Origin of the sequence: Leptospira broomii serovar Hurstbridge str. 5399, from assembly GCF_000243715.2 — a bacterium.
Lineage (GTDB): Bacteria > Spirochaetota > Leptospiria > Leptospirales > Leptospiraceae > Leptospira_B > Leptospira_B broomii.
This window is the reverse complement of the sequence record NZ_AHMO02000008.1, coordinates 747,605-804,990: the sequence shown is the minus strand read 5'-3', so window position 1 is coordinate 804,990 and position 57,386 is coordinate 747,605. Positions and strand designations below refer to the sequence as shown.

Sequence of the window (57,386 nt, the reverse complement as noted above, 5' to 3'; positions counted from 1 at the left end):
CGAAGTGAATTCGGACAATCCGTTTATACTTTCCGAAGCGGGTTACGATATCGCCGTGTCCGGCGAAGCCGAACATACTTTTTCCTATCTCTTAGAAGCTCTCTTAAAAAAAGAAGATCCAAGATCCCTGCCGAATATCGCTGTACGAAGGGAAGACGGAAGAATGGGAGAATTTTCTCCCGAAGAGAATGCTTCATTTCCCCTTACCAGTTATCCTTCTCCTTATTTGGAAGGATTCGTGCCTGTGGATCCGGCCAGGTCGACCTACCTGGAAACGGTCAGAGGGTGCAGATCGCAGTGTACCTACTGCTTCTATCCTAAAAGTAGCAACGTACTTAGAACTTTAGATATTCCTGAAACTGTAAAGCTTTTAAAGAATCTAAAAGATAAGGGCGCTAAAGAACTCGTTTTTCTGGATCCGACATTTAATCATCGGCCTGGATTCGAAGATTTCTTGGATGCGATTATAGACGTCAATTCCGATAGGCAAATGAGTATGTTCGGCGAATTAAGATCGGAAGGGATCACCGAGAAAATTGCGGACAAACTTGCTCTGGCCGGTTTCAACAGAATCGAATTGGGAATGCAATCGATCAATAAGGAAACCTTAAAGCGTGTGAAGCGCTATGGAACTCCTGAAAAGGTCGCAGAGGCGGCTAAAATGCTGGCCGATCGAGGGATAGAACTTCTTCTGGATCTAATCATAGGTCTCCCCGGAGATTCTCCGACGGACGTATTGAACGGGATCGAATTTTTTTACGAACATGGGCTTGGAGAATGGGTGCAGGTTTTTCCTCTATCCGTCTTACCCGGTACGGCTATGCGGAAGGACGCCGAGCGGGAAGGATTAATTTATCTACCGAAACCTCCCTATCGGGTCATTCGGACTCCGAATTTTTCCGCGGAGGATCTGAGCTCGACCTTATTTAGTTCCGAAGATCGCTTGGATCGTCGTTTGGATGAGACGCCAAGACCCTTTTTGGCGGACTTTGATCCGAATTTCGACGACGTATTCTGCTTTTCACCCGAGAAAAGGAGAGATTGCGGCATTTCGGATTTAGCGAGGCCCGGCGCGAGACATGTTGCTATTTGGTGGAAATCGAGAAATTTAGAAACCGGTAAAAGCGAGTTTTTCTTGAAACTGAAACAAAGGCTACAAACCGACCCGTTTACAGTAACCGATCTGATCCTTTATCCTGAGCAGCCATTTTCTTTAAAATTAATTAACGAAATTATAATGGAATTTTCAAGTATTCCTGCGTCTTATTTGTCAAGATCTTTGGCCCATCGAGGCGAGAATATGCTTCACCGTATAGTTCTAGTATTATCCAAGGAATCCGATTTTCCGAAGGAATGGGTAGAAGAAGCTCGAGAATATATACCGGTTTTTCAAGAGATGAGTTGGGAAGAAGCGGTTCGGAAGGCGGAAGAACTCGGTGGAGAATTCCCTGCTGCCAGGATAGTCGAAGAGGATTTTCATGCTCAAGCCTGGGCGGCACTGGTAAAAGCTGCGGATCCCGAAACCGTTTCGTTTTCGAATCGTGAATTCGAAAGAAGATGGTGCTGGGAAGTTCTTGGATACTCTGAGAAATAGGGTTATTCCTTTTGTTTTTGCTTTAAGAAATGCAGATTCTTTAAGAGATTCGATAAAGGCACATTCGCCGGACAACCTCTTTTGTTTTTCGCGCGGTTATGCGAATCCGAGCTGGTGATTCTGATCCGTCGCATTTTATGACCGGAATAGTATAAGATTTCCCCTTTTTCATCCCCGCCGAACTTCAACGTGTCTCCTAGATTTCTCCCGTGCCCTAGAATTATCACCGAGTCCTTGTCAACGGGTTTGACCGGGAATATTTCCTCGGTGTCTGCCCAAGGTAATTTCAGAAATAAATGCATTAAAATGAATCCGGCTTCGCTGTCATACTCGAATTGCACTTTTTCTAATATGTCGCCTTGGTCCATACACTCGGGCTTATATAGATTCAATCGATCTCTCCACTCGGGTGGGAGAGGGTAAGGCTCCACTTTCTCGGCAATTCCCAAGATTCCTCCTCTCGGGATTCGAATCGTAGAGAATGCCAAAGCAGGTTGCCCGGAAAATTCATGAAACGAGACTCTGAACTGCTCGAGGTTATCTCTCGCTGACTCGAAGAAGCCGAATAATCTGGGTAGCTTTGGAACGAAATCTCCGTCCTGAAGCGGATTAAGCGAAATATTGAAAGAGAATAGATTTAAATTCGGATTCTTATTTCCGATTTCAAGTTTGTGTAAACCGTGCGGAGACGCATAGTATCCCTCCCATCTTTTCCAGGATAGAATTTCGTCTTTATTCGGAGTTTTTTGTAATTTGGTCTTTTCCGGCAATGATATCATCTTTCCGGACTTTGCCTCGGAGGTAAGAGATAACAAGTCGATCGCGAGATCCTCTAATCCTGTTGATCCTGACGTTAAAGTATTGGAAACTATAAAGATCCCGGTTTCTCTTTCCGGATCCAACAAAAAATAGGAAGAAAAAGGAGGCAAATCTCCACCGTGTCCGGCAAAAACTAGATTATTTTTATCGTCCTTGAATCTCCATAGAGGCAATCCTATCTCGAAATCTAAATCCCTTTCTATTCCTTTGTTTTGCTTAGCGTAGAATTCGTTAAAGCTCCTGTTAGTTAGAAGTTTGTTTCCGTATCTATTTCTCGTAAATAATGCTTTGATAAACGACCCCATGTCGCTGGGAGTCGTTGAAAGAGATCCTGCTGCGATATCCCGGATTTTCGGTACTTTCATTTCCGACTTCCAAAATCCCCCCGCATATCCGATCGCCTTTCCGTTCTCGGGAAGATCGTCGTAAAAGCTAGTATTCTTCATGCCGGCCGGTCCGAATATATATACCTTCATATAATCTTCGAAACGATAACCGCTTGCACGTTCTACGATAATTCCTAATAGGGAAAATCCTAAATTACTGTAAGCAAATGCAGTGTCCGGCTTTCGCGTTAAGTGAATTCCTTGCAATAAGGGAGGAAGTTCGTTGTAGGGATATTTCTCGTATGAATGGTCGGATAACTTCCAATCCTCGAAAATATCCGAAGGTAAGCCGGAGTGGTGCGTTAAAAGTTGTCGAATCGTAAACGGTTTCGCGTCGGGAAATCTTGAGGATAACCCTTTGAGTTCGGGAATATACTTTTCTGCAGGGTCATCCAATACTATTTTTCCGTTCTCCGCTAATTGTAAAATTGCGATCCCGGTAAATATTTTGGAAAGGGAACCTACTTTAAAAATCGTATTTTCGGAGGCTTCGTTTTCTGCGGAAGCTTTTCCTAGTCCGGCGCTTATTACGGTCCTTTCACCATCGACGATAGTGATCCCTAATCCGACGATTCCCTCCGATTTCATTCGCTCTCGCGATTTGTAGAGTGCAATATCTCGAACGAAGGCAGAATTTCCCCGAATTCCCTCTTTAGGACGTACGGGAGGCGCACTCGAACAGGAAAAAAATTCGCAAGCAATCAGAGTTGAAACTGAGATTAATGGTACTCGAACATCCATTGGGCTTCTAACTCATAAGTCGTAGAGATTTTGCAAATATATACGACGGTTATTAGTATTATTCAATAATTCTTTATTGCTTCGCTTATGCAAGCTTGTTGAGAGAAATCACTAAAATCATTTTATTTAGAATCTTATGTCGATCGAGGATTTATTGGCTTCGTCGTTTAATTTATGCAATTTCAGAAATATCTTTGCTAGATACGTTTCGGAACGCGGATAAAAATTCGGAAAAAAGATGCCGATTTGATAGAATCCTTACTTTATTGCCGGGACGGTTTAAGTTTAAAGTATCGGGGGCCGATATCTTTCCGGTTTTGTTTCACGGAAATGACCTGAACGGAAAGCACTGATCGAGATCTGAAATTCGGAATGTTATTCATCCGTTTCCGACTTTTTAAAATTCCGCAAAGGCTTGATTAATATCTATGGGTAAGATATCTTACGGCCTGTGGATTCGGAAAAAAGTTTCATTCTTAAAGAATTTCGTACCTTGCCGGGAGTGGGTAAGGTTATTGCCGAGGATCTATGGAATCTAGGTCTACGAAGTAAGCAGGAATTATCCATGAAAAATCCGGATCTTCTATACGAAGAACTTTGTAAACTTCAGGGAGTCCGAGTGGATCGATGTATGCTTTACGTATTTCGTTGTGCCGTTTATGTTTCCGCTACGGAATTACCCGAACCGGAGAAAATGAAATGGTGGAGTTGGAAGGATTAAAGCGAATTCGTATTTCTTACTGCGATTTTCAGAGCAGCTCTTTTTTTACGATCGGATGAGTGCGAATCAAATCCAAAGCTTTGCCGATCAAAATCTTTCCCTCTGCAGTATGATTCCAAACGTTCAACCCGGATGGGTGAGGTAGTGGAATCCAATCCAACTCCACTCCATGGAATTTTCTGCGAAATTTCTTTCCTATCACACCGTCCAATTTGTATTTTTTATCTTCCAACATTTGATCTATCGCTAATTTACCTATCGGAATGATTAACTCCGGCCGGTTAAAGCGGACTTCGAATTCCAAATACCTCGAGCAATTTTCGATTTCGGACGCGTCCGGTTTGCGGTCTCCGCTTTTTGCTTTTCCGGGAAAACATCTACAAACTGCCGACATGGTTACTTTGGATCGATAGAGCTCCTCTTCCACTCCTATCGAGGCGAACCATTTAAATAATGTTTTTCCGGCAGTATATGCAAACGGCCTTCCGAATCTTTCTTCGTGAATTCCAGGCGCTTGACCAAGACTAAGAATTTTAGATCCAGGAACACAACCGTGAACCGGGTTACCTTCCATTTTTGGGCAAAGTCTGCAATGGAGAAGCGTGTCTATATGTTTCTGAAATTCTTTAGGAGGGAGCATCCGTTATGGATTATGGAGAGAGTAGCTTCCAAGCTTCGGAAGAAGTTGAACCGACACGAATCAGGCTTTTAAGTTTTGTTAGTTCCAAAATTTTATTCACTTGGGAAGAAGGAGCAAAAACCGCGATGCCTCCCTTTCCCGATTTCACGAGTCTCGAGTGAGTAGCCATAAACACACCTAGACCGGAAGAGTCTATGTATTTTACATTTTCCATATTTACCAATAAATAGAGAAACCCTCGGTCGAGTAGATGAAAGAATTTTTCCTTCATAATCTGAGCTGAATATAGATTTATTTCCCCGGTTATCTTTATGACGATAGCTTCCTTGGGAAGTCCAGACGGATTATTACTCGGATCCAAAAATACCCCCAATTCGGGGGCATCATGATCAAATTCCTGACTATCTAAATTAAGTGGAGTTTCCGCCATAGTTTCCAAATGCTTCCGGACTCTAAGTAGCCCTTACGGGAGTAGAATCTGCAGTCTATCGAACAGTCTGTGGTTTGTCCGAGGATTTTTCGACCGTTTTTTCTTTCGGATCAACGATCTTCACGCACTCCATCCGAAATTTGGAAATGATAGATTTCTGCCGGGTGGCCGAATTTTAGATGATATGTGGGGTTTAATTGAGAAAAAAGAGAATCGGATCTTCCACTAAAGTCTAGAACGAGCACGCATCCTCCAAATCCGCCTCCAATCATCCTCGCGCCTATCACTTTTTGCGATTTAAGCCAATTTACGATGAAGTCGGTTTCTGGGGAAGTGACTTGAAACAATCGGGAAAGCGAATCATTGCAAGCAAACAGTTCGGACCCTATTTTCCGGATGTCTCCGGAAATTAAATTTCGAATAACGTTATTCGTTCTTTCCTTCTCTCCGATAACATGGAGGGCTCTTTTCTTTTCCGAAATACTCAATCCCGCAGATTCCACCCATTTTTCTTCCGCATCATAGAGGTTGGATAATTCCGGATGTAGTTGTCTGATTTTTTCTGTCGCCGATTCGACTTCCGTTCGACGTTCGTTATATCCACTTTCCTTTAAGCTATGTTTTTTTTTGGAATCGATTAAATAGAATTCACAATTCCGTAATTCTAACGGATGGAATTCATAATCTAGAGTTTTCGTGTTAAGTGAAATACAGCTTTCTTTCTTAGCGACCGAGATGATCAACTGATCCATAATGCCGCAATTTACTCCGACAAATTTATTCTCTGCTGCTTGACTTAACAAAGCGATTTCTTTAAGAGAAAGTCCCCACCCGAAAAGTTCGGAGAGTGCATAGCAGGTAACAACTTCTACTGCCGCTGAGGAGGATAATCCGGCACCCTGAGGAATATTTCCGCCGAAAGAGAGATCGAAACCCGGCACGGATAACCCTCTTTTTTTAGCTTCGGAGACGACCCCTAACACGTAGTTCGCCCAAGTGCGGTCCTCGTCGTATTTTATTTCTTTGGCGACTTTGGAGGCTTTAAAATCTAGAGAATGCAAGCGATATTCATCGGTCCCATTTTTTCTAACTGCAGCGTACACGCGGAAATCTATTGCTGCCGGCAATACGATTCCGCCGGCATAGTCGACATGTTCTCCAATAATATTGATTCTTGCGGGTGCTGAAAAGAAACGAAATTCGCTCTCGATCGAAATTGGAGTAAAAGAATTTAGGACGGAGGTTAACGCTTCGAATGAATAATTAGGCATACCGGGGAATCGGAAGAATAAAATCCTTTTCGCTTCTCAAAATGCAAGTCGGTTTTGTCATTCGAGTCAAGAACTCGTAACAGTAGACGCTTATCTTTTCCTTGCTATTCGATGCAGGGTCAGTATTCTGCGTGAGTCGGGAGGATATATGACCTTTGCACTCGAATTAAAAGATCGGTTTGCCTCCGAATTTCTAGAGGCAAACCAAAGAGAAGCGCTGTTGCGAGAGTCGGGAGCCGCTCTAGAAAATTTAATTTCCGGAAAGGGAAAGGGGCGAGAATTCTTAGGTTGGGTCAATCTGCCTCAAACGATTCGATCCGAGTCGATCGAGAAAATTTCTTCCGAAGCCGAACGAATTCGAAAACAATCGGATACGATCGTCTTAGTGGGAATAGGTGGATCTTATCTTGGAGCGAGAGCCGTTATCGACGCATCCAAACCGTATTTTTCGAAATCGAAACTAGGTTCTCCTGAAATTGTTTATGCCGGTCATAATCTAGATAGTCGATATCATGCCGAACTCTTAAAGTATCTTGAAACGAGAGAGTTTTCGATCAACGTGATTTCTAAATCCGGAACCACTACGGAACCCGCTCTTGCTTTTCGACTCTTGTGGGACTTGACTAAAAAAAAATACGGGGATAAGGCAAAACAACGAATTATTGCTACGACAGATTCTTCAAAAGGCGCCTTACGAAAAATGTCGGATGCTTTGGGGTTTACTACCTTTGTCATTCCCGACGACGTGGGTGGAAGATATTCGGTTTTGACTCCTGTAGGATTGTTTCCGATTGCAGCCGCAGGAATAGATATTCGCGCTTTCGTAAATGGATTTCAGGAAGCTTCGAATCAATTACTTACACATACCAATCCCGAAGAAAATCTTTCATGTAGATATGCAACGCTAAGAAATTGTCTCTATCGCTCCGGTAGAATCATCGAGGTTCTGTCCAGTTTTACTCCGTCGCTAAGAACGTTCACCGAGTGGTGGAAACAATTATACGGAGAGAGCGAAGGAAAGGAAGGGAAAGGAATTTTTCCAGCCGGAGTAAATCTTACCACCGACTTACATTCGATGGGTCAGTATTTGCAGGAAGGAGAACGTCGACTTTTTGAAACTTTCTTACATCCTCTAACCGTTAAAGAAGGCGTAACCATACCGACGGACAAGGACGACTTGGATGGTCTTAATTTTCTTGCGAAGAAGTCGATGTCAGAAGTCAATCGCCAAGCGATACTCGGAACCTTGAGTGCACACTCCGAGGGAAATGTTCCTTGCATCGAGCTATGCTTTCCGGATACAAGCCCGGAGAATCTAGGAAGTTTAATGTATTTCTTCGAATTAGCCTGCGGTATTTCCGGAACTTTGTTGAATGTCAATCCTTTCGATCAACCCGGGGTGGAAGCTTATAAACGAAATATGTTTGCTCTTTTAGGTAAATCAGGCTTCGAAAACCTTCGGGAATCTTTAAAGAGCAAAGGCATTTAAAGATAGTTGTTAATTGAAATGCTGCGATTTTCTTAGAATTGATACGACGGAGAATGAATTATCTATCAGAATCAACCGCATAGTCTTTCCAATGAGATTTTGTTTCAAAAACGATATATTCCGAGTCGGAATGTATCGTTTTACCGTCTTCTATTTGTCTTTCGAAAACTTTTTTCCAGAATGCTTGACAAGCCATCGTTTGTGAGTCGCATTGAGGGAATGGGGAAAAGGTTAAACGGTTTTCGAATTGTGTCCGCTTCTTTGACACTTTCTACTTTATTATTTTTTCTCCATTTATCACACTTCAGTTCTTATCCAGGGAAAAAATATCCCGTTCCTGCTCAAAGCATAACGGGTGTCGAGACCGAATATCAAGGTGATCGTAATTTCGTAGAAAGTTCGGAAAACTCGGAACTTTCCTTTGACGCGCTTTCACTTGAAAAGATACATAATTCGGCATTTCTCGATTCGAAAGCTTCCCGTCAGGATAGGTTTCAATTTCATTTCTATAAGCTCCTATCTCAATATCTGCTGAATATTCCTCCTCCTGAATTCGTTTAACGAGTTTAACTCTCATCGTAATTGATGGGATAAAAAAGCGGGTTTTAGAACTAAGGGGGCGAACTCCATTTAGATTTTGCCCCATCAACCGAACGGAAGGAAATACAAGGCGACTTAAAATGATTTCAATGCTGCGATTTTCACAAATCCGGTTTCAGCGCTCGGAAGTTCGACTTCCACGTACATATCAAAACTAACGTAGCACCGTATTGTAACCGATCTCGGTAGGGGGTTTTCCCCTCGCCGAGGTCGGGGTTTTTTATGATTTTTTTCCTCGAAAAAGAAGAGACAGGTTAGAAAGACTCCCGATACTTTTTAAGGGAAAGTTTCGACTTTCTCGAAAGCGGATGAACCTCGAATTTGCCAAATGGAATCGCCTGATTCAGGCAATGGAGGCCCGGAAACGAATCGTTTTACACGGGGTGGTTCTTTCCTCTTTTTATAAATCCAATCTTGAAAATTACCTTCGCTTTTGCTTAGAATTCTACAAAAAGACCGACCTTTTACCGCCGTTACTCAGTCTTCTTTCGACGCTTCTTGAGAGGGCGTACCGAGAAAATTGTCTCGATTCGTATTTTAAGAGTAAGGGTTGGGATGCTGTAGGCGACGATCTCGCAGAAAGAGAGGAAGAGTTTCGAAATACTTGGGATTTTTCCGATCCTTTGTCGGTTCGTCCTGTGCTCAAAGAGCAAGGGTTCTATCTAAAGACGACGATTTCGCATAATCAAACCGGTCTTGCAGTAGAGATTTCAAACAACGCGATCATTCCGCTAGAATCTGAAGAAGACTTAACGGAATACTTATCTAGAGCGAAATCATATCAAAATATATCGGAGTATTACGAAGACTACCCTTTCGACGAGGAGGGTAAGGAAATAGGTCTTGCTCTTTCGCTCGTTCAGTTTAAGGAAATCGGTATCAAACCCAATATGCTTCGGTACGATACACCCGAGGGAATGCACGTATTCAGAGTTGAGCTTCCGTTCGGCGAGAAATACGAATCCTTAGTAGAACGTATCGAAAAGGACGAAGAGGTATTGCCATTTCCCGAATACTTCATTAAAGAGGATGAAATTCTCGAGCCTTGGAAGTTATCGACTTGTAAGCATTGCGGAAGAACGGTCGACGATCGAATTTTCTTTCCGGTTGTTCCAGTTGATGTCCCGTTACGGATCGTTTCAGACCTGCCTATGGACGTCGGCATTTGCGCCTGGTGTTTATCTAGTTATATTTAATCGCAAATATTTCGTACGAATACTTCTCTACATGGACGCTTCCGATGAATTCCATGTTTGAAGGATGGAGTCGATAGCTCCGTAGGTTACCGCTTCCTCCGCCGATAGCCAAAAATCTCGATCGGTATCTCTTTCGATGATTTCTAGAGGTTGCCCCGTTCCTTCCGCAATGATCCGATTGATTTCCTTTTTTTCTTTTTCCACCATCGACGCAAAAATACCTATATCGGTAGCCTGCGCTTCGAATCGTCCGGGAACGTGGGGTTGATGTAGCATGATCCTGCTATGCGGATAAGCATACCGTTTGCCTTTGGTTCCCGAAAGGAGTAATAACGCGCCAAAACTCGCCGCAAGACCCATACAAACGGTTCGGATATCGTTTGAGATTAAATTCATTGTATCTAAAATCGCCATTCCGGAAGTATTAGCTCCGCCGGGACTATTTATGATTAACGTGATATCTTTTGTAGAATTTTCCGAAGATAGATATAGAAGTCGATCGATGACGTGCTTCGCGGAAGCATCATCAACTTGTCCCCAAAGAAAAATCTTCCTTTCCTTTAAGTTATTTTCATCCAGACGGACTCCCGGGAGTATTAAATCGGGTAATACAGGTGATTCCATATTTTTCTCCTTAGGAAGCGATCGCCATCGGTCCGTGAAGGACGTCCAGCCAATCTCTTCTATCAGATTTTGTTAATAGATTTCGCCTAAGCAATTCGCGACTTCTTCTTAAGCGATTTTTAAGATTACTGCCGGTGATTCCGGTTCTCTCAGCGATTTCTTCATAACTTAATTCGCCGAAATATCGTAAATTGAGTAATTCCCTCTCTTCATTAGGAAGTTCTTCCAAAGCCTGCAATACTTCCTTTCTCCAAGCTTCTTCGTCTCCGTCCGATCGGGCTTTCGCCATCGTGGTTTCAGGTTTGAACTCGGCCGAAACGAGATCTTTTCGCCGAAGAATACGGTCGGAATGTTTCAAAACTAGCCTGCGCAATAAAAAAGGAAAAGCTTCGGGTGTACGAAGGTTCGGTAAAACCTTCCAGGTTTCCAAGAAAACTTCTTGTGTGAGATCCTCTGCTTTGGATTCGTCCCGAATTCGTTTCTCAGCTTCGATCTGGACGTATTTTTCGAATCGGGAAACCAATTCGGTAAAGGCGGTTTCTTCCCCTCTGGCAGCTTCGGTTACTAGTACTGTAAAATCGCGCATATCTGTTTTAGGGTCCCTTTTTAGACGAATCCAGTGTACTGTTTTTTTCGATTTTTCAGAACCGGTTCCGGGGAATTGGTCGACGGTCTAGGTTCCGATCATCGAAAACCGAGCTTGGTATATTTATTTCGAATAGGGTTAGAAATTTTAAGTATATATCCGGAATTGCATAGAGCGGAGTTATATAATGAAATTGAGATAGGCGAATTGGGTTCGAGGTCCCACCCTTCCTGGGTGGGGGATGGTGGCGGTTTCTAGCGGAGAAATTTCTTTATCATAGAACGGCCGAATTGTCGATCAAAAAACGGATAAAAGCTATGAGGGAGCTCCAACATAACTTTTGACGATAAAATGCTTGTAATATTCTAAATTTTATGAAATACGAGCGGGGTACCACCGAACCAGCCCCCACCCAGGAAGGGTGGGGCCCTTGTATCAAGGCCAGCTCTGAGAACTGTAAGTAAGCATGCCTCGAGCTATTTTTCCAGCCGAATCCAAGTGTATGAGTTCCTCATAGCTTTTTATAATATTATTGAGTATTATTAAAATTTAAATAACTGAATTTGGAAAAGTTGTCGTTTCGATTAAGTTTCGCTCCTTAGGTTTTGTATAAACTTCTTCCAGTCGTTTCCTAAGCGAATTTCGAAATCGGTTTTACGGTACATTTCGTAAAGATCCTTTTCTCCCAAATCTAGAAATTCTCCAGGGAAAATCTTTCCACCGAGACGATTTTTTTCGGCTAACTCTCTGAACGTATTGGCGAGATCATAGGGTACATTCTGCCTAAGCTCGGATAAGCAGGTTCCTCTCATCCAAGAAAGTCCCAAATAAAAAAAGTCTCCGTTCTTAAAGGAGACTTTTTTACCGTTTAAAGAGAGCCCGGTGTAACTTGCGTTCGGAGGTTTTTTTGATAAGTACAGGATACAATCGAATCGATTTCGTTCCTCGTCGGTTGGCCAAGGGGAAAAATCCGGTTCAGGAAATAAGATAAAATCCGGGTTCATTACGAGAAACTCATCATCAATGTCCCAAAATCGGCCAATGGCTGTTCGGATTCCTCCCCCGGTGCCTAGGATTATAGGATATTCATTAGAAATTTTTAATTTAAATTGATTGAATGAACATAATTCGGATTCCAATTTCTGGGCCTGATAGTGCGAATTGACGATTGCCTCTTTAACTCCCCATCTTTTCGCCCAATAAAATGAATAGTAGATGAGAGGAATATCCGAGACGGGGAGAAGCGGTTTCGGAAGTTCCTTAGTCCATTCTTGCATTCTCGCTCCAAAACCTGCGCAAGGAAAAAAAGCCTTATCGTTCATGGGTTCAGCAATCGATTTTTTCCAAGAAGGAGCGGTTGGCTAATAGTTCTTTTCGGAGGAAGTGAAAGAATACGAAGAGTTGATCGGGAAATAACCCTACTTGCACTATTTCTAATAAATTATCCAAGCAAGCAATGATGCTTGAGCGGTACTTATCCTGCCCTTTATCGGCGACGAGCATGAAGTAAGAGCCTAACGCTTTATAGGACCTTTGGAGGCTTTGTAGATAAAAGCATTCCTTAGGCTTAGGATAATTAGTTTCTGAAAGTTTCAAGAAAAGTAAAAATAATCCCTTTCTCATCGCAAAAGGGATCGGTCGATATGCGTCGTAGAGCAGACTGGATAAGTCATAGAAAGGGGTTCCCATTCTCGCATCTTGAAAATCGATCATAGTAATTTGCTGTTCGGAATTAAGCATTAGATTTCGAGCATGGAAATCACGATGGCAGAATACCTTTATTTTGTAATCGGATAGGAAAGAAGACGCTTCCTCGATGAATATATTTACTTCCGGACGTAGCTCCGATTTGATTCCGAACAATTTCGAGAATCTACCGAAGGCCGAAACGGTAAATTGGTTCTCGTAATTCAATTTTTCGTAATCGAATTCCCGTCCCGATACAGGAGCTTCCGTTTCGAGTTTCTGGAGTTTCACAAGAAGCTCGATAGATTTCACGAGATAATCACGATATTCTCCGTCGTCTTTAATAAAACTTAAATCCTTATCGCCTTCGTCGGAGAGCAGAGTTAAATGATGAATTATATCGGTCTTGTATACATCCGGCACGCGGAATCCATGGGAGCGAAGAAAATTTCCGACATCGATAAAATCATGCTGGAACTGCGCATCCTTACAAAGGACCAAAGTCTCATTCGGATAAAAAATTCTGTAGTATCTGCGGGTCGAAGCTTCAGGAGTTAAAGATTCGACCTTACTCGGAAATTTGCCGTCTTTGGCAAGGAATCGGAGTTCGGCTTCTCCAATTAATTGACTCATATTAACTTGGCCTAGTTCGACATTTTATCCGGAAAGACCAAGCGGAATTCGGTCCCTTTATCCGGTTCCGAATCGATTTCGATTCTAATTCCGAACAAATCGGCAATTTCTTTCGCAACGAACATCCCTAACCCCGTGCCCTGACCCGATTTTTTCGTGGTGAAATAGGGTTGAAATATCTTTTTTAATACTTCGTTGCTCATACCTACGCCGTTGTCTCGTATTTTAATCACAGGGTGCCGATTTCTTTCGTAAATGCCGATTTGAATTTTTCCCTTGTTGGCGGTTGCATCGGCAGAATTCAATACGATATTGGAGACAAGTAGGCTCAATTGATCGGAATTGGAAAAAACCTGGACGTTCTCTTTCGCTTTTTCTAGTAATATCTCACAGTTTTTTAATCGTGATGCTTTTTTGAAAACTTCTATGACCGATTCCACCACTTCGTTTAAATCCAGGACTTCTTTATCTTTTCCGACTTCTCCAGGTTTTCCGAGCTGCAGCAGATTAAAGGTTAAATTCTTTAGTTTGGTGATTTGGTTCCAAGTTACTTGAATGGCTTTATCTTTGAGGGTCTCGTCGGAATCGGGTAATCTAGCTACTTCGATAAAGCCTTGAACTGCCGTTAATGCATTGTTGATTTCATGTCCTATACTTGCCGCAATGGTGGTTAAAAAAGCCCGCCGTTCCGCATCGATCAATTTCTCCGAAATAACAATCTTCTGCGTCACGTCCCTGGCAATTCCCGTATAATAGGTTTTACCGTTCATTACGTATCGACAGACCGATATATCGAAGGTTCTTGGCTCTCCTTTTCGATTCACTAGCTCAGCATTATGCAACCGTGCGATTTTGTGATCCGATTTTCGATTCGTCAATTTTTCGACGCGGTCCAGATAAGCTCGCCGATTTTTTTCCGCGATTAAAAGACTAACGTTCGAGCCGACGAGCTCGTTTTCTTTGTATTGGAAATGGCTAAGAGTCGCTTCGTTTACCGCTCGAATTATTAGCGATTCGTCCAAAGTTATTACGCAATCTCCGGTCGTCTCTAATATAAGACTATTACGATAATTTAAATCTTTGTATTGCTGTGCGAGATGGGTTTTCTCTCGAACGGTTTTCAGTATTCTTCTGGATTTTTTGTCTTTTTCCTCTTTTTCTCGTCGAGCATTTTCGAGGACGATTAAAAGTTGTTGTCGACTTACCGGTTTAGAAATGTAATCAAAGGCTCGATTACGCAATGCTTCTTCTGCGGTATGAAGCTGCGGATTCCCGGTTATCAAAATTACGGGGATATTCGAATTATATTTTTTGATTTCTTTTGCGACTTCGATTCCATCTTTTCCTTCCATCAGTATGTCGGAAATAACTATATCGACCGGTTTATCTCGAACGATCTTCATCGCGGATTCAAAGTCTTCCGCAATAAAAACGTTGTAACCTTCCCTTGAAATTACCCGCTCTAAAGCGGTTCGTATTTCTGATTCATCGTCGATTACGAGAACATTCGGGTAATTTTGGGCCATGTCGTTTCTTTCTGTCAGTCCTTCATACCTTTCCTACTGGAATCCTAATCGTAACCTTCGTACCTTGACCAGGATTCGATTCCAATTGAATGGAACCTTCGTGATCGGCCACGATTCTCTGCGAAATTGTAAGTCCTAATCCTGTTCCTTGCTTGGTTCTACGAGTCGTATACAGGGGGAGAAAAGCTTTTTCAGCAACCTCCGGATTCATACCCGGGCCGTTATCTTGAATGGTAAAACTGACCGTTTCACCGTTCAAATACAATTCTTTCCGTACGGAAACTTGTATGCTGGGGAATTCCGGCTTATGTTCCATCTCGGAGATCGCGTTAACAGCATTCACTAGGCAGTTAATAAGCACTTGTTCGATTTCCTGCCACGCGACGTATATTTGAGGAAGTTCGGGGCTCGTCACTCGCTTTAGTTCGATTCCGCCTTTTTTGCAACTTACTTCGATCAATTCGCAGGCTCTAAGTAGAATGAAATACGGCGAGACCAATTCTTTCTTTCGAGGAGATCTTCTTCCTAAGTCCAGTAGTCCTTTAATAAGATCTCTTATGCGAAGTGCAGCTCCCTCGATTCTCTTGTACACCTTTTTCCGTTCGTTCGGATCGGGATCTTCGTGCTCCACTAGATCCTCTAAGTATAGAAGGCTCGACTGAAGAGGATTATTTACTTCGTGAGCGATTCCGGCCGCGATTTCTCCGATCGATGCGAACTTTGCCGTTTCATAAAGCTGACGATCAAGAAGTTTGGTTTGAGTCACATCCGAAAATATCAACATTGCCGCAATCGGAAGCTCTTGGTATTTCTTTAACGGAATGAACTTAATGGAAAAGAAATTTTCATCTTCTCCCAATAAGGCCATTGAAAAATCGAAGTACACAGGTCTTTGAATCCTTACACACTCTTCTAATTTTTCGTATATTTCGTTTTTTATCTCTTCCGCGAAAAGTTCAGGGAATTTATCGCCCGGAGCAACGTTGAGAAATTGAAAGAGAAAGAATTTTAGGATAGGGGCCACTTCCATCACGATTCCCTTCGGGTTCAATATTACGATCCCATTGTTCATCGAAGCGAAAAGGTTTCTCAATTTCAATTCGGAAGCTCGAATTAATTCTTCGTTCTTTTTTTGTTCAGTGATATCAAGTAAAAGTAAAATAGTGCCGATTCGATTGCCGTAATCGTCTTTCAGTGAAGAAGAGGCCAGTAAAAACGGGACCTCGTTTCCAAGGGGAGTCCCTACTTGAATTTCCGCTTTGGATCCTAAGAGCACTCTGTCGGTCGATTCGGCATCCAGCCGCAACAGGTCTCGAACCTGCAGGCCTAGAAGCTCCTCCTTAGGCACGCTTAATAAGTTCGATATATTCGTATTGGCATAAGTTATGAATCCTTCCTCATCGGTGGATAAAAGCGGGACCTCCAGCGAGTTTAAGAGGGCGCCTTGAAATTGGAGTAGCTTAGCGGTATCTCGTCGTTGGCGCTCTATTCGTAAATATTGAAGAGAGGATAATAAATCTTCTATGATTTCGAAGTAGAGATAGTTCTCCCCCGAATCGAAGGCCATATTTTCTTTCGATAATATTTCTATTCCTCCGACGATTTTCCCGTCGTCGCGAATGATTAGGCTCAGAGACCTCCGAAATTCGGAAGTTCCCAACGCGATTTCCCACTCGCGGTACGTAGAGCCTCCGAATTCATGAATGATAAACGGCTCCTTTCCTTCCACTAAACTTAGCAAAGGGGAAGGGTATCTTTTTTTAAGCCAGGCGGATTCGAAAGTTTCCTTCCAATCTTCTTCCGAATCCGATTGCACTAAAATCTGATCCGTGCCGTCTTCCTTGCGATAAAATCCCCAGACTAAACTATAATGAGGGTTTTCCTTCAACGTATCGCAAACTTTTTGAAAAAGGGTCGTTTCGGAACTTAATCTTAAGGAACGAAGATTGAGTTTTAATAAACGAAGACTTCGAAGAATGCTTTGCAGGTAATAGAGTCTTAACTCGGTTTCGCGTACCTCGGATCTTTGATATATATGAAAGATTAGCGGGGACTCCGGATCGGGAAGCAAAGTGTTGATCGTAAACTCGGCTAAAATTAATTTACCGTCTTTTCGTTTTAGGTTCCAAAGTAAGGAGATCCCTAACTCCTCCGCTCCGATCACATGTTCGCCGATTCTTTCCGGACGAGACAGGAGTTTGCTCAAAGAAAGCTCTCCGAGTTCCTGGCGAGAGTAGCCGAGAATTGCTTGAGCCTTTGGATTGGCGCTAAGTATACTGTAGGACTTTGGTTCCAGGACTAGGATGCCTTCTTGCGCGGGAAAGAATGCGTTTTCCAGAAGGGGAAGAAGTTCCTTTAATTGCATGGGGGGATGTTTAAATATCGGAAATTATGTGGCCGGATTTTAATCTGGAAAAACCAGATTCTTTACTCGCGGGAATCCTTGATAACTTAGTTCCCCGATAAATCATAGCGGAAAAATGAACTTAATATATCATTTCTTCTTACAAAATTATATGCGGAGCAAAATCCGGTTCATGGAGTCCGAACTCGGATTTCAAAGAATGTTCGTAGATTTGGGGGGACACAAACTTTTCTATTTAAAGCGCGAGGGAGAAGGGCCGGAAAAGAAGACTCTTCTGCTGATCCACGGCCTTTTAGATAGCGCTTCCGGATTCAGAAAATTAGCCCCATATTTGAGGAAAGACTTTACCGTTCTTCTCCCGGATATTCCCGGATTCGGATGGAGCAAATTACCGAACGTCCGGTACTTGTATCAAGTTAATATCTTTGCCGATTTATTATACGAATCCATCCGGGAGCTTTCACTAGAGAATGTGGTGTTAGGCGGTCACTCCATGGGAAGTCTGATTGCGATGCATATAGCGTTGAGGGACAGGCAGAAAGAAAATAGAATTAAGAGACTGGTTTTATTGGCCCCGGGTGGTATTCCCCATCCAAAACGGGACGAAATGAAGGATCTATTGTTTCCGAAAAATACGCAACAGATTGAAAGGCTTTTTGCATCCCTGTATTTCGAGTCGGCGCCCAATTTAGGAGGTTTTGCGAAGAAGGCTTTGCTTTCTACTTGGAATGGACCCGCAAATCGTTATCTGACCCACAACACTCTAGATCGCGAAGAGGAAATTTTTCTCGGGAAAAAATTGTCCGCAATCGGATTAAAATCCTTAATCGTTTCAGGAAAGGAAGATCCGATTACCGATCCCACTATGGTAAAGAAACTACATTCTTATATGAAAAAGAGTAAAATCACGTGGGTGCCATCGGCAAAGCATGCATTGCACATCGAAAAACCGTTCGAAGTAGCGACTGCCATCAACAATTGGTTGTAAAATCCCAATCGATTTCCGATAAAAAAAACCAAGATTCCGTCTGAGTCGAACGACTCTCAGATATATAGAAAGAGGCAACGATTTCTATATGGAAGATATTCAAAGTTCGGGTGCGATTGAAAAATCCATTAAGATCGCCTTGATCGAGGATAATTCGGAGTTCGGTTCTCGTTGTCTTCAATCCTTAGTCGAGATGCCCGAGATTTCGGTGGCCGATCTTTTTACTAGTTGCGAAGAATTTCTCGCTAACGGGCAAACTCGGTATGATATCGTATTTGTCGATATTATACTTCCTGGAATGAACGGAATCGATTTTATTCGGGAAAACTTTCCCAAAAATTCTGCGACTCGCTTCATCGTTCTATCCGGGATCGAATCCGATGCGGCCTTATTTAAATCCATGCAAGCCGGGGCAGTCGGCTATTTTTTAAAGAAAGATCTCAAAGATATTAGTCACGTAACCAGAGTCGTTTTAAAGGAAGGAGGAATTCTTTCGCCAGGGTTAGCCGTGCGAGTCATGGAATTCTTCAGAAAGACTCCGAGAAAAGAAATCTTTGCATTAACTCCAAGAGAACGGGAGATTTTGGATTATATTAATGGCGGTTTTAAAACGAAACAGATCGCTTTGAAATTGGGTACGAAAGAAGGGACTGTTAGAATTCAAATAAAGAGCATTTTTAGAAAATTAAAAGTGAATTCTCGTTTGGACCTAGTTCGTAAATATTCTTAGTCTCACTTTCTTTTATAGACTTTATCATAAAGAATTACGATTGAATCCGTTTATCTTATACCTCGATCTAAGTAGTTACTGCTACACCCTTGGGTATAAAAGAGCGGTTTCATCATTGTTCAAAGGAATCGTGCTTTCTCTAAACTTTATTTAGGTTAGTATGGAAGCTATGAACGACGTTAAGGAAACGGAGTGGTCAGGAGCGATCGCACAGTTAGCGGTGGTTATCACAACTTACAGACATGTCGGCACTACTACGGATCAAATATTTCTTGCATGCGAATCGTTGTGGGCCGATTGGGAAAGCTTCGATCCGACTGGTCCTGATTGGTTGCAAGGATTCGAAGAGGCGATGGATGAAGGCGAGATGCGTTATGCTGCCGATTCATTTCTGAAAGTTCGCAGTTTATTGAAAGAGAAGTTCGATACGATAACTGCGACTTTCGAATCGGGAAATGATATGGTTTTAGGTGGGCTTATATTAGAATTATCTGATGGTGTTTTTTCGCTATTAAACGGGCCTGAATCCGCCGAAAAAACTGCGGAATCGGTGGTGATAGAAGGTGAAAAGTTGTTAGAAATATTGCTGGAATCAAACGATATCTCTTTTCCCGCCGATGAGGATTTGTCGGAAGTCGATCTGAATCTGGTCGCGGATGCGGGAGATCGGGAAATCTTAAGAGAATTAATCGGAGCTTTCGAGGCGATGGCGGAAACCACAGAGAGAACTTACGGTGAATCTCTATATCTACTGCTTTCGCGGATATTTATCGTCCATTGGAGCTTTTACCGACTTAGGAAGGAAGAGATTCCCCCCGTAACATAATATTATCGAACAAAGCTACGATTCTTCGAATCGATTTAGATGCTCGAATGATCGTTGAAATCGCGACCGATTGAATCGTCTGCGCGATTAATAAAATTAAAAAAACGTAATAGTAAAATGCGAATTCCCCCGAACACCGCCGATGGAATTCGGGAAGAAAGCAGAGGAAGTAAATTTAAAAAGAGATCTTAATTCTTCCGCTCTCTAACTTCTGCGCGGACATTCTCCGCCTCGGTCGAAGTGATTCCACAATTCTCCAACATCAAAATCTCTAACTTCTTTCTCCATTTCTCCAACTGCTCTTCTCCTTTGAGTTTAGGAACAAAGAAAGGGTCCGTAAATGTAAATATCGCCTTAGAGAAAGGTTTCGGAACTTTAGTTCTGTCCCAGCTGTTTACCTTCCAAAACCGATCGTAATCGGCGGAAAATGCAATGACGGGATAGCCGGTTAGAGATGCGAGTTGAATGATTCCCGGCTTAAGTTCGTATACCGGTCCGGTAGGGCCGTCCGGCGTGATTAAGGAAATTGCGCCGTCCATAGCTTCTTTAACAAGAGCTCTTAATCCCGCGGCGCCTCCTCTTCGACTCGAACCTCGTCGAGATTCTATGCCGAAATGTTCCAAAACTATAGAGATCATTTCACCGTCCTCCGATCGAGATGCAAGTGGGACGATGCGCATTCCCCTCTTTTTTACTAAGTAAGAAGAGGTGAGATCGATTGCGTACGGAATCTGATTGTGCCAAAGAGCCAAGAGAAAAGAATTTTTTTTTCGAAAGAAGTCTTCTGTCGTTTTTGGAATTTTAATTTCTTTCCATCGGATTGTCAGATAAATGATTCTTAGAAATAAGATGGAGAGCCACGCCTCCAATCTAATCTTCATTTTGTGACACGTCCCTGAAATAAAGGAAGGAGCAATAGCCAGATGGAGGACAGCCCTAATCCCAAACTTTCCCTGAAGATTTCTGAATCGAAATCCGCACGAGGGTCCTCTAAAAAAGTATAAATACCCCAAAGAAAGTAACCTCCGGCCAAAGCTCTGGATATCCCCGAAATCAAACTGCGCAGTCCGGGTTCTCGAAAGTAAGGGAACCATTCGGCGCAATAAAGTACAGCTACTGATAGATAAGCGGGAATCCAGACTTGAGGATCCGGGTCGTTATACTGAAGACCTGCGAATACGACCCAAGTCAGTGCGGTAAAACCGCGAAATGCATTGGAAAGAAAAGGTCCGAGTTTATTTCGACTCAAGCAAAACTTTCCCCGGGTTTAATAGATTTTTTGGATCCAGCGTTTTCTTTATTTGTCGCATAATTTCAAGTTCGGCATCGGTCCTGGAAAAATGTAGAAAATCCCTTTTTAAAAGCCCGATTCCGTGTTCGGCGCTGATGGAACCGTGGTGCTTTTGCAACAATTCAAACATGGACGGGTCTACGCTTTTACACTGCGAAAAAAACTCCGCATCCGAAAGACCCTTAGGCTTTACGATATTCAAATGTAAATTACCGTCTCCGATATGGCCGAATAACGCGATTTCGAATCCAGGATACTTACTGTTCAATAAAGCCTGCATGTCTTCTAAAAAAGAATTCATATTTCGTAATGGAAGAGAGATGTCGTTTTTATGCACGGTATAATCGATTGAAATGGATTCGCTGATTCCTTCTCTATACTTCCAGAAAGTTTCAGCTTGGCGGGAATTGGAAGCCAAGCTTCCGTCCGAGACCAGCCCTTTTTCAACCACTGTTTCCAGGAAGGAGAATAATTTTTCCTCATCCCTTTCATCCATTATTTCAAATTCCATTAAAACATAATATGGACTCTTTTCCGGAAAAGCGTCAGGGACATGCAAATGATCGATTACTTTTTCCAGACAATAACGGGTAAGAAATTCAAATGCTAAAAGCGGGACTTTTACGTTATGTGTTTCCTTGAATAACTCGAGTATAGAAGAAAAGTCGGGCACTGCGCTAAACAGAACTCGATTGTCCGAAGGCTTGCTTGTCAATTTCAGCGTGCATTCCGTAATGATTCCGAGCGTCCCTTCCGATCCGATAAACAGATGTTTTAGATCGTATCCGGTATTATTTTTGAGAATTTCCCCGTTAAATTCGAGAATTTCTCCGGTGCCTGTTACGACGGTTAATCCTAAAACCCATTGACGTATCAACCCGTAGTGTACGACTCGAACCCCGCCGGCGTTCGTCGCGATATTGCCGCCGATATGAGAAGAACCCGTGGAAGAGAAATCTACGGGAAAATAAAAACCTCGATCCTCCGCTTCTTTATGAAGGTTCTTGGTAATCATGCCTGCTTGTACTTTTAAAGACCCGAAGAATGGATCAAAATCCAGAACCTGATCCATTTTTACCAAGGAGATGACGATCTCTCCGTTCCTTGCGACGGCTCCTCCGGCGTAGCCTGTGCGTCCACCCGAAGGAACGATTTTCAGATCGTTGTCGTACGCGAATTTCACTAATTGCGCTACTTCTTTGGTATTTTTGGGAAAAACAAGAATATCGAAATTCGGCGGATATACTTTCGTTCGATCGGTTCCAAACGATAAGAAAGTAGCCGTATCCATTTTATCTTCGTCTCGAAAGAATACTTTCTCCTCTCCGACAAGGGTCCTTAGTTGTGCGCGTTTTTCTTGTGTCAGTGTGCTCATTTTCTATTCAGCAAAATTCATACGCTCGATTTGACTATCCATGGGCTTTTCCCCTTCCAATCGCTCCCGCTTACGATATACGCCATCCGAATGGAGGATGCGGGCTTTTACGTTGTCTTTCAATTGAACGTCTAAGATTTTTTTAATACGGTCCTTATGTTTTACGTCCAAGATCGGAAATAAAACTTCGATTCGTCGCTCGAAGTTTCTTGGCATACAATCGGCGGAAGCAAGAAATATACTCTCTTCCCCGCCGGATAAGAAATAATATATACGCGTATGTTCTAGGAATCTTCCTACGATCGAGATTACGGTGATATTTTCGGAAATTCCCGGAAGCCCCGGTTTCAAACAGCAGATTCCCCGAATGATCAATTCTATTATCACTCCGGCTTTACTCGCTTTATACATCGATAGTATAATGTGAGGATCCACCAGGCTATTCATTTTGAAAACGATCCGCGCCGGTTTACCCGCCTTTGCGTTTTCGGTTTCTTTTTCGATGAGTTCCAGGAAAGTAGCTTTCAAGTTATGCGGGGAAGCCGCCAATTGATTCAGATGCGGCATTTTGGCATAGCTAGTGATGGTATTAAATATCGTAGCGACGTCCTCGGTAATTTCCTTGTTAACGGTAAAGAAACTTAGATCGGTATAATATCTACTCGTAGTAGAGTTATAATTACCCGTGCCCAGATGCACGTATCTTATCAGATGCTCGTCTTCTCTTCGAACAATCATTAGCATTTTGCAATGTATCTTTAAACCGACGACGCCATACACCACATGAACACCGCGTTCTTCCAACTTCTGCGCCCATTTGATATTTCTCTCCTCGTCGAAGCGAGCCTTGAGTTCGACTAAGACCGTTACTTGTTTACCGTTTTCAGCGGCCTGTCCAAGATGCTGAATAATCGGCGAATCTCCACTCGTCCTATATAGGGTCATCTTGATTCCCAATACCTTCGGGTCTTCGCTGGAAATTCGTAAAAGTTCTTCGATAGCCGCAAAAGACTGGTAGGGATGATGAAGAAGTCTGTCTTTTCTTTGGATCGCTTCAAAAATCTTTTCCGGCGAGTCGAATTTTAAAGTCAGTTTCTGCTGAAAGAAAGGGTATTTTAATTTCGAAGTATGTTCCAAACCGTAGAAATACATCGTGTCGTTCAAATTCAATAATGAAGGCACGTCGAACATCTCATTGTCTTGTAATTCTAAAAGTTCTTTGAGTGTGTTTTTAACGAACGGGGAGGTACCCTCGTGGATGTCCATCCGAACCGCATCGCCCCATATACGATTTCGGATTTCCTTTTTCATCGTGATGAGGAGGTCCTTCACCGAAGCTTCCTCGTCGATCGAGATATCCGCATCTCGGATAATTCTGAACGGGTAAATTTCCTTTACTTCCATCCCATAGAATAGATCATCCACATGAAGAGTAATGATGGCTTCCAATGGAAAGAACCTGCGGACCTTACCCTGACTCTTAAGTTGAAAAAATCGAGGTAACACGGAAGGCACTTGCACTACCGCAAATAAATCCTTTTTCATTCCGGTTTTTTCGTCGTCTGTACTTAGTAGAATCGCGAGATTCAACGATCGATTTAGAATATGCGGGAAAGGATGAGACGGGTCGATCGAGAGAGGAGTGAGGATCGGAGAAACATCGTCCTTATAATATTGGCGAATCTGTTCGATCTCCGAAGCGCTGAGCTCTTTCGGATCGATAATGATATTAATTCCGCTATCTTTCAATTGCCGAAGGGTAAGATCGAAAGTTTCATATTGATCCTTTACGAAAACTTGAACTTTCTTCGATAATTCGGAAAGGATTTCGGAAGCCCTTTGGCCGTTGAGACTATTTTCGTCGTTCCCTTCCGCAAGCATGTTGCGAATTCCCGCCACTCGAACCATATAGAATTCGTCCAAATTCGATTCGGTAATGCAAAGGAACTTTAATCTTTCTAAAAGAGGATTATCGTGATCGTTTGCTTCCTCTAAAACGCGTCGATTAAAATCGATCCAGGATAATTCTCGATCGAAAAAAATGTCGGGATTCCCCAAATGGATGGGATCTTTCGAATTGTGAGCTCCATTTTCGATCGGGTGAGTTTCGGCGGATTTGCTTTTCTGGGCCACGCTGGAATCCTTCTTTCTTCTTTGTTTAGAAGTACTGTTGCGGGCGTCAAGTCGCCTTCCGACGCTAAGAAAGCGGCGAGTTTACCCGTCGAATGAGACTAAATTCGGAAATTTAAACCGCCCTAAAAAGATCGATCGATCAATGAAACTCGGTTGTTACAACCGAGTTTCATTACGAGTTTTAATTAAGTTTCTCCCCGATTTCGCGCATTTCCGACAGATATGGATTTCGGACAGTTTCAACTTTAGCAATCCAACCTTTCTTACTCGTTGGGCAATGAAAAGCGTGAAGCGAATATTTAGGTGCTAGGTTGCTTAAGGTCAACGAAAGCTCGCCGTAAAGAAATTCCTGGTCTTTGCGGGAAGACGCTTTTTCCAGCAACTCCGCAAACGTTTGGGCTTTCGCATACAAGACTCTTGTTTCTTGCGAGCTTTTCTTAGCTTCTCTTACTAAGAAAGCGATCCCTTTCGCGTTTATTTTTCGTTCTTCGCTGGAAAGCAATTCCTCATAGATACGAGCCATACGCTCGAATAACTTCTCTTCAAAGTTTACTTCCGCTGCCGGAACGGCGGTCGCCGTGATAATCGAGGCTGCTGCTAAATAAGCAAATACATTGCGCATATAAATTCTCCTAATGGTAGTGTCGCGGACCAAAAAAGGGAACAATGCTCTAGGTTAAAATGCGGATCGTATTTAAAGGCGTGAAGAAATTAGAATCATTCGATTCGAAGGGTCGTGCGTTCCCGATCGAATCTTCAAATGCTTTTAAAGATGCGAACGGAACTCTGGCGACATTCCCAGTCGTCTCGATTTTCGGAAAATTGGATTCCGATTCTGAGATTGCAAGAAGTTCGGTTTTGATTGCGTCGTGAATTTTGAATTTAGACGATTCTTCCGTACGGGAAATTTGCTGCGCTTTAGTCAGCGGCACTATGTCTTTCCATGCAGAGGCCGAGCAAGGCGGATTGGCCAAACTCAAGACAAAAAGACTTATGCAAACTCGTCTCAACATTGGGGATTAGACCTAAAAAACTTTCCTAAATATTCCAAAAAATCAAAACCTTTTTTAAAAAAATCTTAACCGGTTTTTAATAATAAATTTATGATTTCTTACAAATACTTAACGATCATATCGAACTACTTACTTCTTGGAAATCGATTGACTGCCGGGCGTTTAAGTTTCACGATTCGTTATGGTTCAAATCGAATATTGTAAGGCGATGTCGTCATATAATCGGTGGCAAAATGATTCTTTATTAATCGTTTGTGCTAGTTTAAAGGCGGAGGAATTGGAGGCGGATAGGAAATTATTTTTCGGGTCCATTGCTAATACTTGGAATCATCTAATCCTGATAGACTTAGCCTGGTTGGATAGGTTTGAAAAAAGGCCCGTTCAAATTACGAATTTTAAAGAAAGAGTATTTAGTTCCTTTGACGAACTGGCAGAGAAAAGGCGGGAATTGGACAAATCGATCTCGAATTGGACCGAAGAGGTTTCCTCGGAATTCCTAATGCAAGACCTTACCTTTTATAGCTTTATGTATGCTAAAGAAGTTACGTTGCCTGTTTGGCTATTAGTGACGCATTTTTTTAATCATCAGACTCATCATCGTAGTCAGATTTCAACCGCTTTGTTTCAATCCGGTTTCGATTATGGCGTCACGGATATTCCTTGGAATCCGATATATCACTCGGTAAAATAGATTAGAGTTTTAGGCCATTCAGAGATTGCGGTTCCAGTCATCGATTAAATCGGTTTAATTGGTTGACGATACGACTTTCCAAACTCATACGATATAAGAAGAGACTGAAAGTATTCACTCGTTTAGATTTTGCACTTTCAGCAAAGGATTTCTTTTTTCCATTGAAGCGTTTCCTACAAAACTTCTCACAAAATTTCCACATTGAAAACTTAACCGGTTACTTTGCCGCAGTAACGGCGGTCGTGAGCGCATATTCTTTACTTTTTGATTCGGATTTCGGGAATATCACTCCCTTAACCCTAAAAGAAAGAGATTGGGCGAGCATACTTCTTTACGTATTCAAAGTAAACTCCAGCTTTTTCGGAAACCCATGGATCGGTTTAATCTTCTATGTTTACGTGTTCTTTTTTATGGGTAAAATTTTAGAGGATGACTTGGGCGTTCCTCGCTTTAATATGTATCTGTGGTTAGGCGCGGTTCAAATCACCGCTGGAGCGATCTTCTCTTTGTATGTGCCTCTTGCCGTTGACTCAAGCCTATTTTATGAATGTCTGTTTCTAGCGGTTGCATATCGGCACCCTAACATGCAAATTTACATATTCTTTATCATTCCGGTTCGAATCAAATGGTTGGGTTTCTTGGTGGCCGGAATCATGCTTTATACCCGAATCACTTACGTGATGATCACCGGTTCCGCCTTTCCGTTACTAGGCATATTGATCGGTCTTTCTAATTTAATTCTATTTTATGGAAAGGATATCTGGCGCGATCTTAGAGGAAACGTTAGAACTCAAATGAAATCGGTCAAAGTCGATTCTCTTCCGACTGTTCATAAATGTTTCGTTTGCGGCATTACGGAAAAAGACGATCCGCAAATGGACTTTCGATATTGCGTGGAATGTACGGATCATGAATATTGTGAAAAGCATTTGCACAATCATAAGCACGTTAAATAGATAAGGCGCTTTTTCAATCGAACCCGTTTTTAGTAAAAGATTCTCTTTGTAAAAAAAGCCCTTCGATTCTTGCAAAGCGCTTTTAGTTGGACGATCAAATGAATCCTTTCTTCGTTTAACCGAACATGTGTTTATTTTAGCTTAGATAGGGAAATAGCCGATTTAGAAAACGGATTGACCGAACTATCAAACGTAACATACTGATGAGTCACAAGGACCTCATTCGTATGCTCCAAAATAATTACTTTAACGACGTTCCGGATCTCCGATTGCATTTCGATCATCTCATTGCTTGGAAGGAGATTGTTGATTCCTACGAAAACGGCTTTGCCGATGCGGAAAAATACAAAGCAGGGGACGAGCGATTTGCAACTGCGCCTTCTTCTTACGACGAGGCGTTGGAATATTATAGAACTTTGTTAGACTCCGTCGGGGAATTTGCCGGCAAGGAAATCGCGCCGTATGTTTCGGAACTGGATAAAGTTGGAGTGAAATATGAAAACGGCCATGTTACGTTTCCCGAAAAAATGTTGGAAATCGTTAGAAAGGCGCGTGACGCAGGACTTCAGCCGACCGGATTTTCCAGAAAGTACGGCGGTTTGGGAATTCCTTGGACCGTCAGGGCCTTTTTCGGAGAAATTCTTTATAGAGTGGACGCATCGGTTTGTATAGCGATCGGATGCGTGAATCTTGCCGAAATTATCGAGAAGAACGGAAGCGAAGAGTTGAAAGAGGCTTGGCTCCCCAGACTTGCTGCTGGCGAATTCGCATGTGCGATGGGATTAACCGAACCGGATCATGGTTCCGATCTTCCAGGTCTGAGAACCCGTGCGGTTCGGAAGGAAGGAAACACATATCTTTTGAACGGAACGAAACGCTTTATCACTCACGGATGCGGCACGGGAGAAATTCCTGCAATTTTACTCTTATTGGCAAGAACCGGAAATCCCGGTAGCGGAGCGAGAGGGTTATCTTTCTTTTTAGTCCAATCGAAAGACGTTCAAATCGCCGGGATCGAAAAGAAGATGGGTTTACATTGCTCTCCGACTTGCGAAGTAGTCTTGGAAAATGCTCCAGGAATCTTGATCGGAGAAGAAGGGCACGGCCTAATTAAGCATACGATGGGTATGCTTAACGGCGCAAGGGTCGGCATAGCTCAACAGGGTGTCGGAATCGCTCAGGCCGCGTTATCCGAAACGCAAAAATACACTTCGGAACGTATTCAATTCGGAAAGCCGATAGCAGAGATTCCTGCGGTTCGTAAGATTTTGAGAAGAATGGAGAGAGAGACAATGGCGATGCGCTGCCTCGTCATGGAATGCGCTCGTAGTATGGATTTGTATTATTTTAGAGGCGAACATCTGAGAGAGAAGGGCGCGTCGGAACGCGACCTGAAATCCGATGTGGTTTTAAAATATTGGGAAAGGCTTGCCGGCCTGATGACTCCTATTTCCAAATTTTATTGTTCGGAAACCTGTGTTCGGGTTGCAGGAGACGGTGTGCAATTGCACGGAGGAGCCGGATTTACGGAAGATTATGACGTTTCCAGAATATACAGGGATTCGAGAATAACTACCATCTATGATGGAACTTCTCAAATCCAAGTGAACGCGGCAATCGGCGGCATAGTGACCGGAATGGCTTCTCACGGATTTCTACGCGAATACGTCGAAAACGAATGGAATCATTTCGCAACCGACGAAGTTAAAACTTTGTCGGAAGTCTGGGACGGATACAAGGATATATTAGGTTTATATAAAGAACTTCCATCCGGCGAAGAGCGTGAGGAAATTGCGGATGAAATCGTTTGGGCGACGGCGAGGTTATTATCGGGACTGCTCTTCTATAAATCCACATTGCGCACACCGGAGGAGTTAAGATCCGAACGACTCGCGCATGTCGAAGATTATTGTCTAGATAGCTTGGCGTTTACGGAAGGCTTGAAGGCGAAATTGCGCGCAAAAGTCTCTTCAGCTAAAGTAGCTTAAGCTATGAAAGTTCGATTTCTATATCCGATTTGGTTCTTAACGGTAACCTCGCTCGGATGTTCCGTCTCGCCGGAAATTATCGCTCACAAGATATTTTTAGCTCATGGCGGAACTTCATTCGATAAGGTGAAGGAGCTGAAGTTCACCTTCGTAGTTTGGACTCCCGAAAAGGAATTGGTGCGGAGAACCTGGACATGGGCTCCCAAAACCCAGGATGTTTCCTTTCTTGATGGAGAAAAAGAATTTCGATATAACCGAAATCAAATCGATGACGCTTCCAAAGAAACGGAGGCGAAATTCATTAACGATAGTTACTGGTTGCTTTTCCCTTTTCATTTGGCTTGGGATTCAGGAGTAACGCTTACTTACGACGGCCCACAGCCTCGCCCGGACGGGAAAGGGCCCTTGCGAAGACTATCGATCAAATATCCGGAACAAGGCGGTTTTACGCCGGGTGACCTATACCGTCTATATTACGATTCGGATTATAAAATACGTTATTGGACTTACCATAAGAACGGCGCTTCCGAACCGACTCGGGCTACGAGTTGGGAAGAATACGCAACGATCGGATCCATACCCTTTTCTTTGGAAAGAAACGGGCCGAACGGAACATTTAAGATTTTATTTCAAGACGTTACAGTTTCCCACTAATGTTCCGGAATATGATTTCAGTGCGGGCATTCCGCTTTTAAGCGACGTACAATGATACTTTAAATATATTGAATACTATGTCGAGGTACAAGATCGCCTAACCAATTACTCGTCGAAAATGCGAGGCGAACGATCAATACTAAATCTGGAACGGACGTTTTTCAAATTAGTTTTCAAAGAATTGTTGCCGAAGTGGATTTGGCAAATGGGCGGAGACATTCCTCTTGCCTGTAATATCCTGGAGAACCGATATATGAAATCGCAAAGTTTCTTCTTAAAGTTTCCTCTCTTCCTCTGCGTCCTTTTGGGAGCGCTTTTTCTTGTTAACTGCTATAATTCCTCTTATAGTAGTAAAAGTACCGATCCTGGGTATCTTTTGGCAGTAGCCTTGGCCGGCGGAATATCTCCCGTAGGAACCGGGCCATGTTATAGCCAAAGCATGTTAATAAAAGGAACGCCGAAGACCGCCACCGTTATGAACCCTGTCGGTTATTACGGGATGTCAAACGTAATGGTGCTCTACTTCGAGTACATGGGCGGTGGAACCACCGATTCGGTGACCTTTAGCTCTTCTCCATCCGGTAGTTCCGGCGGAATGCTGAATATCGCGAAGCCGAATGTGTCGGTTACTCCGGCAAACGTGAATACATCCTCGAATTTCGATGCATTTAACGTTCAAGCGCCCTATTCAAATGGAAGCGTCATGACGAGTTCAGGAAGCTATCGGTGTTACGAATTGATCGTTCCCGGAGGTGCAACCGTAACATATACGATTTCCATTATGTGATATGGGACAAGATCGCGTTGAACGGGGCTAGACTCGTTTTATGTCCCTTTATTTATTTTTTTAACGTCCTATAACTATGCAAGGAAAGCTCCCGTAATCCTCATATTTCCTGTTCTAAAGGCTTATGCTTTTTTGAAAACGACCGATGGAAATAAGAGGAGGGGACCATGCCCGCGTTTACTATTCCGGGACTTAGTTCCGGCCAAGACACGAACCAGATCGTCAAGAAACTTGTAGAATTGGAAGCGAAGCCGATCCGTCGTCTGGAAAGGCAGAACAGTTATAATAAGGCGCAGGTCAAAGCATGGAATGACCTCAAAATACTAACGACCGAACTGCAAAATAAGACCCGGGAAATTACTTCTTTCACAGCTCCATTTGCGACTAAGTCCATCGTCTCGGAGCCCGAAGGAGTTATTACCGGAGACGCTTCGCGTTCTGCAGCAAGCGGAAAGAGAAAGATCGATATTAAAGAATTGGCAACTTTTCATCAGATATCCAGCGAACCGATCGATACTGAAAGAAAGATTCCTGCCGGGATATTTAAGATATTTTCCGGAGAGAACGAAAAGGAAATCGATTTCTCCGGTGGAACAATACGCGACCTTTCGATCATGATTCGGACGGGAGCAGCGGGTTTAGCTCAGCCGGCTCTCGTCAAAGTAGACCAAGATAAGACAGTCCTTACTTTAACTGCTTCGCAATCCGGAAAGGAGAATTTGCTTAAATTCGACGATCCGAACGGCGTACTAAAAGAAGCAGGATTGGTCGCTGGAATGTTACCTCAGGAACCTCCGAAAGTTTTTCCGATTGCTTTGGAACCTTTACAAACCAACGTTTTTCAACCGGAAAAATATTCCATGGATAAGGATGCCAAGCCTTCCTTCATTACCGATCCATCAGGGAAAGAACCTACAAAAGTCAAACTAGGTTCCAAGCAAGCGTACAAATTTCATACCGATGCCAAGGAAGCCAAGAAGGGTTCCAGAATCGAGGTTAATTTATCGGAGCCGCTGACGGAGGGGGAAACGATTTCTCTCGGAGTAGTCTACGAAGTCGATGAACAAGAAAAGATTTTTTTAGACACAGCGATACATAAAGAAGGCAAGATCAAGATTATCTTAAAGTCCGCGTTGGACGGTAAGAAGATTCGCGATATCATCCTAGTCAATCAATCCGGCAAAGAGAAAGAATTTTCGGATTTTCGTCTTGTTATTCCGGCGGAGTTTAAGGGAGCAAAACCGACTAAGACGATCGTCGAGGCAAAAGACGCTCTATTTACCGTCGACGGTATCGAAGTTACTCGTTCCAAGAACGACGGTTTAACCGACGTTCTGGACGGAATCAATCTGAATTTACATAAGAAAAGCGAAGGTCCGATCGTCGTTGATATCAAAGTAGATTCTCAGAAGGGAATCAAGATGATAAAGGAATTCATAGAAGCATATAATAATGTTTTAAAGTATTCCAAGGAAGCGACGGCGGTAGATCGAGAAGGCGGAGTTTCCGACGGTAAGGGCGAAGATCCGGATATTAGTCGTTCTTTTTGGGAAGGAAAGACGAAGACGGGAATTCTTGCCGGGGAGAATTCGATCGTTAGATTGGTCGCCGGAATGAAGACCGTCACGACCTCTTCTTTTTCGCCGTTAGCCGGTTCGGAGATTCGTATGTTGACGGATATCGGCGTCTCAACCGGATCGGTCGGTAGCAAGTGGGCGGATATTCAGGAAGGATTCTTGCAAGTCGACGAGCAGAAATTGTCCCAGAGATTGTCCGAAAACCCGGACGCGGTAAGGCATCTTTTCGCCCAAGATAATAATTCGGATTCCAGAATGGATACGGGCGTAGGCGTAAATCTCGTGGAGCATCTAAAGCCATATACTCAATTTGCGGGAGGCTTGGTTACAAGTAAAATCAAGCTTTTGGAAGAGCAATTCGCTGATAATAATAAGAAAATTAAGAACTTCGAATCTCATCTATCCAGTTACGAAAAGAAATTAAAAGAAAAGTTTCTGTACATGGAGCAGGGAGTCGGAAAGAATAAGGCCGTAGGATCATACCTGAACAATAATCTCTCTCGAGGTCATGGTGGTGATGACGGAAAATGAAGAACTCATAGTAGAAACGGAGGAGTAACCGTGGAAATATTCGTAAACGAACAAAGACTTGAAAGCGCTATGGAAAACGAAAAAAATCTCGGAGAGATTTTTGACGCAGTCGGACGTTGGGTGGAATCGAACGGTAAATTTCTTTTATCATGTCTTGTGGACGGAGAAGAATTTCATTCCGACAAGATGAAAATGAAATCGATCGATTCCGCATCCAAGATGGAATTCTATGTGGGAGAGGAATTGGATATTCTACTCAGTTCGTTAAACGAACTCGATGCTTACGTAGACAAAGTCGGAACAACGCTTCTTGGTCGCGACAGTTTAACCGAAAAAGAATCGAAAGAGCTCGTGGACGGCGTCGGTTGGATTAACTCACTCTTGCGTTCGGCCGGCAGGATGTTAAAACTCAGATACGACCATATTAAGCCTATGGGAACGGGAAGCAATGTCGAGGAAATTCTAAGTTCATTGATTCAAAGAGCGGGAAAACTCGATGGAGTCGCCGCAATCGAAGAGTTTTTGGAAAATCTTAGAGACCTTAAGCTTTTTACGATGGACCTGATCGCAAGGGCTTCCGTCTTGGATTTGGATCTGCCTACGTTACGGGAAATACTGGACACTTTTATTAAGGCAGTTCCCTCATTGAAGCAAAGTTTCGTGAAAGTAAACGAGAATTATCAAGCAGGCAGGGACGAGGTGGCCACTCACCTACTTACGCAATCGGTTTCGCAAATTAACGTATTGTTGACTTCTTTCATTACGCTCCGCCAAAAATTGCCGGGATTGAATTTTACGGATCTTTCGATATCCGGTAAGTCATTCGAGGAAAAAACCAACGAATTAAACGATACGTTGGCAAGTGTAGCGGTAGCTTTAGAGGAAAAAGATATCATACGCGCAGGCGATATTATAGAATACGAAATTCCGACAGCAATCGACGAATTACTTCCGTTTCTGGAAAAAGTAAAAGAGCAGGCGGATTCATTATCCGTTTAGACCTGGGGGTTAACCGAAGTATAAAATCGACGGTTAACCTTTAATTTCCAGACAGAAGAGCGTTAAATCGTCTGTCATGACCCCGTCTCCGAAGGACTCGGAATATGAAACCAACGAACGGATTAAGTTTTCCGAGTCCTGAAAGGATAATTTTCGAACGGCTTCGATTAGAGTAGCGTTTCCCATCGGGACACCTTTCGATCCTCGGACTTCGAATAATCCATCCGAATAAAATAAAACCCGATCTCCCGGCCTTAATACTATTTTATATTCTTCTAATATAGGAGTTCCCACCGCCAATAATACTCCGCCCTTTCCGGGAATTTCCTGAGCTTCCCCGTTTCTAAGAAGTAAGCCGGGATGGTGCCCTGCGTAACTATATTCAAGCATTCTTGAGGATGGGTCGTACTTCAAATATACGGCCGATATGAAATGCTGAGTTACTACGGATGTAAGCAAATCGTTCGTAAATAAAAGACCTTCCTTCGGCGGGGATCCTCTTCTGGAAACGACACTAAACGCTATGGATGCCATAGCTGCCACCATAGCGGAAGAAATCCCGTGACCGGAAACGTCCGCGAACAAAACTTCGATACAGCCGTCCTTCGTTTCGGAACAATTCAATACGTCCCCGCCGACGTGATCGTAGGGACGAAAATAGGAATAAACTTTATATTTATCGGATTCAGGAAACGCTTGGGTGGTGATCGTATTCTGAACCTCTCTAGCGATATCTAGATCTTTAACCACTCTTGAATAAAGTAAGCTGATTTTCTCCGAAGCTTCCTTTTTATCAGTAACGTCCCGTAAAATAAAGACATGTCCCTTATCTCTCCCTGATAAAGGAATTTCCGAACGAGAAACCTCCAAAAATCTAGTTTGAGACGACGGAAGCATAATATCGAGGACGCTTGCTTCAGCGGACACTTTCGGCGTCTTGCTTCTGAAGTCCATTCTTGCGAAAGGTTTGACGGGGAAGCCTTCCAAATACGAAGATAAATCCAATTTTTCGGGAGGTGGACTGTTAGCGGAAAGACCTAACATTTCACGACCGCTTTGGTTCCAATAGAGGAGGTCTCCATTTTGGGAAAGGAGAATCACGCCCTCTCTTAGCTTAGAATAAAGTTGTAATGCGATTCGTTCCAATCTAATTTCCAAAAATCCATATTTGGCGATTGCGATGAATATACAAACGGATTGGATTACCGAAGCGCTGCCGCTCAGAGGCGGAAAACTCAAATTCCCGTCTAAAAGAATCCGGGGAAGAATCGTAGTGAGATAACCCATTAACGAAGATAAGAGCGTGCCTAAAGAAAGTAAAAAACATTGTTTACGCAGCGCCGAGGCCTTGCCCCGAGATTCGACGAAAAGTAAAAATACTGCGTAAATTGCCGGAGCGATAATCAATAGATTTAGGCTAGTAACGTAAAAAATACCCGGCGAAATAATATCCCCCCAGTATTTTCGCTCTACGCCTGCAACAATCCAATCCGTCGTCAGGGCGATGGGGAAGATCGCTATGGAAAACCCGCGGAATAAATATAAAAGAATATTAGGATTTTTTGATAAAAAAGAGAATACGAATTCTAAAAATAGAGTTCCGGAAAGCAGCCAAGAAATGGACGTAGCTCTCATTACCCAGGTCATCCAATTTATCGGGAGAAATGACCAGTACAGGATGGTCGAAATGATCCATAAGCTTAAATCCGCCGAATAAAGAAGATAGAAGTTGACCACTTTATGTCTTCCCTTTAAGGCAATGACGTAAATAAATAGGTATAAATTTAAGAAGAGAGCAAATAGAGGAATTAGGAGATAAGGGTTCACTGTCCGCCTACTTCGATGACAAGCATTGCTAAATCGTCATTATGCTTTCCGTGGCCAAAATCGACGGCTTTTCTTTGCGATGCCTCGAGTAGCGATAAAGTATCGCGCGTCGCCATATCTTTTAGCCAATCTAAGAATATTTCGTAACCTAAAATTTCACCTACACCGTTCTTGACTTCGAATAATCCGTCGGAGTAAAAAACGATTCTATCCTCAGGATGTAACCGGAAAGTATAATCATTCAGTAATAATTCCCGCACCGCTAGTATGATCCTACCTTCTCCTTCTAGCAATATCACTTCTCCGTTCCTAAGGATAAGAATCGGATGATGCCCGGCATACGAAAAATCAAGGCGATTTTCGTCGGGATAGTAGCTTGCAAATACCGCGGAAATATGGTGATGCAGAACCACCTTGGATAGTATATTATGAATTTCAAATAAACTCTCCTTAGGAGATAGGAGCTTTTGCGATATAATTTGAAACGTAATGGAAAGCATTCCACCGACCATGGCGGAGGCGATACCATGCCCGGATACGTCGGCGAATAAGATATCGACTCGTCCCGACGGATGTTCGATCACGCGAAGCATGTCTCCGCCGACCTTCTCGATAGGCTGAAAGAAGGAATAAATTCGATACGATTCCTTGTTAGGAAATTTTTGAGTGATTATGGAAGATTGTGTCACTCTCGCTATCTCCAGATCATTAACGATATGAGAATAGAGTTGATGAATCTTTTCTTGGGAAATTTTTCTTTCCGTCACGTCGCGCAATAGGTATAGGATTCCCGATTCTTCCTCGGAAATACGGATGGAGGATTTAGTCAATTCCACAAAAACGTGTCCAGTAGAACCCGAAAGTTGAAATTCTCGGGGGGGCGAATCCGAATCCTCATGGTAGTTTACGAAATGTTGATTCGGATCGAAAAAACCGTTTTGAGAAGGCGAAATCCTGAGTAAGTGCAAGGCCGACTGATTTGCAAAAAAGAACTCCCCGTTTTTCTTAACTAAAATTATTCCGTCATGGATATCCCGAAATAGCTCGACAGCGATTCTTTCCAAACTGATGTTCAGAAATCCGTATCTAGTAATCGCTAAAAAGATAAAAACTGCTTGGATTGTAACGGAGACAGGAGTCAACGGAGGAGATAAGAATCTACCGTTTTCGTCTAAGTTTAACAATTCTGTATAAACGCTTAATGAAAATGCGATTATCGAACCTATTATCAAAAGATCGAGCTGTTTCCGTATCGTTTCGCTATCCGTCTTAAATCGCTCTATCAGGATGAGTGAAAGGCCCAAATAAGCCGGACCACTGACAACGACGGCACTCATAGGTAAAAAAAGCCAGTTCGGCTCTAATTCGTATCCCCAATCGTAGAGAACGGAGCCTTTAATTACCCAATCCGTAGAAGTTGTTACGAGAATTGATAAGAGAACTAAGAATCTGAAAAAGTGCAAAACCCATTTCGAAGGTAAATTTAGAAATTTGTATACAACTTCTAAGTAAAGTAATCCTGTCGGAATCCAAGTAAAGCAGGTCAGTTTAAAAACCAAAGTCATCCACTCTGCCGGCAGTAAGGACCAATATAGGATATAAGAGACCAGCCACAGATCTAGGAATAGCGAGAATCGGAGAAAATCTCCGATCACCGCGCTTCTAAATCTACGGGCAAAGACATAGGAAATCAGTAGGCTGTTGATAATTAAGGCAGAGATCGGAAGAAATAAATAATGATTCATAAACCGGCTTTGCCAAAGGCATCGTACCCGGATCGGATGCGGAAATCAATCCCTTCTGACGACTCGACGGGCTTGTTTCCTGCGAAAAATGAGGGTTTGAACGAGGATTTCCCGAGACGTATTTTGATCCTAAAAAAACGGCTAAAAATAGGTTGCGTTAGACGCCTTTTATTTTAAATTAAGGTCGTTTAAAGGAATTGAATATGGATAACGATGATAGGGGGAATTCGACAAAAAAGAAAGTTGAACCTATTGATTCCGAAAAGCATTCACCATATCTAATGTCTTCCGATTCCGATCTAGTCCAAATCGAAGACCCGATTCTGTCTCTCAAAGGCGTTTCTTTTATTCCCATCTGTATTTGTCCCGATTGTGGGGAGCGAACATCGATTCTCTGGCAAAAAAATAGGGGTCGATTGCGCGATTGGGCCGCTTACCACGAGGAAATTCATACCATAATTTGCTCAAATACCAAATGCCTTCGTGAATACGAACCTAACTATGTAATTCAGATGCCCGATGGAATTCCTATTTTGACTAAATCTGAATTATTAAGTGAAATGGTGTCCTGGTTCAGGACGGTTGATCGAGAAGAACGGAATATCGATTTGAAACTGAACGAAGACGAGATCTTAACTTGGGATCGATTTTATAAAAAAGTACCGGATTGGCAGGAACATATTCCGATAGAATTATTTACGAATATATTGCGCTATACTCCTCCGAACGATCTGGAAGGGGTTCTTCTAGGACGTCCAGCCATACCTTTATTCGGCGGTTATTTTTTTCCGAAAAGTTCGGGAAATTCCGAAACCTATTGAAGAAAATAGCGAGTTCAATATTCGGAAAGTATCTTTCTAGATATCACTTCATCTTGCTTTAACTGTGCAATTAAAGCGTCCACGCCGGAGAATTTAATTTCCGAACGAATCCTTCGCGAAAAAAGAATCCGGACGGTTTTGCCGTATAAGTCACCTGAAAAATCAAAAATATGGCTTTCTAAACTAAGTTGTTCGTCGCCGAACGTCGGGTTATTGCCAATATTAATCATAGAATCATAATATTTTCCGTCGATTTCCGTTTTACCGGCATAGACCCCGATTCCCGGTAAAATCAGTTCGGGAGAAGGTTTGACGTTAGCGGTGGGAAACCCGATTTTCCGGCCACGTTTATGTCCTTCCACGACTTGTCCGGATACGGAGAACTCTCGACCCAAACATTCTTCCGCATTCGCAACATCGCCGTCTCTTAAAAGAGATCGAATATAAGAACTGGAAAGTTTAGTATCACCTAGATAAACCGGGTCGAGTTTTTCAAGTTCGTAACCGTACTGTTGCGCGTATTCCTTTAACAATTCATAGTTTCCACGCCTCGCTTTGCCGAAACAATGATTGAAGCCGATCAGGATTGCCTTTGCGCTCAATTCGTCGATCAGAATGGTTTTCAGGAAATCTTCCGCTTCCATACTTGCTAATTCCATCGTAAAAGGCGCGATGATCAACCAGTCGATGCCGAACGATTCGATTAAGGATTCTTTATCCGACTGAGTTGTTAAGCTCCTTAGGTCCTTATCTTTTCCGAGGACTAAAGCGGGGTTTGGATAATAAGTAATCACGACAGACGGAAGTCCCTTTTCGATCGAAATTTCTTTCGTTCTTTCAAGCAGGGCCTGGTGGCCCAAGTGAATTCCGTCGAAATTTCCAAGAGTCAGGACAGTGGGACTGCGTAAAGTTTCCCGTAAGTTCTCTAGGCTCCTAAGAATTTTCAAGTTTCCTCCGGATGGGCGGTCGATAATATAAACAGGATGTATTGGATCCGGCTCACCCTTTTTTTATCTCTATTCCTTGTCACTCCGAGCCAGGGTCCGGCTAGCGAGGAAAATCGGAAAACGAAAAATTACGAGAATTTTTCTAAGCCGATGGGGGGTGAATCGTATATATCCGAAGATTATCGAACCTTCCCCGAATTGTCCGTATGGGCCCTCCACAACGGATTAAAATTGGCTCCGGATCGCAAAGATCCTGCGCCCGGAGCCGGGACCGGCGTTCTATTCGATAACCAATGCAGAATGATTCCGGAAGAAGGTTTGAACATTCTTCTAATTGCGGACCCGGATCGAAAAGATACTATCTACGTTTATTTCGACCTTACCTTGTTTGATCGGACGGAAAGCGCCGCCGAACTTCCTAGAAAAGAGCTCCGAATTTTCGCAAACGGAATGGAGAAGGCGAAGGTGCGATTCCCCGATCACGCTTTATATATCCGATCCTTGTATTCGCCGGCTCCGCCAGTCCGAATCTCGGTAGATCCTTCGGAGCTAATCGACGGACGTTTATTATTGAGGCTTGAGCCGGCTAGCGGGGATAAGGGTCGTTTTTGGGGGATTTGGGACGTTTTTTTGTCCTATTCTCAACTTTAAGAAATTTCCATTATCCGAACTTTCCGAATATGCCTAAGAAGAACTTAATACTTTCCTTGTGCAGACAGAACAAATGATCCGCAAATCACTCTTTAGGCGGCTGGGACATAATTTACGGATACTTGGCGGTAAACTCTGATTCGGATAAAGTTTGAAAATAAGAAGTCAATCCGGCGACTTTAAATACTTTCTCGATGGCGGGTTTCATATTCGCGATAAAAAATTTACCGTTCAATTCTTGGACATAATTGAGTTGTTTGATCAACATCCCGATTCCGGAAGAGTCGATGTAGTTCAATTTTTCGAGATTAATTACTACGCTATTATTAATTCGGTCTATATTTTGTTCGAAAAAGTTTTTCAGATCGATGGACGTGTAAATGTCCAAACTGCCCGATAAGCCGATTACGTTCGTTTCGCCAGATTTTCTGATGCTGATTTCCATATCGATCCCTTCCCTTTTCGTAGAATCCGGCCTGAATTCAACGAATTTTTAGGAAAAAACCGGGCTTTTTGAGATAAAGGACGACATTAGTATTGAGGGAACATTCGGATTCTGAACTTATGAAGAAAGTAACGTCTTCCGTCATTTTATTTTTTTTACTCTCTACTTCCGTCTTTGCGCAAGACTTTGAGTCGAACGGTCAAATCAAAATTCTCCCATACAAACCCACTCAAGCAAAGGACTTGGAAGGGCTTACGAAAGATATCAAAGATTTTCATAAACTGATCGAAGAGTTCCTTTCCTTTCTAAATAAGAGGAAGAAAATCGTTAACAACGAATATTTCCAATTTATTCCCGCCTTGGAAATGTATGAATTTCCGAGTCGCGAAAAATATCTCTTTGATAAAAAGTTTTATCTAAAAGTTTCCGGCGGACAAGGGGCATTAAAGCTGGAAGGAATTCGGTTCATAACTCGTAAGTCTCTCGTTACGAAACTCCGACCCGTAAACGACGAAATCGGCGAGCTAAAGAACGACAATGTTCCGGCCTCGGACCCAAGCAGTATCGTTTTGCTCGTGCAGAAAAAAACGGATGCGGGAACCCAAGAAGAGTCGTATAATTTGTCTAACATAAGAAACCCCAACCAAAGAATAAAATTGGTACGATCGTACAGAAATAATTTGGTGGAAGTCGTTCAAGCAATCGGAAAATATGTGGAAGGAACCATCCAAGCGGACAAGCACGACGTCGATACCATGCTGGAAGGTTTGGATCAGGGCGGATCTTTCCAAGAATTTCAATCGAAATAATTATTCTTTTGAATTTCGATCGGTAAGGGATCGAAATTAGGTCGAACGAATGGATGCAATTTGGATCGACCATTATCGAATTCTAGGAGTAACGAGCGACGCTGAGACGGAAGTGATCAAGGCCAGGTTTCGAAAATTGGCCAAAGTCTTCCATCCGGATAACGGCATCACAGGTTCCTCTGAAATTTTTTTAAAGATCGTACGCTCGTATCAAATTCTTATCAAACCGGACGAGCGAAGTCGTTTTGACTCCGAATTGCGCGCTCGTCGGAAGGACTCGACGACTCAGCCTTCCTTACAAACTTTTCTAATTCCCCCGTCTAGAATCATATTTTCCGCTCAGGCAGTCGAGTTTGCAAAGCGAGGCTTGCTTCGCGCCGGAATTCGGAATCGAGATCGTAGAAGATATACCGGAATTTATCATGATATCTGCCTTCGTTTGAAGGATGAGGAATTAGCAGGTAAAATTCTTGCCGAGATTCCTCTAGTCGTACGTGTTTTGTGCCCGGAATGCAGAGGTTCCGATTTGAATTGCGGGTCTTGCAACGGAAAAGGAACTTACAAGAGCTTTCGCTATTTAAAATGGAGTTCAGGACCTGGCACACTCGTTCCTGGAAGGATTTATACGTTAGATCTATCCGGATTTCGCCCGGATACTTTCACCCATTTCAAAAAGAGGCATTTAAAAGTTAAAATTGAACTCTATAAGGGCGATAAAAAATAGGCTTATGCAGAAGGTTCTGAAATTCCGACCTATTTACAAAGAGAAAGTTTGGGGAGGTCGTAAACTTGAAACCGTTTTGGGTAGAAATCTGCCCGAAGGGGAAATCGGAGAATCCTGGGAAATTTCCGATTATGGCGAGGATCTTTCCGTTATAGATAACGGTCCTGCCTCAGGCCGCACGTTTCGAGACGTTTATACGTCCAACCCCGAAGAAATTTTAGGAAAACCTTTTGTAGGTCAGACGTTTCCTCTCCTGGTAAAATTAATCGATGCTAAGGAAAAATTATCCGTTCAAGTGCATCCCGACGACGAATATGCGGATAAATTCGATCCGCAAAGTTCCGGAAAGAAGGAAGCCTGGACGGTCCTGCAAGCCGATTCGAATTCAAAGCTAGTTTGCGGTTTTTCTAAATTAACAAATCGTGAAGAATTCGAAAATTTGGTTTCGGAAAATCGGGCCGAAGAAATTTTAAACGTGATTCAGGTAAAAGAATTGGACTCGTTTCTGTTGAATCCTGGAAAAATTCACGCCATCGGTAGCGGAATCCTATTGATGGAAGTTCAGCAATCTTCCGACTCCACCTATAGAGTTTATGATTATGGTCGCCCCAGAGAGTTACATTTAAAGAAAGCTTTGGACGTATTGGATTATTCCGGACTACATTCCAACGGCAAACTGACTCCGCAAGCGTTGAGTTGGAAACATGGAAAGCGTCTTTTGCTTACGGCAAACGATAAATTCAGGATGGAAATTTTGGAAATTGAAAGTTTATCGGAATTTAGTCTGCCTTCCTTTTCAAAAGAACCGGTTTTTCATATTTTAATGGTTTTAGAAGGTAGATGTTCGATCGACGAGAAGTTGGAGTTGAAAAAAGGGGATACGGCGCTGATCACTGCCGCCGGAATTCGCGCGGGTGTCTCGGCCCGTTCCTTGTCTTCGAATCTTCGACTTTCTTGGTCCGGTCCCGGATCGGATTGGATATCCTTCGAATAAAATGCCAGGCGAATCTTTCATTCCGGACGAGCCGATTATATGGGTCAGCGAAGAAGAAATTCGTAAACAACGACAAATTGCAAAGGATCTCCGTAAAACTCCCTGGTGGAAAAAGAAAAAAGCGGACGGAATTTGTTACTATTGTCGAAAGAAATTCCCTCCCGAAGAACTGACGATGGATCATCTAATTCCGATCGCAAAGGGAGGAAAATCCGTTAAGGCAAATTTGGTTCCTGCTTGCAAAGAATGTAATAATGCGAAGAAAAACAAACTTCCGTTCGAAGATTTTTAATTTTATTCTTTGCTTCGATGATTGCTAAACTTTCGATCCGAATCTTCTCAGTGAGCGGAAAAACATTGATACGGGATCGCGGCTTGGATTAGAGCCAAATTGCAGAGATTTCTATCGGACGGATTAAGAGCACAAGCGACTTCTAAACTTTGGGTAATATCCGCGTCCTTTTGCACTTGGCGATGACAATTCTGCTTACCGTTATTGCATGCTGCAGCGGTTCCGAAAAAGGTTAATAAAATCAATATTGTGAAAAAACCGATTTTCTTTCGATAGAGGAGCATATCTTTCGAAACTCACTGCGGAAAATAGGTTTTCAAAAGTCGTTCCCAGTCTCTCCGTAAAGAAGGTTTGTGTAGGTAAGCGTCAAATCCCGTGGATTGAAAAACCGCTTCCGCACCGGGCAGGGCATGGGCCGTCCATGCCACTAAAATAGGGAGCTTTCCTCCCTGTTCTTTCAGAGAACGAACCACTTCTATCCCGCTTAGCTCGGGCATCTCTATGTCGATCAAGGCCAAGTCGTAAATTTCGTTAGTTAACCTGAATAAAGCATCCTTTCCGTCACAGGCGACGCTTACTTTCATATTCATATTTTCTAATGTTTTTTTCGCGATGGTTCTGGAAGGTTCGCGGTCCTCTACCAATAAAATCTTTTTAGGTATAAATGAGAGATAAGGCGATTTTTCCTCAGTGCTTTCGGGCGCGTCACTTTCTTCTTGAGGGAACGGGAGTAAAAAAATGAATTTCGAACCTTTGCCGATTTGGCTTACGACTCGAATACTTCCTCCCATCAATTCGACTAGCTTTTTGGAGATAGTAAGGCCCAGTCCGCTTCCGCCGTAATTTCGAAAAACGGACGAATCCGCTTGGACGAAAGGTTCAAAGAGGTCCGTGGCCTTTTCCGGAGCGATCCCTACGCCGGTATCTTCCACCCAGAATTCTAATATTCGAGATTGCGAATCTTCTCCGGCGGTTTTTACGCCTAGGACTATCTTCCCGCCTGAACCAGTGAACTTAATAGCGTTGCTTAATAGGTTTAAAAGTACCTGCTGAATTCTACCTTCGTCTCCGACATAGATGCCCGGATGATGTTCCGGATAATGGATATCGAGAAAAATCCTTTTTTCTTCAGCACGAGCCTTGACCACCTTGGCCGCTTTTTGCAGGATCGCAAAAGGATCAAAGGGCATGACTTCCAATTCGAATCGATTGCTTTCTATCTTTGAAAGATCGAGAAGTTGATTTACAAGTTGCAACAGATTTTCGCTGGATAGCTGTATGATATCGAGATATTCTTTTTGTTCTAGGTTTAGAGGAGTTTCGGATAGAAGATTGGCGGTTCCCATCAAACCGTTCAACGGCGTCCGAACTTCGTGACTCATTGTCGCTAAAAAATCATATCGATATTTTGCCTCGCCTTCGGCCCTGTTTTTCGCCTCCATTAGTTCCTTGGTTCTCGTTTCTACTTTTCTTTCGAGCTGGATTTTAAGATCGTTCAAATCCTTATTCGTCGACGTTAGCTTTGCACTGACGATTTGCGATTTTTCCAACGTCTTTGAAAATGAAACCGCAAGAGTGAGGCTATTTAGGAAAATGAAAATAAAAATTGCCGGAGCTAAAATATACTGAGTATGGAGAAGATAATGAGAAGCAAGAATATCGTTTGTCGATGCGAGAAGGATCGTAAAAATTCCGATAAGAAATAACCAGGCGCCTTCTCTTTTATGTATCAAAGCCTTGACGCATCCGTAAAGAATGAGGCAAGAACCGATGACGACGATACTTTGGAAGGGGATTAATAATCTTCCGTAGTAGTCCACCGGAAAGAAAATCGTAACTATCGCAAAGAAAGACAAGGATGTGAACGCGGCTCTTTCGCTCCATTTCGGAAAGTCCAAAGGGAAGAGAGAGGCGGCATAGGAAAAGAAAGCCGAGGCCAATGCATAGGTAGACAGATATTCTAGTCGATGGGTAATTTCCCAAGGAATTTCAGGAAAAATCGAATTAAAGATCCTGTCGCCGGTTAGAAAAAAACGTAACGTTCCGGCTACGGAAAAAATGGCGAAATGAAGCGGAGCCCGTTCTTTTCGGATTAAAAGATACGCGACGATTTGGTAAATCACCAAAACTAAAACTGAGGAAGAAGTCGCTATTTCCAATGCCAGGTCGATATATTTTTCGTTTAGTATCTTTTCCTGTTTTCCGATTCGCGGAGGGTACCAAAGCCCGCCGTAAATATGTCTATAATTCGAAATTTCAAACACTAACTCCCGCGTGTTCTCGGGCAAATTAACGATTGTAGAGGAAAGAAATGGGATCGAGCTTTCGTAATTTTTTCCTATTTTTCCCATCGAGGCGATTGGTTTACGATCGGCATATAAGACATAGGCGGTTCCTTGATCCGGAATACGCATTACAAGCGCGGGTTGAGGAGTCGGAAGGTTTAATCGCAAGCGGTACGTCCCGTATCCTCTCCCGCTCGGAAATATCGTCTTTCCGTCTTTTTGAAGACGATTCCAAGTATCCGGCACTTCGGTGAGAATCGGGGGAGATTGAATCTTGGCGTGTTCGGAAACTAAAAATGCGTTAGGATAAAGCTCCCATTCGCCGTTGAGGGATAGGGTATTTTGTTCCGGGTTCCAGAGACCTGCTTCTAAGACGCCGTCTTTAATCTGGATTCCAAGGTTATCCCTAGGAGAGCAATACGCAAACCATAAAAGGAACCCAACTAGAATCGAAAGGAAATAGCTTCTCTTTTTGTCCATTTCAGCGGGTTTCCAGCAATACGATGTTCCACACCTAATATCTTTCTTTTTTACATCTTGTCTACCTTTTCCGAGGTCGCCGAAAGGCGGGAAACTTTTCCTGCGAATAGCTATTTTGGTCGATTAGAATAGGGAGGGAAAAAAATGCTTGAGTCGTACGATACAAGTTCCGAGGAGCGAGAGCACGAAGAATTCGGAGAGGAGATTTTAAACCTAATCGACGAAGACGGAAATCCATATTCTTTTTTGGTCGGAGAAGTGGTGGAGATTGACGAAGCTCAATATTTTTTGCTGATCCCGTCGAACGAGGAAGATCGAGAATTAATAAATTTGGATGTAGGTTTTCTAAAAGGGGAAGAAAGTTTCGGCTATCTCGCGGTTAGAATCGAAGCCGACGAATATGGCGAAGATCGACTCGTTGAAGTTACTGATGATAGAGAATTAGAAGACCTTCTTTTCGAGCTTAATTCGGACGTCGTGTAGACAAGAACTTTTTTCCTAGAAGATCGATAAAGGATTTCCCGCAAAATTCAAGAACCCTTTCTCGTGTCCATTTTTCTTCCTCTCCGAAAAGAAAAAACGATTCGTAAAAAATGAAAGGTCCGAGAAAGTATCGTTCGTAACCGAATGGAGTTTGAATTTACAATTCTTGCATTATCGAGCCTGATTATTATCAGTATCGGCTTACTTCGTGTATCCACTAAATTCGGAGTACCGGCGTTACTCATCTTTTTGTCGATCGGGATGTTGGCAGGGTCCGACGGTTTATTGGGTATTCCATTTTCGGATGCGGAATTGGCCCGAAAAGTCGGTTCTATTGCCTTGGCTTTTATACTATTTTCCGGGGGATTGGAGACCGATTGGGCCAAGGTTAGACCTGTTCTCTGGATGGGAATTTCTCTCGGTAGCATCGGTGTGCTATTAACCTGCGTTATCGTCGGTTTATTTTCCGTATACGTGCTCGGGTTCCCGCCTCTGATCGGTTTTCTTTTAGGAGCAGTCGTTTCTTCCACGGACGCCGCTGCCGTATTTAACGTACTACGCACGAGTAATACCGGAATGCGAAAAGGATTAACTTCTCTTCTGGAGTTAGAATCCGGTAGTAACGATCCGCTTGCGGTTCTTTTGACTACTACGATCTTGGGTTTTGCGGGGAGTTCTGCCCCCAGTTTTGAATTACTGGTCTGGGAAATTTTTAAGCAGTTCACCTTAGGGATCCTTCTAGGGTTGCTTTTAGGGTATTGGATTTATCGCGGGATGAATCGGATTAAGTTGGATTACGAGGGTTTATATCCGGTCCTGCTCTCAGCTTCCGTTTTGTTTGTATATGCATCCACCGAATTAATCGGAGGGAACCCGTTCCTAGCAGTTTACATTGCAGGAATCATCATAGGGAACAGATCATTCGTTCATAAACGAAGTAATGTGAGGTTTATGGATGGAATCGGATGGCTGATGCAAATCGTGATGTTCCTTACCTTGGGACTTCTCGTCTTTCCGTCTAGAATCCCGCCCGTTGCGGGAATCGGCATAGCATTTTCTATTTTTCTAATGCTAGTCGCCCGTCCTATCTCCGTTTTCATCTCTTTGACCGGATTCGGAGTGGATTGGAAGGAAAAGATATTAATTTCTTGGGTAGGTTTACGAGGGGCGGCTCCGATTATTCTTGCAACGTTCCCTTATGCTAAGCAGCTTCCCGAATCGGAAGCGATTTTTCATTTGGTCTTCTTCACCGTATTGACCTCCTTGTTGTTGCAAGGTTCTACGATCCCGTATGTAGTTCGTCTTCTTGGCTTGCAAGCTCCTCTTGAGCAACGCGCTTCTTATCCTTTTGAATTCGAAAATAAGGAACAAAGCGACACTCACTTACTGGAATATATCGTTCCATACGGCTCCGCATCCGTAGGTAAATTCGTTTATGAATTGGATTTTCCCGAAAACTCTTTAATCACTTTGATTTATAGAGGTGATAGCCATTTAGTCCCTACAGGAAAAACGAAAATGGAAGATGGGGATGTTTTACTCGTTTTGACTCCCTCGGGAGCCGAAAAACAGATTCGCGAAATTCTATCCCGGATGGGTGAGCGCAAGATAACGTAAAAATTTCATGTTGAGACTGTAATTTTTAGTCTAGAAACGGTGCCATCCTCTCCACTAAAATGCGCCGATTGTCTCCCGTTTGCAGAGAGATGATTCCGCGAATCATCGCCTGTCTCCGGTTATTGCGAGACCGTGCCCAGGTCTTAATTCGGTTTGCTAACGGAAAGTATATCAAGTTAGCGAACGTGATTCCATAGAATGTCGCGATAAACGCGGTTGCAATTCCTTCTCCTAGAGCTCTGGTTCCCGCGCCTAAATTTTCGAGAACGCTAACGAGACCGAGAACAGTTCCGATGATTCCTATCGTGGGAGAAAAGCCGCCGGCAGTTTCCAAAATTTTCGCTGAGCGCGTCTCTTTTTCTTCTAGTGCTTCGGCGGCTTCGAATAAAATTTCTTCGACTGCTCTAGGGTCCGTTCCGTCGACGATCAGTTGAATTCCTTTTCTTAGAAATGCGTCAGGAATGGAAGCAAGGCGATCTTCTAAAGAGAGGAGACCGTTCTTTCTTGCACGCTCCGCAAAATCTAAAAATAAATCCGTAAGCGAATAATCTTTTCGGGGGAAAACGGAATCCCTTAAATGTAAAATCAGATTTGCGAATTCTTCGGTAGTGTAGCTGGCGAATGTTGCTCCGGCGGTTCCACCTAAGATCAACACAAGCGCGGAAATTTTTAAGAACGAAAGAAAGTGAGCCTCTTCGAGCAAGATCGCGAGTAGTAAGGAGGCGAGGGCAGCAAGAAGTCCTAAAATGGCGGAGCGCATCGAGGCTAAAATAGGGGTATCTATTCAAGGGACAAGTAATTTAAGCGCAGTTTGATAAATGGCGGTGTGGCTTTGTTGTCGGGAGTGCCCCCCACCCTAGTGGGTGGGGGCCGGATCGGTGGTACCCCGCCGTCCCCGCGCTTTTCCGATTGGCCCTCATATCAGAATTTGTCGGCTTCTGCAACTCGTTTTCTGTTATGGGAGCTCCCACAGGCTAATCAGCTTGCGAAAGCCGACAAACCTTTTCTCTAATTGCATTTTTTACTCGGTGTATTCAGTGATCCCGCTAAGTTTTTCGCAGTTTTGGAAGAAAAATCTTCGAATTCCTCTAAGGTCGTCTTTTTGAAATCCGATACTTTAAGCGGATGGACCACAACCTCCCTGGTTGAGGAACTTCCACTGCGAATTTTCACTTTCTAACCGAGGGGACGGATCCTCCGTCCTCTTGATTTTTCCCGTTTCTATGTTGCGCCGCAAAATCCGTTGACTTTTCGGCTATTTCAGAAAAACCTGGCACAAATGCTGACCGCGGTAACCGTTCTCTTCCTCACAATTTATGCCTTAGATATCTTAGGTTTGTTCTTTTTTGGAATTCACACCTACATCATGGTGTACCTCTACAAAAAGTATAATTCGAATTGCGATACGGATCCAAGCAGAACTTTTGCGATTACCGACCCGAATCTTCCCAAAGTTACGGTCCAGCTTCCTATTTTTAACGAATTCTACGTCGTAGATCGTTTGATTGATTCCACAGTTGCTTTAAATTATCCTAAGGATAAGTTGGAAATCCAAGTATTGGATGATTCCACCGACGAAACCATCCAAAAAGCCGCAAGTCTGGTAGCTCAATATAAATCCCAAGGCTTCAATATTAACCATCTTCATAGAACCAATCGTGTCGGGCACAAGGCGGGAGCTCTCGATGCGGGAATGAAAGAGAGCACTGGCGATTATATCGCGATTTTTGACGCCGATTTTATTCCTGATCCGGACTTCTTGTTGAAGACCATGGCATACTTTGACGATCCGCAAATCGGAATGGTCCAGTCTCGCTGGGGACATATTAACGCAGATTATAATATTCTTACAAAGGCTCAAAGCTTCGGTATCGACGGTCACTTCATGATCGAGCAAGTAGCCAGGAACGGAGCCAAACTTTGGATGAATTTCAACGGCACCGCGGGGACTTGGAGAAAAGAAACCATCATAGATGCCGGAGGTTGGGAACACGATACGTTGACCGAGGACTTCGATCTTTCGTACCGTGCGGAGCTTCGCGGCTGGAAATTCCGTTATTTTAAAGATGTTGTCTGTCCGGCAGAAATCCCGGCGATGATGTCAGCTTATAAGTCTCAGCAATTCCGTTGGTGTAAAGGTTCCATTCAGACTGCAGTGAAGCTTTTACCGAGAATTTGGAAAGCGGATCTTCCTTGGAAAACCAAGGCGGAAGCGGTAACCCATTTAATTAATTATTCGGTTCACCCTTTAATGATCATCAATATCCTTTTTAGCGCCCCTTTATTATTAATGGAATATTGGTCAGGATTTAGTTTCTATGATCTTCCTTTAGAAGTATTATCAGGAACGGCGGCTGTCCTTTCCGTCGGTTCGATTGGACCCTTATTTTTCTACGCATACTCTCAAAAAACCCTTTATAAAGATTGGAAACGTCGCTTAATCTATCTTCCAATTTTGATTATGGTCGGAACCGGAATCGCAGTGGTAAATACCCGTGCTTGGCTGGAAGCGGTCCTTGGAATTCAATCTTCCTTTAAACGGACTCCGAAGCTTAGAATCGAAAAGAATTCCGACTCAGTAAAAGAGCGATTGAAATATACCGTTCCATTAGATTTCCACGTAGTATTGGAATTCTTATTAGGAGTTTATTGTCTCTTTTCCGTGGCTTTATCCTTCCTAGTTGGGCGTCCTTATATCGTAGGTTTCCTCTTGATATATGGAATCGGATTCTTCTTCGTTTCCTTCCAATCCTTCCGGGAAGCAGCTTGGAAATACAAATCCTCTGCGGCCCAAGAGCCCGTTCAAGAAGAAGTCCCTCAAGAAGCCTAATTCCGGGCTTCTAACAGGAGAAACAGGTTGACTACCATGGCCTTGGCCTAAATCTGTCAAATACCCCAGGAAACAGGATAACCGATGAGCGAGAAAGTCTATTGCGCCAACTGCCTGCATTGCGTAACCGTAAGGCAGTATGAATCCGAGGCGGACAAATACATCCTCCGGGTCAAATGCACCAAAAAGAAATGGTCCAAGCGTTCCGGCGAGGAAAAACTGTATAAGTATTTTACTGTAGCACGCCGTATGCAAACGGATTGTGAATTCTATGAACCGATGGGAGAAATTCTTCCTTATATTAAAAATTTGAAGAAAGAACTTCCCATTAAAGACGAAATCTATATGGTTAAGTCCCCTAACTAAAGGGCATTGTTCGCAAAACCGTTTCTTCTCAAACCCAGAACCGTCAAAGACGCGGGAACCCGTAAGACGGTTCTGGATGAACCTTACACCCTGATTCCCGATGGCGGAGCTCTTCTGCTAAAAGAATTTCCTGCCCGGGTCAAGGTAGGTGATTCCCTTTTTAAACAATCTTCAGGTACCGTACTTTCTCCGGTAAATGGGGTCGCCTCCTTAGCCCACGGCGAAACCGGAACCCGAGTCCAAATCGTCCAGGACGGAATTTTTCCGGTTAAAAACGAATTGCATCCGAAGATTTGGAAAAAGGAAGAAGCGATCGAAGTCATGGATCGGCTCGGATTGGTCTCTCTGGATTTTCCTGGTCAACCTTTGTCGGATTCTTTTCGAGAAAGATTCAAACCTCGTTTTATTATCTTATCTCCTTATACTCGGTCCCAAGACATAGACTTTACTTCTCGTTTGCGAACCGATCCGGATTGTCATAAATCTTTCATAGATTCTCTTAAACTTTGGTTTCCAGAAACGGAAATCAGGGATTATATTTTAGATAAGAAAATTCCGCTTCGAAATTACGCGTATCCTTGGGGAATTCCGGAATATTTTACGTTTAAAACGGAAAAAATCCCTTTCTCGCGATTCAAAGATGTGATTTATCTAGGTCCGGAAACTTTATATTATCTTTATAGAGCATTATTCGGCGGAATGCCTTTCATTGAGAGAGAGATCAGCCTCTTTTTTTTAGGAAAGAACGGCGGTTTGCGAAAAGCGGGAACTCCTCTTCGGGTTCAAAACGGACAAAACTTAAAATTTCTATTCGAGGAATATGAACATTCTTATTCCCAGTTTACTTTAAATTCTTTTTTCGAATATTATCCCGTTCGCGACACGAAAGAAGGTTTTTACTGGGATATTCGACTTTATTCCTCGCTTATTTTGTTAGCCCGTCATGAAGCTGCTAGGTCCGAATTTCCTTGCGTCGAATGCGGTGAGTGCTCTTTAAACTGCCCGACAAAATCAAATCCGATGGCCTTGACGGTAAGTTTAGGTCAATTCCAGCCCGGTCTTTGCATGGAATGCGGCATCTGCACTTTTCTATGCCCTTCTTTCATTTCCTTAAGAGATCGAATTCGTTCGGTCAAGGAGGAATCAGTTGGCATTTAGTTTTATTCTATCGACCGGAAAGGGTTTTTTTCGCAGGAAGGATCTACTCTTTCCGGATATACTTTCGGCTGTTCTTTGCGTATTTTTATTAGCGTTAGGTTCTGCCGGAACTCTATATATTTTGCTTCCTTTGGGTTTCAGTTTGCTAGTAGGCGCGATCGCGTATTTCTTTTTAACCGATAGAAAGTCGTATGTGTTTTATTGGATTAATCATGCGCTTTATTTTGCTCTTTTAATTCCAAGGGATCAACGATTTGCATTGCATGCGACCTTTGCCGTTTTAATCGGATTCGGGCTTTGGTGGATAGGGGAAAGAAAATTAAGAACTCGCTTTCCTTTAGCTCTAGTCCAGCTTTTAGTATTTCTTTTACTCTATCTCATTCCTGGGATACAAATTTGGTCCCTAACGCCCGGGCTCGGTTTTCAAGATCCGAACTTTACGGATTTATACACTCGCGGAGTCTTTCAAGTGGACGCGAATCCGAGCGAGCGATTTTCCGCTTTGCAGTCTTCCGGAGGCTACTCGATCCTATTGTTATTACCGGTTTTTATGAAAAGACCCGTGGCAATAATTCTTCCGATCGCCTTCGGAGTTTTTTTAGGGTTTTGGACTTTCCAATTCGGCATTCCAGTTAGAGATTTTATTTCGGAACCGATCTGGGCGGCTTCTTTAGCCCTCGCTCTCGCTCTCGCTTTGCCCGGACACAATCTGGAGTCGGTTCTTCCTGTCTCTTTTTTATCCTTGGTACCAATTGCCATCGGAATTTTTTTCATTTCAGCAGGAACCATTCCCTCTTTCACTTGGGTCGCGTCGTTTTTTTTCATTGAATCCCTCCTGATTCGTATTTTCCTAGGAGATAGGATAGAGAAGCATGAACCAGCTCCTGGCTTTACTTAAGCCTGAGACCGTAATATTTGATCTTGAAGGTTCTTCGAAAGAAGAGGTGATTTCACGTCTACTGCAAAAGGCGGTTGATGTCAAACTAATCGGACCGGAAGTTCGGGAACCCGTTTTCGAGTCCCTTCTCGCAAGGGAAAAGTCCATGTCGACGGGCATAGGTAGCGGGGTAGCCATTCCTCATTGCTCCGTAAATCTAGTCGAAGAGCTTAAATGCGTGATGGGCCTTTCGAAGAAAGGGATCGACTTTGACGCAATCGATCACTTGCCCGTTCATATTTTTATTTTATTAATCGTTCCCAAGTCCAAGTTCCAAGAACATATTAAGACCCTCGCTCAGATCGCTAAAACTCTGAATGTCAAGGAAGACAGGGAAAAACTGATCGATTCCAAGGACTTTGAGGAGATTCGGAAAGCCTTTACTCCGTAAGGAACGCGACTTTGTTGGAAGAGGCTAGGCGATTTCTCGTTTTTATCGTTCTACTGTCCGCAGTTTCCGTGTTGTTCTCCCAATTGCGCTCTCTGGATCGGGAGTTTTTAAACGCCGACTCGGGAATCACAAGTGAAGATAGCCGTTCGCTTTCGGTGCAAAAGAGTTTCATCGATTCGTATCTTTCTTTTTGGAAAGGTATTCTTCGCTTCGATCTTGGGCCTACCGAATCCGGAGATCCGGTTCTTTCTCATATCGGTTCCCGATTTTTACCGACTTTTCATCTCGCCTCGTTCGCAATCATCTGGAGCGTACTTTTCGCAATAGGATTCGCATTCTTTGCCTTACTCCTGAAGTCGAGCTGGTTGCGAATATTTTTGGAGACTCTTAGTCAAATCATTCTTTCCACACCGATTTTTGTCTTTGCTGTCGTCCTCTTAGTGTTATTTTTCTTTATTCTAGGGTGGCTTCCTCCCGGCGGTTACGAATCTTGGAATAGTTCCTATGTGATTCTGCCCGGGTTGGCTCTAGGTTCTCGCGTATGGGCCAGATTGTTTCGATTTTCCTTCGGGATGGCGGAAACAGAATCTTCTTCGGCTTACGTGACCGTTCTAAGGGCTCGCGGTTATTCGCCAATGAGGATTCTCTTTCGGCATATTCTTCTTAAAATCTTACCCGTACTTCTTGTATTGATTTTATTGGATTTTAGTTCCTTGTTGTCCGGGGCCATCGTAGTGGAGGAAATATTCTTCTTTCCCGGTATCGGAAAATCGATGTATCATGCAATTCGTACGATGGATGCTCCGCTACTCTCCGCCTTACTTTTTTATAGCGGAACGGTATTTTATATTCTTACAAGAATTTCCGAAAGAGTTCGAGATTCGCTTCTTGGTTGGGAGACGCAATCCGCATGAAGTTTTCGGATTCTGTACGATATGCGATCATTGGAAGTTTTCTAACGATTGCATTAGGCGGCATTCTTTTACATTCTCCTCCGACTCAGGTAGAATTACATGATTCATTTCGATCTATCAGTGCGGGAGCTCCGTTGGGAAAGGATCGACTCGGACGCGATGTCTGGGCGATGCTCGGCTACGGAAGCCTTTCTACGTTTCTTTTTGCATTTCCGGCGCGCGTCCTCACGCTGCTCTTCGCGAGTCTTCTCGGATTACTCGCCTATTCGAGTCCTTTCTTACAGAAAAATCTTTTATCTCCATTATCGTCGGTTTTCGTTTCCATTCCATCCTTATTGCTTGCTCTTCTCGTAATACAGGCGTTTGGCGCAACGGCAGCCTCTCTTTTTATTGCGATTCTTTTGGGTGATTGGGCGCCCGCATATGAAACGTTACGAACCCGAATCGAAGAAGTCCGCGGAAGCGGATACGTCTTGGCGGCTTCTTGTTTCGGCGCCGGAAAGACTTATATTTTTCGAAGCCATATTCTCCCGCAGGCCTTTCAGTTATTGGGAATTCTCTTAACAACCGGACTTCCATCGGTCGTTATGACCTTGGCGATTTTCGGATTTTTAGGAATTTCGGCCGGAGGGGATACGTTCGGTCCGGGCTTAGGAGAGCAAATCGCTTTCTCGAAAGATTATGCCGAATCTGCGCCTTGGGCCTTGATCGTTCCTATCCTTGGAATTCTAGGCTTGGTTTATTCCGTCGGAGGGCGCAAGAATTGAAGTCGCATTTTCCGAAGAGATTTTGTGCCGGCATATTGCTATTTTCGATGCTTCCTATCTGTGGCGGGAGTTCCTTACTTGCGATCGAAGATCTGTATAATTTCCCTTCGATGTCTTCCAAAGAAAAGATAGAATTCGAAAGGGAACGTAAATTGTGTTTCTTTCCTCTTCGAAATCTATCCGGAGATGCCGCTTTGGATTTCTATTCTGCCGGATACGCTTCCGTCCTATATTCCGGATTAAAAACTACGGTACAAATATATGATGAGAATGCTCTCCCTACGTCGATTCAACATCCGTTTGGAAATCAAGATTCCGTAAAACAGGGAAAAGTAAAGGAGGGGGAATGGGATTCCGATCGCCTCGAGAAACTTCGATCCGGTAAACTCGTGGCACCGATCAAAAACGATCCAAGATATCTTTCCCTTAGGTCCGAGCCTTTCGAATCGGAACTTGCTCCCGACGACGGAGGAGTCATTCCCCTAGCTAGGAAAAATAATTGCTTCTATTCCGTTACCGGCGAATTCGAAAAAAAATCCGCCGATGAAATGCGAATAAGAATAGTCTTACGTTCCTTTAAGGACGGGGCAAAAAAAGAATTTTCCCATAAAACCAGTATTAGACGTTCTTATCAAGAATTGAATCCTTTGATCGAGTCCCTAAAAAGTTTTCTTTTAGGGAAATTTACGTTTCGCTTAACGGTTAAATCGGAAGGCATTCTATCCTCCTTGGTATTTTTGGACGGGAATTATATAGGTAAAACCCCTTTAGTTCGAAACGATATACTTCCCGGAATTCACGATGTTCGTGTTACCCGAGACGGTTTTAACGATTGGCGGGGAGAAGTGGATATGCGGACCTCCTCCCAGGAGATCAGTATCCAAATGTTTAAGGAAAAGAAGGAAGGGTTTCTCTCGGTAACATCGGATCCACCCGGTGCGAACGTTTATTTCGGTTCGGAATTGTTAGGGGTAACTCCGCTGAATAGAGTTCCAGTTAAGGTGGGCTGGAATCGCATTCGACTTTCAAAAGAAGGTCATGTGGATATTTTAAAGGGAATCGAGATTAAGAAGGACCAAAACTCGGAAGTTTCCGGCACCCTGAAACAGGGTGATTCGGTTTCATATTATAAAAATAAAAAATACGTTTTCTTGGATCATTCGTACGACGATTTCGCGATCTATTCCTTGTACGGAAGTTTATTGTTCTATGCGGGATATTATTACTTTAATTTAAAGGCCGATTCGATTCTCGAAGGTTCGAGGCCGATGACGAATGCCGTGACGGTTACCGGCCTGGCGACTTTAATTCAGAATTCCTCGAACTTCAATTCGTTTGCGACCGCTTATTACTATCAGTATAATATTCATAGTCAGGCGGAGTCGAAGGCCAATTATTATCGAGGATTGGCGGGATATATCGATCGAGATACGGGAGTTCACGGCGGCTTGATGCTTTACGGAATTGCGGCGATGCTGGTATTTTCAGTTTCCTTTTATGTCTTAGGTTTGGACTCGGAAACCATAGACGTAGGTGTCGCGCCGGTAAGAACGCCGTATTTTGCGAGAGGGTTGGAATATCAGTTCGAGACGGAGACCTATGCAAGATTCAAACATAAATTTTGAATCTTATTTTGTATTTCTTTGAACTGCTTCGACAGCATATTTGTAGAGACGAAAGCTTCCTAAGACGAGAACTCCCTCTCGGGAAAAATCGAATAATCTTTTCGAAAAATCGTTTGGATCCAATGCAAACGATTCGAATCCTTCGGGTAATTTAAATTTGGGACCTTTCAGGAATGCGACTTTCGCTCCGCGATTTTTTACAAAGAGGTCGATATCGTTTGCCATGCTTTCTCCGTCCTTATCCGGTAAAAACCCCGCAATCACGGATAATTTCCTTTCCGGATATAGAACGGAAATGTCCCGAAGAGTGGTTCTTACTGCGTCCGGATTATGTGCAGGATCGAAAATTACGAAAGGATCTCGGGATAAAACCTCTAATCTTCCCGGTGGAGAATGAAAACCGGCTTTCAGTCCGGCCGAATACGAAGCGAA

55 protein-coding genes (2 of these 55 running past the window's edge) are annotated in these 57,386 nt (G+C 43.2%); 31 read left to right on the top strand and 24 right to left on the bottom strand.

What is annotated here, in order from left to right; translation table 11 throughout:
- A protein-coding gene (locus tag LEP1GSC050_RS09245; RefSeq protein WP_010570937.1) for a B12-binding domain-containing radical SAM protein crosses the window boundary here: on the top strand, positions 1–1,594 show its 3' portion. 320 nt of this gene lie to the left of the window's left edge; the window shows 1,594 of its 1,914 coding nt (coding positions 321–1,914); its start codon lies beyond the left edge, outside the window; it ends in the stop codon at positions 1,592–1,594.
- 2 nt (positions 1,595–1,596) lie between these two features.
- Here LEP1GSC050_RS09245 and LEP1GSC050_RS09240 read toward each other — a convergent pair whose 3' ends face one another.
- Positions 1,597–3,387, bottom strand: a complete 1,791-nt coding sequence (locus LEP1GSC050_RS09240; protein WP_232225690.1) for a serine hydrolase domain-containing protein — start codon at positions 3,385–3,387, stop codon at positions 1,597–1,599.
- Between the two features lie 604 nt (positions 3,388–3,991).
- On the opposite strand from LEP1GSC050_RS09240, the gene LEP1GSC050_RS09230 reads away from it, so the two are divergent.
- The gene (locus tag LEP1GSC050_RS09230) at positions 3,992–4,261 is read left to right on the top strand and encodes a helix-hairpin-helix domain-containing protein (protein WP_010570934.1); all 270 of its coding nucleotides are present in this window, start codon (positions 3,992–3,994) and stop codon (positions 4,259–4,261) included.
- A gap of 28 nt (positions 4,262–4,289) precedes the next feature.
- On the opposite strand, the gene LEP1GSC050_RS09225 is transcribed toward LEP1GSC050_RS09230, so the two are convergent.
- The 3 genes from LEP1GSC050_RS09225 to galK all read right to left on the bottom strand — a co-directional run bounded on the left by LEP1GSC050_RS09225 (position 4,290) and on the right by galK (position 6,602).
- Positions 4,290–4,901: a uracil-DNA glycosylase family protein gene (locus tag LEP1GSC050_RS09225; RefSeq protein WP_040911252.1), complete on the bottom strand. Its 612-nt coding sequence runs from the start codon at positions 4,899–4,901 to the stop codon at positions 4,290–4,292.
- Positions 4,902–4,911: 10 nt separating this feature from the next.
- A complete protein-coding gene (locus tag LEP1GSC050_RS09220; protein ID WP_010570932.1) occupies positions 4,912–5,331 on the bottom strand; it encodes an STAS domain-containing protein in 420 nt (139 codons plus the stop codon).
- A gap of 110 nt (positions 5,332–5,441) precedes the next feature.
- Entirely contained in the window at positions 5,442–6,602 is a 1,161-nt protein-coding gene (gene galK, locus LEP1GSC050_RS09215) for a galactokinase (protein ID WP_010570931.1), read from the bottom strand.
- A 148-nt stretch (positions 6,603–6,750) separates the two neighbouring features.
- On the opposite strand from galK, the gene LEP1GSC050_RS09210 reads away from it, so the two are divergent.
- The 3 genes from LEP1GSC050_RS09210 (at position 6,751) to LEP1GSC050_RS09200 (ending at position 9,887) form a co-directional block, all read left to right on the top strand.
- Positions 6,751–8,091 carry a glucose-6-phosphate isomerase gene (locus LEP1GSC050_RS09210; protein WP_020987199.1) on the top strand — a complete coding sequence of 447 codons (1,341 nt, stop codon included), beginning with the start codon at positions 6,751–6,753 and terminating at the stop codon, positions 8,089–8,091.
- A gap of 180 nt (positions 8,092–8,271) precedes the next feature.
- Positions 8,272–8,652, top strand: coding sequence for a hypothetical protein (locus LEP1GSC050_RS09205; protein WP_232225688.1), 381 nt, complete (start codon positions 8,272–8,274; stop codon positions 8,650–8,652).
- Positions 8,653–8,999: 347 nt separating this feature from the next.
- Entirely contained in the window at positions 9,000–9,887 is an 888-nt protein-coding gene (locus tag LEP1GSC050_RS09200; RefSeq protein WP_010570929.1) for a hypothetical protein, read from the top strand.
- 27 nt (positions 9,888–9,914) lie between these two features.
- Here LEP1GSC050_RS09200 and LEP1GSC050_RS09195 read toward each other — a convergent pair whose 3' ends face one another.
- The 6 genes from LEP1GSC050_RS09195 to LEP1GSC050_RS09165 form a co-directional block, all read right to left on the bottom strand.
- A complete protein-coding gene (locus LEP1GSC050_RS09195) occupies positions 9,915–10,511 on the bottom strand; it encodes a ClpP family protease (protein WP_020987355.1) in 597 nt (198 codons plus the stop codon).
- Positions 10,512–10,521: 10 nt separating this feature from the next.
- A complete protein-coding gene (locus LEP1GSC050_RS09190) occupies positions 10,522–11,097 on the bottom strand; it encodes an RNA polymerase sigma factor (RefSeq protein ID WP_010570927.1) in 576 nt (191 codons plus the stop codon).
- A gap of 584 nt (positions 11,098–11,681) precedes the next feature.
- A complete protein-coding gene (locus tag LEP1GSC050_RS09180) occupies positions 11,682–12,419 on the bottom strand; it encodes a sugar phosphate nucleotidyltransferase (RefSeq protein WP_010570925.1) in 738 nt (245 codons plus the stop codon).
- A 4-nt stretch (positions 12,420–12,423) separates the two neighbouring features.
- Positions 12,424–13,416, bottom strand: coding sequence for a phosphotransferase (locus tag LEP1GSC050_RS09175; protein ID WP_010570924.1), 993 nt, complete (start codon positions 13,414–13,416; stop codon positions 12,424–12,426).
- An 11-nt stretch (positions 13,417–13,427) separates the two neighbouring features.
- Positions 13,428–14,942 carry a hybrid sensor histidine kinase/response regulator gene (locus tag LEP1GSC050_RS09170; RefSeq protein ID WP_010570923.1) on the bottom strand — a complete coding sequence of 505 codons (1,515 nt, stop codon included), beginning with the start codon at positions 14,940–14,942 and terminating at the stop codon, positions 13,428–13,430.
- Between the two features lie 22 nt (positions 14,943–14,964).
- Positions 14,965–17,307 (bottom strand): ATP-binding protein, encoded by a 2,343-nt coding sequence (locus LEP1GSC050_RS09165; RefSeq protein ID WP_010570922.1) that lies wholly within the window; start codon positions 17,305–17,307, stop codon positions 14,965–14,967.
- A 172-nt stretch (positions 17,308–17,479) separates the two neighbouring features.
- Here LEP1GSC050_RS09165 and LEP1GSC050_RS09160 point away from each other — a divergent pair, with 172 nt between their 5' ends.
- The 3 genes from LEP1GSC050_RS09160 (at position 17,480) to LEP1GSC050_RS09150 (ending at position 19,851) form a co-directional block, all read left to right on the top strand.
- Complete coding sequence (locus tag LEP1GSC050_RS09160) at positions 17,480–18,295, top strand: alpha/beta fold hydrolase (RefSeq protein WP_020987172.1); 816 nt, start codon at positions 17,480–17,482, stop codon at positions 18,293–18,295.
- A gap of 88 nt (positions 18,296–18,383) precedes the next feature.
- Positions 18,384–19,025, top strand: coding sequence for a LuxR C-terminal-related transcriptional regulator (locus LEP1GSC050_RS09155; protein WP_010570920.1), 642 nt, complete (start codon positions 18,384–18,386; stop codon positions 19,023–19,025).
- 169 nt (positions 19,026–19,194) lie between these two features.
- Entirely contained in the window at positions 19,195–19,851 is a 657-nt protein-coding gene (locus LEP1GSC050_RS09150) for a hypothetical protein (RefSeq protein ID WP_040911570.1), read from the top strand.
- Between the two features lie 188 nt (positions 19,852–20,039).
- On the opposite strand, the gene LEP1GSC050_RS09145 is transcribed toward LEP1GSC050_RS09150, so the two are convergent.
- From LEP1GSC050_RS09145 to LEP1GSC050_RS09120, 6 genes are all read right to left on the bottom strand, one after another.
- Positions 20,040–20,732 (bottom strand): lysophospholipid acyltransferase family protein, encoded by a 693-nt coding sequence (locus LEP1GSC050_RS09145; RefSeq protein WP_010570918.1) that lies wholly within the window; start codon positions 20,730–20,732, stop codon positions 20,040–20,042.
- Complete coding sequence (locus LEP1GSC050_RS09140; RefSeq protein WP_010570917.1) at positions 20,729–21,100, bottom strand: transmembrane 220 family protein; 372 nt, start codon at positions 21,098–21,100, stop codon at positions 20,729–20,731. Before LEP1GSC050_RS09140 ends, LEP1GSC050_RS09145 begins: the two co-directional genes overlap by 4 nt.
- The gene (locus LEP1GSC050_RS09135) at positions 21,087–22,517 is read right to left on the bottom strand and encodes an FAD-binding oxidoreductase (RefSeq protein ID WP_010570916.1); all 1,431 of its coding nucleotides are present in this window, start codon (positions 22,515–22,517) and stop codon (positions 21,087–21,089) included. Before LEP1GSC050_RS09135 ends, LEP1GSC050_RS09140 begins: the two co-directional genes overlap by 14 nt.
- 3 nt (positions 22,518–22,520) lie before the next feature.
- Complete coding sequence (gene ppk1, locus LEP1GSC050_RS09130; protein WP_408605402.1) at positions 22,521–24,614, bottom strand: polyphosphate kinase 1; 2,094 nt, start codon at positions 24,612–24,614, stop codon at positions 22,521–22,523.
- A 217-nt stretch (positions 24,615–24,831) separates the two neighbouring features.
- The gene (locus LEP1GSC050_RS09125) at positions 24,832–25,272 is read right to left on the bottom strand and encodes an LIC13259/LIC11441 family protein (protein ID WP_010570914.1); all 441 of its coding nucleotides are present in this window, start codon (positions 25,270–25,272) and stop codon (positions 24,832–24,834) included.
- A gap of 49 nt (positions 25,273–25,321) precedes the next feature.
- Positions 25,322–25,663, bottom strand: coding sequence for a hypothetical protein (locus LEP1GSC050_RS09120; RefSeq protein WP_010570913.1), 342 nt, complete (start codon positions 25,661–25,663; stop codon positions 25,322–25,324).
- A gap of 181 nt (positions 25,664–25,844) precedes the next feature.
- Here LEP1GSC050_RS09120 and LEP1GSC050_RS09115 point away from each other — a divergent pair, with 181 nt between their 5' ends.
- The 7 genes from LEP1GSC050_RS09115 (at position 25,845) to LEP1GSC050_RS09085 (ending at position 33,846) form a co-directional block, all read left to right on the top strand.
- Entirely contained in the window at positions 25,845–26,354 is a 510-nt protein-coding gene (locus LEP1GSC050_RS09115; RefSeq protein ID WP_010570912.1) for a DinB family protein, read from the top strand.
- 161 nt (positions 26,355–26,515) lie between these two features.
- Positions 26,516–27,310: a rhomboid family protein gene (locus tag LEP1GSC050_RS09110; protein WP_232225684.1), complete on the top strand. Its 795-nt coding sequence runs from the start codon at positions 26,516–26,518 to the stop codon at positions 27,308–27,310.
- Between the two features lie 227 nt (positions 27,311–27,537).
- Positions 27,538–29,298, top strand: a complete 1,761-nt coding sequence (locus LEP1GSC050_RS09105; protein WP_010570910.1) for an acyl-CoA dehydrogenase family protein — start codon at positions 27,538–27,540, stop codon at positions 29,296–29,298.
- 3 nt (positions 29,299–29,301) lie between these two features.
- On the top strand, positions 29,302–29,952 hold the full coding sequence (locus LEP1GSC050_RS09100; protein WP_010570909.1) for a hypothetical protein: 651 nt from the start codon (positions 29,302–29,304) through the stop codon (positions 29,950–29,952).
- 253 nt (positions 29,953–30,205) lie between these two features.
- On the top strand, positions 30,206–30,739 hold the full coding sequence (locus tag LEP1GSC050_RS09095) for a hypothetical protein (protein ID WP_232225682.1): 534 nt from the start codon (positions 30,206–30,208) through the stop codon (positions 30,737–30,739).
- 167 nt (positions 30,740–30,906) lie between these two features.
- Complete coding sequence (gene fliD / locus LEP1GSC050_RS09090; protein WP_010570907.1) at positions 30,907–32,847, top strand: flagellar filament capping protein FliD; 1,941 nt, start codon at positions 30,907–30,909, stop codon at positions 32,845–32,847.
- A gap of 30 nt (positions 32,848–32,877) precedes the next feature.
- Positions 32,878–33,846 carry a hypothetical protein gene (locus LEP1GSC050_RS09085; RefSeq protein ID WP_010570906.1) on the top strand — a complete coding sequence of 323 codons (969 nt, stop codon included), beginning with the start codon at positions 32,878–32,880 and terminating at the stop codon, positions 33,844–33,846.
- Positions 33,847–33,879: 33 nt separating this feature from the next.
- Here the strand turns inward: LEP1GSC050_RS09085 and LEP1GSC050_RS09080 are convergent, their stop codons facing one another.
- The gene (locus LEP1GSC050_RS09080) at positions 33,880–35,673 is read right to left on the bottom strand and encodes a PP2C family protein-serine/threonine phosphatase (protein ID WP_010570905.1); all 1,794 of its coding nucleotides are present in this window, start codon (positions 35,671–35,673) and stop codon (positions 33,880–33,882) included.
- Positions 35,670–37,418: a SpoIIE family protein phosphatase gene (locus LEP1GSC050_RS09075; protein WP_010570904.1), complete on the bottom strand. Its 1,749-nt coding sequence runs from the start codon at positions 37,416–37,418 to the stop codon at positions 35,670–35,672. The genes LEP1GSC050_RS09080 and LEP1GSC050_RS09075 overlap by 4 nt, the downstream gene beginning before the upstream one ends.
- Before the next feature lie 203 nt (positions 37,419–37,621).
- On the opposite strand from LEP1GSC050_RS09075, the gene LEP1GSC050_RS09070 reads away from it, so the two are divergent.
- Positions 37,622–38,239 (top strand): hypothetical protein, encoded by a 618-nt coding sequence (locus LEP1GSC050_RS09070; RefSeq protein ID WP_010570903.1) that lies wholly within the window; start codon positions 37,622–37,624, stop codon positions 38,237–38,239.
- 14 nt (positions 38,240–38,253) lie between these two features.
- Here the strand turns inward: LEP1GSC050_RS09070 and LEP1GSC050_RS09065 are convergent, their stop codons facing one another.
- Entirely contained in the window at positions 38,254–39,186 is a 933-nt protein-coding gene (locus tag LEP1GSC050_RS09065) for a bifunctional riboflavin kinase/FAD synthetase (RefSeq protein WP_010570902.1), read from the bottom strand.
- A 36-nt stretch (positions 39,187–39,222) separates the two neighbouring features.
- Between LEP1GSC050_RS09065 and LEP1GSC050_RS09060 the strand changes: the two genes are divergently transcribed.
- A complete protein-coding gene (locus LEP1GSC050_RS09060; RefSeq protein WP_010570901.1) occupies positions 39,223–39,837 on the top strand; it encodes an LIC10729 family protein in 615 nt (204 codons plus the stop codon).
- A gap of 112 nt (positions 39,838–39,949) precedes the next feature.
- Here the strand turns inward: LEP1GSC050_RS09060 and LEP1GSC050_RS09055 are convergent, their stop codons facing one another.
- Positions 39,950–40,282 (bottom strand): STAS domain-containing protein, encoded by a 333-nt coding sequence (locus tag LEP1GSC050_RS09055; RefSeq protein WP_010570900.1) that lies wholly within the window; start codon positions 40,280–40,282, stop codon positions 39,950–39,952.
- A 119-nt stretch (positions 40,283–40,401) separates the two neighbouring features.
- Here LEP1GSC050_RS09055 and LEP1GSC050_RS09050 point away from each other — a divergent pair, with 119 nt between their 5' ends.
- Genes LEP1GSC050_RS09050 through LEP1GSC050_RS09035 form a run of 4 tightly spaced genes read left to right on the top strand, consistent with a single transcriptional unit; the run spans position 40,402 to position 43,101 of the window.
- A complete protein-coding gene (locus LEP1GSC050_RS09050) occupies positions 40,402–41,091 on the top strand; it encodes an LIC_12936 family protein (protein WP_010570899.1) in 690 nt (229 codons plus the stop codon).
- A 49-nt stretch (positions 41,092–41,140) separates the two neighbouring features.
- A complete protein-coding gene (locus tag LEP1GSC050_RS09045) occupies positions 41,141–41,815 on the top strand; it encodes a J domain-containing protein (protein ID WP_010570898.1) in 675 nt (224 codons plus the stop codon).
- Between the two features lie 4 nt (positions 41,816–41,819).
- On the top strand, positions 41,820–42,809 hold the full coding sequence (locus LEP1GSC050_RS09040; RefSeq protein WP_010570897.1) for a type I phosphomannose isomerase catalytic subunit: 990 nt from the start codon (positions 41,820–41,822) through the stop codon (positions 42,807–42,809).
- Position 42,810: 1 nt separating this feature from the next.
- Positions 42,811–43,101, top strand: a complete 291-nt coding sequence (locus LEP1GSC050_RS09035; protein ID WP_010570896.1) for an HNH endonuclease — start codon at positions 42,811–42,813, stop codon at positions 43,099–43,101.
- Between the two features lie 47 nt (positions 43,102–43,148).
- On the opposite strand, the gene LEP1GSC050_RS09030 is transcribed toward LEP1GSC050_RS09035, so the two are convergent.
- Together LEP1GSC050_RS09030 and LEP1GSC050_RS09025 are read right to left on the bottom strand one after the other, a co-directional pair.
- A complete protein-coding gene (locus LEP1GSC050_RS09030; RefSeq protein ID WP_010570895.1) occupies positions 43,149–43,385 on the bottom strand; it encodes a hypothetical protein in 237 nt (78 codons plus the stop codon).
- Positions 43,386–43,397: 12 nt separating this feature from the next.
- A complete protein-coding gene (locus LEP1GSC050_RS09025) occupies positions 43,398–45,866 on the bottom strand; it encodes an ATP-binding protein (RefSeq protein WP_010570894.1) in 2,469 nt (822 codons plus the stop codon).
- Positions 45,867–46,010: 144 nt separating this feature from the next.
- Between LEP1GSC050_RS09025 and LEP1GSC050_RS09020 the strand changes: the two genes are divergently transcribed.
- Both LEP1GSC050_RS09020 and LEP1GSC050_RS09015 read left to right on the top strand, forming a co-directional pair.
- Positions 46,011–46,349: a DUF1292 domain-containing protein gene (locus LEP1GSC050_RS09020; protein WP_010570893.1), complete on the top strand. Its 339-nt coding sequence runs from the start codon at positions 46,011–46,013 to the stop codon at positions 46,347–46,349.
- Positions 46,350–46,493: 144 nt separating this feature from the next.
- Complete coding sequence (locus LEP1GSC050_RS09015) at positions 46,494–47,966, top strand: potassium/proton antiporter (RefSeq protein ID WP_010570892.1); 1,473 nt, start codon at positions 46,494–46,496, stop codon at positions 47,964–47,966.
- Positions 47,967–47,991: 25 nt separating this feature from the next.
- Here the strand turns inward: LEP1GSC050_RS09015 and LEP1GSC050_RS09010 are convergent, their stop codons facing one another.
- On the bottom strand, positions 47,992–48,726 hold the full coding sequence (locus tag LEP1GSC050_RS09010) for a motility protein A (RefSeq protein WP_010570891.1): 735 nt from the start codon (positions 48,724–48,726) through the stop codon (positions 47,992–47,994).
- Between the two features lie 519 nt (positions 48,727–49,245).
- Between LEP1GSC050_RS09010 and LEP1GSC050_RS09005 the strand changes: the two genes are divergently transcribed.
- The 8 genes from LEP1GSC050_RS09005 (at position 49,246) to LEP1GSC050_RS08970 (ending at position 56,954) form a co-directional block, all read left to right on the top strand.
- Positions 49,246–50,796: a cellulose synthase family protein gene (locus tag LEP1GSC050_RS09005; protein ID WP_010570890.1), complete on the top strand. Its 1,551-nt coding sequence runs from the start codon at positions 49,246–49,248 to the stop codon at positions 50,794–50,796.
- Positions 50,797–50,880: 84 nt separating this feature from the next.
- A complete protein-coding gene (locus tag LEP1GSC050_RS09000; RefSeq protein WP_010414765.1) occupies positions 50,881–51,162 on the top strand; it encodes a hypothetical protein in 282 nt (93 codons plus the stop codon).
- 6 nt (positions 51,163–51,168) lie between these two features.
- A complete protein-coding gene (locus tag LEP1GSC050_RS08995; RefSeq protein WP_010570889.1) occupies positions 51,169–52,320 on the top strand; it encodes an oxidoreductase in 1,152 nt (383 codons plus the stop codon).
- Entirely contained in the window at positions 52,310–53,218 is a 909-nt protein-coding gene (locus tag LEP1GSC050_RS08990) for a hypothetical protein (RefSeq protein ID WP_010570888.1), read from the top strand. The genes LEP1GSC050_RS08995 and LEP1GSC050_RS08990 overlap by 11 nt, the downstream gene beginning before the upstream one ends.
- Positions 53,193–53,648 (top strand): PTS sugar transporter subunit IIA, encoded by a 456-nt coding sequence (locus LEP1GSC050_RS08985; RefSeq protein ID WP_010570887.1) that lies wholly within the window; start codon positions 53,193–53,195, stop codon positions 53,646–53,648. Before LEP1GSC050_RS08990 ends, LEP1GSC050_RS08985 begins: the two co-directional genes overlap by 26 nt.
- An 11-nt stretch (positions 53,649–53,659) precedes the next feature.
- Entirely contained in the window at positions 53,660–54,562 is a 903-nt protein-coding gene (locus LEP1GSC050_RS08980) for an ABC transporter permease (protein WP_010570886.1), read from the top strand.
- Positions 54,559–55,329 carry an ABC transporter permease subunit gene (locus LEP1GSC050_RS08975; RefSeq protein WP_010570885.1) on the top strand — a complete coding sequence of 257 codons (771 nt, stop codon included), beginning with the start codon at positions 54,559–54,561 and terminating at the stop codon, positions 55,327–55,329. Before LEP1GSC050_RS08980 ends, LEP1GSC050_RS08975 begins: the two co-directional genes overlap by 4 nt.
- Positions 55,326–56,954 (top strand): PEGA domain-containing protein, encoded by a 1,629-nt coding sequence (locus LEP1GSC050_RS08970; RefSeq protein ID WP_010570884.1) that lies wholly within the window; start codon positions 55,326–55,328, stop codon positions 56,952–56,954. Before LEP1GSC050_RS08975 ends, LEP1GSC050_RS08970 begins: the two co-directional genes overlap by 4 nt.
- A gap of 3 nt (positions 56,955–56,957) precedes the next feature.
- Here the strand turns inward: LEP1GSC050_RS08970 and LEP1GSC050_RS08965 are convergent, their stop codons facing one another.
- A protein-coding gene (locus tag LEP1GSC050_RS08965; protein WP_010570883.1) for a glutamate ligase domain-containing protein crosses the window boundary here: on the bottom strand, positions 56,958–57,386 show its 3' portion. It continues 846 nt past the right edge of the window; the window shows 429 of its 1,275 coding nt (coding positions 847–1,275); its start codon lies beyond the right edge, outside the window; the stop codon is at positions 56,958–56,960.

What these genes read in the sequence shown, in the direction of transcription:
- LEP1GSC050_RS09240 (WP_232225690.1), bottom strand. Translation starts at nt 3,387, where the DNA reads ATGAAATCGGAGGGAATCGTCGGATTAGGGATCACTATCGTCGATGGT.
- LEP1GSC050_RS09225 (WP_040911252.1), bottom strand. Translation starts at nt 4,901, where the DNA reads ATGCTCCCTCCTAAAGAATTTCAGAAACATATAGACACGCTTCTCCAT.
- LEP1GSC050_RS09220 (WP_010570932.1), bottom strand. Translation starts at nt 5,331, where the DNA reads ATGGCGGAAACTCCACTTAATTTAGATAGTCAGGAATTTGATCATGAT.
- galK (WP_010570931.1), bottom strand. Translation starts at nt 6,602, where the DNA reads ATGCCTAATTATTCATTCGAAGCGTTAACCTCCGTCCTAAATTCTTTT.
- LEP1GSC050_RS09210 (WP_020987199.1), top strand. Translation starts at nt 6,751, where the DNA reads ATGACCTTTGCACTCGAATTAAAAGATCGGTTTGCCTCCGAATTTCTA.
- LEP1GSC050_RS09205 (WP_232225688.1), top strand. Translation starts at nt 8,272, where the DNA reads ATGCTTGACAAGCCATCGTTTGTGAGTCGCATTGAGGGAATGGGGAAA.
- LEP1GSC050_RS09200 (WP_010570929.1), top strand. Translation starts at nt 9,000, where the DNA reads ATGAACCTCGAATTTGCCAAATGGAATCGCCTGATTCAGGCAATGGAG.
- LEP1GSC050_RS09195 (WP_020987355.1), bottom strand. Translation starts at nt 10,511, where the DNA reads ATGGAATCACCTGTATTACCCGATTTAATACTCCCGGGAGTCCGTCTG.
- LEP1GSC050_RS09190 (WP_010570927.1), bottom strand. Translation starts at nt 11,097, where the DNA reads ATGCGCGATTTTACAGTACTAGTAACCGAAGCTGCCAGAGGGGAAGAA.
- LEP1GSC050_RS09180 (WP_010570925.1), bottom strand. Translation starts at nt 12,419, where the DNA reads ATGAACGATAAGGCTTTTTTTCCTTGCGCAGGTTTTGGAGCGAGAATG.
- LEP1GSC050_RS09175 (WP_010570924.1), bottom strand. Translation starts at nt 13,416, where the DNA reads ATGAGTCAATTAATTGGAGAAGCCGAACTCCGATTCCTTGCCAAAGAC.
- LEP1GSC050_RS09170 (WP_010570923.1), bottom strand. Translation starts at nt 14,942, where the DNA reads ATGGCCCAAAATTACCCGAATGTTCTCGTAATCGACGATGAATCAGAA.
- LEP1GSC050_RS09165 (WP_010570922.1), bottom strand. Translation starts at nt 17,307, where the DNA reads ATGCAATTAAAGGAACTTCTTCCCCTTCTGGAAAACGCATTCTTTCCC.
- LEP1GSC050_RS09160 (WP_020987172.1), top strand. Translation starts at nt 17,480, where the DNA reads ATGGAGTCCGAACTCGGATTTCAAAGAATGTTCGTAGATTTGGGGGGA.
- LEP1GSC050_RS09155 (WP_010570920.1), top strand. Translation starts at nt 18,384, where the DNA reads ATGGAAGATATTCAAAGTTCGGGTGCGATTGAAAAATCCATTAAGATC.
- LEP1GSC050_RS09150 (WP_040911570.1), top strand. Translation starts at nt 19,195, where the DNA reads ATGAACGACGTTAAGGAAACGGAGTGGTCAGGAGCGATCGCACAGTTA.
- LEP1GSC050_RS09145 (WP_010570918.1), bottom strand. Translation starts at nt 20,732, where the DNA reads ATGAAGATTAGATTGGAGGCGTGGCTCTCCATCTTATTTCTAAGAATC.
- LEP1GSC050_RS09135 (WP_010570916.1), bottom strand. Translation starts at nt 22,517, where the DNA reads ATGAGCACACTGACACAAGAAAAACGCGCACAACTAAGGACCCTTGTC.
- LEP1GSC050_RS09125 (WP_010570914.1), bottom strand. Translation starts at nt 25,272, where the DNA reads ATGCGCAATGTATTTGCTTATTTAGCAGCAGCCTCGATTATCACGGCG.
- LEP1GSC050_RS09120 (WP_010570913.1), bottom strand. Translation starts at nt 25,663, where the DNA reads ATGTTGAGACGAGTTTGCATAAGTCTTTTTGTCTTGAGTTTGGCCAAT.
- LEP1GSC050_RS09115 (WP_010570912.1), top strand. Translation starts at nt 25,845, where the DNA reads ATGGTTCAAATCGAATATTGTAAGGCGATGTCGTCATATAATCGGTGG.
- LEP1GSC050_RS09105 (WP_010570910.1), top strand. Translation starts at nt 27,538, where the DNA reads ATGCTCCAAAATAATTACTTTAACGACGTTCCGGATCTCCGATTGCAT.
- LEP1GSC050_RS09100 (WP_010570909.1), top strand. Translation starts at nt 29,302, where the DNA reads ATGAAAGTTCGATTTCTATATCCGATTTGGTTCTTAACGGTAACCTCG.
- LEP1GSC050_RS09095 (WP_232225682.1), top strand. Translation starts at nt 30,206, where the DNA reads ATGAAATCGCAAAGTTTCTTCTTAAAGTTTCCTCTCTTCCTCTGCGTC.
- fliD (WP_010570907.1), top strand. Translation starts at nt 30,907, where the DNA reads ATGCCCGCGTTTACTATTCCGGGACTTAGTTCCGGCCAAGACACGAAC.
- LEP1GSC050_RS09075 (WP_010570904.1), bottom strand. Translation starts at nt 37,418, where the DNA reads ATGAATCATTATTTATTTCTTCCGATCTCTGCCTTAATTATCAACAGC.
- LEP1GSC050_RS09070 (WP_010570903.1), top strand. Translation starts at nt 37,622, where the DNA reads ATGGATAACGATGATAGGGGGAATTCGACAAAAAAGAAAGTTGAACCT.
- LEP1GSC050_RS09060 (WP_010570901.1), top strand. Translation starts at nt 39,223, where the DNA reads ATGTATTGGATCCGGCTCACCCTTTTTTTATCTCTATTCCTTGTCACT.
- LEP1GSC050_RS09055 (WP_010570900.1), bottom strand. Translation starts at nt 40,282, where the DNA reads ATGGAAATCAGCATCAGAAAATCTGGCGAAACGAACGTAATCGGCTTA.
- LEP1GSC050_RS09050 (WP_010570899.1), top strand. Translation starts at nt 40,402, where the DNA reads ATGAAGAAAGTAACGTCTTCCGTCATTTTATTTTTTTTACTCTCTACT.
- LEP1GSC050_RS09045 (WP_010570898.1), top strand. Translation starts at nt 41,141, where the DNA reads ATGGATGCAATTTGGATCGACCATTATCGAATTCTAGGAGTAACGAGC.
- LEP1GSC050_RS09040 (WP_010570897.1), top strand. Translation starts at nt 41,820, where the DNA reads ATGCAGAAGGTTCTGAAATTCCGACCTATTTACAAAGAGAAAGTTTGG.
- LEP1GSC050_RS09035 (WP_010570896.1), top strand. Translation starts at nt 42,811, where the DNA reads ATGCCAGGCGAATCTTTCATTCCGGACGAGCCGATTATATGGGTCAGC.
- LEP1GSC050_RS09030 (WP_010570895.1), bottom strand. Translation starts at nt 43,385, where the DNA reads ATGCTCCTCTATCGAAAGAAAATCGGTTTTTTCACAATATTGATTTTA.
- LEP1GSC050_RS09025 (WP_010570894.1), bottom strand. Translation starts at nt 45,866, where the DNA reads ATGGACAAAAAGAGAAGCTATTTCCTTTCGATTCTAGTTGGGTTCCTT.
- LEP1GSC050_RS09020 (WP_010570893.1), top strand. Translation starts at nt 46,011, where the DNA reads ATGCTTGAGTCGTACGATACAAGTTCCGAGGAGCGAGAGCACGAAGAA.
- LEP1GSC050_RS09015 (WP_010570892.1), top strand. Translation starts at nt 46,494, where the DNA reads ATGGAGTTTGAATTTACAATTCTTGCATTATCGAGCCTGATTATTATC.
- LEP1GSC050_RS09010 (WP_010570891.1), bottom strand. Translation starts at nt 48,726, where the DNA reads ATGCGCTCCGCCATTTTAGGACTTCTTGCTGCCCTCGCCTCCTTACTA.
- LEP1GSC050_RS09005 (WP_010570890.1), top strand. Translation starts at nt 49,246, where the DNA reads ATGCTGACCGCGGTAACCGTTCTCTTCCTCACAATTTATGCCTTAGAT.
- LEP1GSC050_RS09000 (WP_010414765.1), top strand. Translation starts at nt 50,881, where the DNA reads ATGAGCGAGAAAGTCTATTGCGCCAACTGCCTGCATTGCGTAACCGTA.
- LEP1GSC050_RS08985 (WP_010570887.1), top strand. Translation starts at nt 53,193, where the DNA reads ATGAACCAGCTCCTGGCTTTACTTAAGCCTGAGACCGTAATATTTGAT.
- LEP1GSC050_RS08975 (WP_010570885.1), top strand. Translation starts at nt 54,559, where the DNA reads ATGAAGTTTTCGGATTCTGTACGATATGCGATCATTGGAAGTTTTCTA.